Annotated in this window: 56 protein-coding genes and 1 pseudogene (2 of these 57 cut by a window edge); 29 read left to right on the forward strand and 28 right to left on the reverse strand. The window is 65.7% G+C overall.

The window, feature by feature from the left end; all coding sequences use genetic code 11:
• The 4 genes in view from M2432_RS10905 to M2432_RS10920 are tightly spaced (at most 46 nt apart) and all read left to right on the forward strand, a layout consistent with a single transcriptional unit that may run on beyond the window.
• On the forward strand, positions 1-699 hold the 3' portion of the coding sequence (locus M2432_RS10905) for an ABC transporter ATP-binding protein (protein ID WP_280826824.1). 225 nt of this gene lie to the left of the window's left edge; the window shows 699 of its 924 coding nt (coding positions 226-924); its start codon lies off the left edge, out of view; its stop codon occupies positions 697-699.
• Positions 696-2318 carry an ABC transporter permease gene (locus tag M2432_RS10910; RefSeq protein WP_280826825.1) on the forward strand — a complete coding sequence of 541 codons (1623 nt, stop codon included), beginning with the start codon at positions 696-698 and terminating at the stop codon, positions 2316-2318. The genes M2432_RS10905 and M2432_RS10910 overlap by 4 nt, the downstream gene beginning before the upstream one ends.
• Before the next feature lie 9 nt (positions 2319-2327).
• Entirely contained in the window at positions 2328-3002 is a 675-nt protein-coding gene (locus M2432_RS10915) for an isoprenylcysteine carboxylmethyltransferase family protein (RefSeq protein WP_280826826.1), read from the forward strand.
• A gap of 46 nt (positions 3003-3048) precedes the next feature.
• The gene (locus M2432_RS10920) at positions 3049-3648 is read left to right on the forward strand and encodes a DUF4126 domain-containing protein (RefSeq protein ID WP_280826827.1); all 600 of its coding nucleotides are present in this window, start codon (positions 3049-3051) and stop codon (positions 3646-3648) included.
• Between the two features lie 2 nt (positions 3649-3650).
• Here M2432_RS10920 and glgC read toward each other — a convergent pair whose 3' ends face one another.
• Positions 3651-4865, reverse strand: a complete 1215-nt coding sequence (gene glgC / locus M2432_RS10925) for a glucose-1-phosphate adenylyltransferase (RefSeq protein ID WP_280826828.1) — start codon at positions 4863-4865, stop codon at positions 3651-3653.
• Between the two features lie 75 nt (positions 4866-4940).
• Between glgC and glgA the strand changes: the two genes are divergently transcribed.
• Entirely contained in the window at positions 4941-6119 is a 1179-nt protein-coding gene (gene glgA / locus M2432_RS10930; RefSeq protein WP_280826829.1) for a glycogen synthase, read from the forward strand.
• A gap of 6 nt (positions 6120-6125) precedes the next feature.
• On the opposite strand, the gene M2432_RS10935 is transcribed toward glgA, so the two are convergent.
• The 7 genes from M2432_RS10935 to M2432_RS10965 form a co-directional block, all read right to left on the reverse strand.
• Entirely contained in the window at positions 6126-6293 is a 168-nt protein-coding gene (locus M2432_RS10935; protein WP_005059648.1) for a DUF3117 domain-containing protein, read from the reverse strand.
• 158 nt (positions 6294-6451) lie between these two features.
• Positions 6452-7048: a DNA-3-methyladenine glycosylase I gene (locus tag M2432_RS10940; RefSeq protein WP_280826830.1), complete on the reverse strand. Its 597-nt coding sequence runs from the start codon at positions 7046-7048 to the stop codon at positions 6452-6454.
• The gene (locus M2432_RS10945) at positions 7045-7353 is read right to left on the reverse strand and encodes a DivIVA domain-containing protein (protein WP_280826831.1); all 309 of its coding nucleotides are present in this window, start codon (positions 7351-7353) and stop codon (positions 7045-7047) included. The genes M2432_RS10940 and M2432_RS10945 overlap by 4 nt, the downstream gene beginning before the upstream one ends.
• A 124-nt stretch (positions 7354-7477) precedes the next feature.
• Entirely contained in the window at positions 7478-8419 is a 942-nt protein-coding gene (locus tag M2432_RS10950; protein WP_280826832.1) for a glucosyl-3-phosphoglycerate synthase, read from the reverse strand.
• Positions 8420-8450: 31 nt separating this feature from the next.
• Positions 8451-9275, reverse strand: coding sequence for a dihydropteroate synthase (gene folP, locus M2432_RS10955; protein ID WP_280826939.1), 825 nt, complete (start codon positions 9273-9275; stop codon positions 8451-8453).
• A 182-nt stretch (positions 9276-9457) separates the two neighbouring features.
• Positions 9458-11239 (reverse strand): long-chain-acyl-CoA synthetase FadD6, encoded by a 1782-nt coding sequence (fadD6, locus tag M2432_RS10960; protein WP_280826833.1) that lies wholly within the window; start codon positions 11237-11239, stop codon positions 9458-9460.
• A gap of 11 nt (positions 11240-11250) precedes the next feature.
• Entirely contained in the window at positions 11251-11814 is a 564-nt protein-coding gene (locus M2432_RS10965; protein WP_280826834.1) for a TIGR00730 family Rossman fold protein, read from the reverse strand.
• 113 nt (positions 11815-11927) lie between these two features.
• Between M2432_RS10965 and M2432_RS10970 the strand changes: the two genes are divergently transcribed.
• Positions 11928-12806, forward strand: coding sequence for a type VII secretion target (locus tag M2432_RS10970; RefSeq protein WP_280826835.1), 879 nt, complete (start codon positions 11928-11930; stop codon positions 12804-12806).
• Here the strand turns inward: M2432_RS10970 and M2432_RS10975 are convergent.
• The 3 genes from M2432_RS10975 to dapE form a co-directional block, all read right to left on the reverse strand.
• Positions 12803-14392: an ABC-F family ATP-binding cassette domain-containing protein gene (locus tag M2432_RS10975; RefSeq protein WP_280826836.1), complete on the reverse strand. Its 1590-nt coding sequence runs from the start codon at positions 14390-14392 to the stop codon at positions 12803-12805. The genes M2432_RS10970 and M2432_RS10975 overlap by 4 nt on opposite strands.
• Before the next feature lie 185 nt (positions 14393-14577).
• Positions 14578-14943 (reverse strand): RNA-binding S4 domain-containing protein, encoded by a 366-nt coding sequence (locus M2432_RS10980; RefSeq protein ID WP_280826837.1) that lies wholly within the window; start codon positions 14941-14943, stop codon positions 14578-14580.
• On the reverse strand, positions 14940-16004 hold the full coding sequence (dapE, locus tag M2432_RS10985; RefSeq protein WP_280826838.1) for a succinyl-diaminopimelate desuccinylase: 1065 nt from the start codon (positions 16002-16004) through the stop codon (positions 14940-14942). The genes M2432_RS10980 and dapE overlap by 4 nt, the downstream gene beginning before the upstream one ends.
• Before the next feature lie 60 nt (positions 16005-16064).
• Here dapE and dapD point away from each other — a divergent pair, with 60 nt between their 5' ends.
• On the forward strand, positions 16065-16997 hold the full coding sequence (dapD, locus tag M2432_RS10990) for a 2,3,4,5-tetrahydropyridine-2,6-dicarboxylate N-succinyltransferase (protein WP_280826839.1): 933 nt from the start codon (positions 16065-16067) through the stop codon (positions 16995-16997).
• Positions 16998-17010: 13 nt separating this feature from the next.
• Here dapD and M2432_RS10995 read toward each other — a convergent pair whose 3' ends face one another.
• Complete coding sequence (locus M2432_RS10995; protein WP_280826840.1) at positions 17011-17436, reverse strand: TIGR03618 family F420-dependent PPOX class oxidoreductase; 426 nt, start codon at positions 17434-17436, stop codon at positions 17011-17013.
• Positions 17437-17494: 58 nt separating this feature from the next.
• Positions 17495-18901: an acyl-CoA synthetase gene (locus M2432_RS11000; protein ID WP_280826841.1), complete on the reverse strand. Its 1407-nt coding sequence runs from the start codon at positions 18899-18901 to the stop codon at positions 17495-17497.
• A 41-nt stretch (positions 18902-18942) separates the two neighbouring features.
• Here M2432_RS11000 and M2432_RS11005 point away from each other — a divergent pair, with 41 nt between their 5' ends.
• Complete coding sequence (locus tag M2432_RS11005) at positions 18943-19518, forward strand: NUDIX hydrolase (protein ID WP_280826842.1); 576 nt, start codon at positions 18943-18945, stop codon at positions 19516-19518.
• Here M2432_RS11005 and M2432_RS11010 read toward each other — a convergent pair.
• Positions 19495-20439 carry a proline dehydrogenase family protein gene (locus tag M2432_RS11010; protein ID WP_280826843.1) on the reverse strand — a complete coding sequence of 315 codons (945 nt, stop codon included), beginning with the start codon at positions 20437-20439 and terminating at the stop codon, positions 19495-19497. The two genes, M2432_RS11005 and M2432_RS11010, sit on opposite strands and share 24 nt — an antisense overlap.
• Before the next feature lies 1 nt (position 20440).
• Positions 20441-22063, reverse strand: coding sequence for an L-glutamate gamma-semialdehyde dehydrogenase (gene pruA / locus M2432_RS11015; protein ID WP_280826844.1), 1623 nt, complete (start codon positions 22061-22063; stop codon positions 20441-20443).
• Between the two features lie 83 nt (positions 22064-22146).
• Between pruA and M2432_RS11020 the strand changes: the two genes are divergently transcribed.
• Positions 22147-23715: a helix-turn-helix domain-containing protein gene (locus M2432_RS11020; RefSeq protein WP_280826845.1), complete on the forward strand. Its 1569-nt coding sequence runs from the start codon at positions 22147-22149 to the stop codon at positions 23713-23715.
• A 14-nt stretch (positions 23716-23729) separates the two neighbouring features.
• Here M2432_RS11020 and dapC read toward each other — a convergent pair whose 3' ends face one another.
• Both dapC and fdxA read right to left on the reverse strand, forming a co-directional pair.
• Positions 23730-24833, reverse strand: coding sequence for a succinyldiaminopimelate transaminase (gene dapC / locus M2432_RS11025; protein WP_280826940.1), 1104 nt, complete (start codon positions 24831-24833; stop codon positions 23730-23732).
• Between the two features lie 2 nt (positions 24834-24835).
• The gene (gene fdxA / locus M2432_RS11030) at positions 24836-25156 is read right to left on the reverse strand and encodes a ferredoxin (RefSeq protein WP_280826846.1); all 321 of its coding nucleotides are present in this window, start codon (positions 25154-25156) and stop codon (positions 24836-24838) included.
• A gap of 269 nt (positions 25157-25425) precedes the next feature.
• Between fdxA and M2432_RS11035 the strand changes: the two genes are divergently transcribed.
• The 3 genes from M2432_RS11035 to M2432_RS11045 all read left to right on the forward strand — a co-directional run bounded on the left by M2432_RS11035 (position 25426) and on the right by M2432_RS11045 (position 28605).
• Positions 25426-25983 carry a PadR family transcriptional regulator gene (locus M2432_RS11035; RefSeq protein ID WP_280826847.1) on the forward strand — a complete coding sequence of 186 codons (558 nt, stop codon included), beginning with the start codon at positions 25426-25428 and terminating at the stop codon, positions 25981-25983.
• Between the two features lie 14 nt (positions 25984-25997).
• On the forward strand, positions 25998-28013 hold the full coding sequence (locus tag M2432_RS11040; RefSeq protein WP_280826941.1) for an NADPH-dependent 2,4-dienoyl-CoA reductase: 2016 nt from the start codon (positions 25998-26000) through the stop codon (positions 28011-28013).
• Positions 28014-28113: 100 nt separating this feature from the next.
• Positions 28114-28605 (forward strand): DUF309 domain-containing protein, encoded by a 492-nt coding sequence (locus M2432_RS11045; RefSeq protein ID WP_280826848.1) that lies wholly within the window; start codon positions 28114-28116, stop codon positions 28603-28605.
• A gap of 4 nt (positions 28606-28609) precedes the next feature.
• Here M2432_RS11045 and M2432_RS11050 read toward each other — a convergent pair whose 3' ends face one another.
• On the reverse strand, positions 28610-29071 hold the full coding sequence (locus tag M2432_RS11050; protein ID WP_280826942.1) for a DUF2231 domain-containing protein: 462 nt from the start codon (positions 29069-29071) through the stop codon (positions 28610-28612).
• 120 nt (positions 29072-29191) lie between these two features.
• The gene (locus M2432_RS11055; RefSeq protein ID WP_280826849.1) at positions 29192-31759 is read right to left on the reverse strand and encodes a bifunctional FO biosynthesis protein CofGH; all 2568 of its coding nucleotides are present in this window, start codon (positions 31757-31759) and stop codon (positions 29192-29194) included.
• 221 nt (positions 31760-31980) lie between these two features.
• On the opposite strand from M2432_RS11055, the gene M2432_RS11060 reads away from it, so the two are divergent.
• The gene (locus M2432_RS11060) at positions 31981-33528 is read left to right on the forward strand and encodes a hypothetical protein (protein WP_280826850.1); all 1548 of its coding nucleotides are present in this window, start codon (positions 31981-31983) and stop codon (positions 33526-33528) included.
• A 2-nt stretch (positions 33529-33530) separates the two neighbouring features.
• Here the strand turns inward: M2432_RS11060 and M2432_RS11065 are convergent, their stop codons facing one another.
• Both M2432_RS11065 and mshB read right to left on the reverse strand, forming a co-directional pair.
• Positions 33531-33848 carry a hypothetical protein gene (locus M2432_RS11065; protein ID WP_280826943.1) on the reverse strand — a complete coding sequence of 106 codons (318 nt, stop codon included), beginning with the start codon at positions 33846-33848 and terminating at the stop codon, positions 33531-33533.
• A 198-nt stretch (positions 33849-34046) separates the two neighbouring features.
• A complete protein-coding gene (gene mshB, locus M2432_RS11070; RefSeq protein ID WP_280826851.1) occupies positions 34047-34946 on the reverse strand; it encodes an N-acetyl-1-D-myo-inositol-2-amino-2-deoxy-alpha-D-glucopyranoside deacetylase in 900 nt (299 codons plus the stop codon).
• A 28-nt stretch (positions 34947-34974) separates the two neighbouring features.
• Between mshB and M2432_RS11075 the strand changes: the two genes are divergently transcribed.
• Positions 34975-36234 (forward strand): chloride channel protein, encoded by a 1260-nt coding sequence (locus M2432_RS11075; protein WP_280826852.1) that lies wholly within the window; start codon positions 34975-34977, stop codon positions 36232-36234.
• Here M2432_RS11075 and M2432_RS11080 read toward each other — a convergent pair.
• Positions 36221-38080, reverse strand: coding sequence for an ABC transporter family substrate-binding protein (locus tag M2432_RS11080; RefSeq protein ID WP_280826853.1), 1860 nt, complete (start codon positions 38078-38080; stop codon positions 36221-36223). The genes M2432_RS11075 and M2432_RS11080 overlap by 14 nt on opposite strands.
• Positions 38081-38329: 249 nt before the next feature.
• Between M2432_RS11080 and M2432_RS11085 the strand changes: the two genes are divergently transcribed.
• Positions 38330-39244, forward strand: a complete 915-nt coding sequence (locus M2432_RS11085) for a hypothetical protein (protein WP_280826854.1) — start codon at positions 38330-38332, stop codon at positions 39242-39244.
• Here M2432_RS11085 and M2432_RS11090 read toward each other — a convergent pair.
• Positions 39213-39323, reverse strand: a pseudogene (locus M2432_RS11090) (helix-turn-helix domain-containing protein); the annotation flags it as partial. The gene M2432_RS11085 and the pseudogene M2432_RS11090 sit on opposite strands and share 32 nt — an antisense overlap.
• Positions 39324-39411: 88 nt before the next feature.
• Between M2432_RS11090 and M2432_RS11095 the strand changes: the two are divergent.
• Positions 39412-42615: an adenylate/guanylate cyclase domain-containing protein gene (locus M2432_RS11095; RefSeq protein ID WP_280826855.1), complete on the forward strand. Its 3204-nt coding sequence runs from the start codon at positions 39412-39414 to the stop codon at positions 42613-42615.
• A 28-nt stretch (positions 42616-42643) separates the two neighbouring features.
• Here M2432_RS11095 and typA read toward each other — a convergent pair whose 3' ends face one another.
• On the reverse strand, positions 42644-44545 hold the full coding sequence (gene typA, locus M2432_RS11100) for a translational GTPase TypA (protein ID WP_280826856.1): 1902 nt from the start codon (positions 44543-44545) through the stop codon (positions 42644-42646).
• A 68-nt stretch (positions 44546-44613) separates the two neighbouring features.
• Between typA and M2432_RS11105 the strand changes: the two genes are divergently transcribed.
• Positions 44614-44781, forward strand: a complete 168-nt coding sequence (locus M2432_RS11105; protein WP_280826857.1) for a hypothetical protein — start codon at positions 44614-44616, stop codon at positions 44779-44781.
• A gap of 84 nt (positions 44782-44865) precedes the next feature.
• Positions 44866-45138 carry a hypothetical protein gene (locus M2432_RS11110; protein ID WP_280826858.1) on the forward strand — a complete coding sequence of 91 codons (273 nt, stop codon included), beginning with the start codon at positions 44866-44868 and terminating at the stop codon, positions 45136-45138.
• Here M2432_RS11110 and M2432_RS11115 read toward each other — a convergent pair.
• The gene (locus M2432_RS11115) at positions 45132-45515 is read right to left on the reverse strand and encodes a (deoxy)nucleoside triphosphate pyrophosphohydrolase (protein WP_280826859.1); all 384 of its coding nucleotides are present in this window, start codon (positions 45513-45515) and stop codon (positions 45132-45134) included. The genes M2432_RS11110 and M2432_RS11115 overlap by 7 nt on opposite strands.
• Positions 45516-45545: 30 nt before the next feature.
• Here M2432_RS11115 and M2432_RS11120 point away from each other — a divergent pair, with 30 nt between their 5' ends.
• Positions 45546-45827, forward strand: coding sequence for a 4a-hydroxytetrahydrobiopterin dehydratase (locus M2432_RS11120; protein ID WP_280826860.1), 282 nt, complete (start codon positions 45546-45548; stop codon positions 45825-45827).
• Here M2432_RS11120 and M2432_RS11125 read toward each other — a convergent pair.
• Positions 45808-46986, reverse strand: a complete 1179-nt coding sequence (locus M2432_RS11125; RefSeq protein WP_280826861.1) for a mannosyltransferase — start codon at positions 46984-46986, stop codon at positions 45808-45810. The two genes, M2432_RS11120 and M2432_RS11125, sit on opposite strands and share 20 nt — an antisense overlap.
• A gap of 243 nt (positions 46987-47229) precedes the next feature.
• Here M2432_RS11125 and M2432_RS11130 point away from each other — a divergent pair, with 243 nt between their 5' ends.
• From M2432_RS11130 to M2432_RS11155, 6 genes are all read left to right on the forward strand, one after another.
• On the forward strand, positions 47230-48606 hold the full coding sequence (locus M2432_RS11130; protein WP_280826862.1) for a hypothetical protein: 1377 nt from the start codon (positions 47230-47232) through the stop codon (positions 48604-48606).
• 294 nt (positions 48607-48900) lie between these two features.
• Entirely contained in the window at positions 48901-49671 is a 771-nt protein-coding gene (locus tag M2432_RS11135) for a hypothetical protein (RefSeq protein WP_280826863.1), read from the forward strand.
• A 43-nt stretch (positions 49672-49714) separates the two neighbouring features.
• A complete protein-coding gene (locus M2432_RS11140) occupies positions 49715-50788 on the forward strand; it encodes a hypothetical protein (RefSeq protein WP_280826864.1) in 1074 nt (357 codons plus the stop codon).
• A gap of 376 nt (positions 50789-51164) precedes the next feature.
• Complete coding sequence (locus tag M2432_RS11145; protein WP_280826865.1) at positions 51165-51389, forward strand: hypothetical protein; 225 nt, start codon at positions 51165-51167, stop codon at positions 51387-51389.
• 529 nt (positions 51390-51918) lie between these two features.
• Positions 51919-52170 carry a hypothetical protein gene (locus M2432_RS11150; RefSeq protein WP_280826866.1) on the forward strand — a complete coding sequence of 84 codons (252 nt, stop codon included), beginning with the start codon at positions 51919-51921 and terminating at the stop codon, positions 52168-52170.
• 224 nt (positions 52171-52394) lie between these two features.
• On the forward strand, positions 52395-52811 hold the full coding sequence (locus M2432_RS11155; RefSeq protein ID WP_280826867.1) for a hypothetical protein: 417 nt from the start codon (positions 52395-52397) through the stop codon (positions 52809-52811).
• Between the two features lie 307 nt (positions 52812-53118).
• Here the strand turns inward: M2432_RS11155 and M2432_RS11160 are convergent, their stop codons facing one another.
• Positions 53119-53268 (reverse strand): DUF1059 domain-containing protein, encoded by a 150-nt coding sequence (locus M2432_RS11160; protein WP_280826868.1) that lies wholly within the window; start codon positions 53266-53268, stop codon positions 53119-53121.
• Between the two features lie 33 nt (positions 53269-53301).
• Here M2432_RS11160 and M2432_RS11165 point away from each other — a divergent pair, with 33 nt between their 5' ends.
• Positions 53302-53964 carry a nitroreductase family protein gene (locus M2432_RS11165; protein ID WP_280826945.1) on the forward strand — a complete coding sequence of 221 codons (663 nt, stop codon included), beginning with the start codon at positions 53302-53304 and terminating at the stop codon, positions 53962-53964.
• Between the two features lie 84 nt (positions 53965-54048).
• On the opposite strand, the gene M2432_RS11170 is transcribed toward M2432_RS11165, so the two are convergent.
• Entirely contained in the window at positions 54049-54636 is a 588-nt protein-coding gene (locus M2432_RS11170) for an HhH-GPD-type base excision DNA repair protein (RefSeq protein ID WP_280826869.1), read from the reverse strand.
• 287 nt (positions 54637-54923) lie between these two features.
• Here M2432_RS11170 and M2432_RS11175 point away from each other — a divergent pair, with 287 nt between their 5' ends.
• The 3 genes from M2432_RS11175 to M2432_RS11185 all read left to right on the forward strand — a co-directional run.
• A complete protein-coding gene (locus tag M2432_RS11175; protein ID WP_280826870.1) occupies positions 54924-55073 on the forward strand; it encodes a hypothetical protein in 150 nt (49 codons plus the stop codon).
• Entirely contained in the window at positions 55073-56407 is a 1335-nt protein-coding gene (locus M2432_RS11180; protein WP_280826871.1) for a hypothetical protein, read from the forward strand. Before M2432_RS11175 ends, M2432_RS11180 begins: the two co-directional genes overlap by 1 nt.
• 137 nt (positions 56408-56544) lie before the next feature.
• Positions 56545-57671: the 5' portion of an N-acetylmuramoyl-L-alanine amidase gene (locus M2432_RS11185; RefSeq protein ID WP_280826872.1), read on the forward strand. It continues 337 nt past the right edge of the window; only the first 1127 of its 1464 coding nucleotides appear in the window; its start codon is at positions 56545-56547; its stop codon lies beyond the right edge, outside the window.

A 57671-nucleotide genomic window follows, 5' to 3' on the forward strand; every position in this document is an offset into this window, starting at 1 on the left:
GCCCTGCACCGCGATATCGCCTATGTCCCCGGCGATGTCACCTTGTGGCCCACGCTGACCGGCGGCGAGACCATCGACCTGTTGGCCCGGATGCGCGGCGGTATCGACGAGGCTCGGCGCGCCGACCTGATCGAGCGATTCGACCTGGATCCGTCCAAGAAGACCCGGACCTACTCGAAAGGCAACCGGCAGAAGGTATCCCTGATCTCTGCCTTCTCTTCACACGCCAACCTGCTGTTGCTCGACGAGCCCAGCAGCGGCCTGGACCCGTTGATGGAGAACACTTTTCAGCAATGCGTCGCCGAAGCCCGCGATCGCGGTACCACGGTGTTGCTGTCCAGCCACATCCTGGCCGAGACCGAACGACTGTGCCAGCGGGTGACCATCATCCGGGCCGGGCGCACTGTCGAGACCGGCACGCTCGAGTCCATGCGGCACCTGTCGAGCACCACGATCAAGGCCGACATGATCAACAACCCGGGCCGAATCGACCATCTCCCAGGCGTTTCCGACATCACCTTCGACGGCCGCATGCTGACCGCCAGGGTCGAATCGCAGAGCCTCGGCGCGGTGATCAAGGCCCTCGGCGACGCTGGGGTGCGCTCACTGGTCAGCCAACCCCCGACGCTGGAGGACCTGTTCCTGCGCCATTACGACACCACAGGAGACCGTCGTGAGCGCGAGGAGGTGCGGGCATGACCGCCGTGCTGGACCGCCCGGCACGACCCACTGGGAATGCGTCCAACTTCACCGGAACCTTTGGGCTGCTCCGTCTTTACCTGCGGACCGACCGGATCGTGTTCCCGCTATGGGTGCTGCTGCTATCGCTGCCACTGGCCAGCGTCTACATCGGCAGCATCTCGAAGGTCTACCCCACCGAGGCCGGGCGTGCGGGCTTCGCGGCCAGCATCATGGCCAGCCCAGCACAACGCGCCTTGTACGGCAACATCTACAACGACAGCCTGGGCGCCACCGGCATCTGGAAGGCCGGGATGTTCCATGTGCTGATCGCCGTCGCGGTCATCCTGACCATGATCCGGCACACACGTGCCGACGAGGAGACCGGCCGGGCCGAGCTGATCGACTCCACGGCTGTGGGACGCAGCGCCGGGCTGACCGCCGCGTTGCTGCTGTGCTGCGGCGGGGCGGTGCTGACCGGACTAATCGGCTTCCTGGGACTGTTGAAAACCGATGTTCCCGTTATGGGTTCGCTGGCCTTCTGCGCGGCACTGACCTGTTCTGGTCTGGTGTTCACCGCATTCGCGGCGGTGGCAGCGCAGTTGTCGGCAAGTGCGCGGGTAGCGCGCGGCGTGGCCTTCGGAGCGCTTGGCGCGGCCTTCACCCTGCGGGCGGTCGGCGACGCCGGCGGTAATGACCTGTCCTGGGTTTCACCGCTGGGTTGGTCGCTGTTGGTTCGGCCGTATGCCGGCGACCGGTTTTGGATTCTGCTGCTGCACCTGACGCTCACCGCCGGGCTCATTGTGCTCGCCTATCAGTTGCAGGCCGCACGCGATGTCGGCGCCGGGCTGTTCGCCGAACGCCGAGGACGTCCCCGCGCGTCCGGATCCCTCAGTGGGCCATTGGGGTTGGCGTGGCGGCTGAGCCGTGGCTCGATTCTGGTCTGGACCGTCGGCGTCGGCCTGTACGGGCTGTTGATCGGTAGCGTGGTGCACGGCATCGGCGACGAGCTCGGCAGCGGCGGACCGGCGCGCGACATCGTCGCCCGGCTCGGCGGGCCCGGGGCGCTGGAACAGGCCTTCGTCGGGATCGCCTTCAACATGCTGGGCATGGTCGCAGCCGCCTTCGCGGTATCGCTGACCCTGCGGCTGCACCAGGAAGAAACCAGCCAGCATGCCGAAACGCTGCTGGCCGGCACGGTGAGCCGGATGCGTTGGCTGGCAAGCCAACTGATCGTCGCTCTGGCCGGGACCACCGTCGCCATGCTGACCGCCGGGCTGCTGACCGGACTGACCTACGGCACCGCGGCCGGTGACGTCGGGGGAAAGCTGCCGGCGGTGCTGGGAGCTGCCGCCTCGCAGTTGCCAGCGGTTTGGCTGCTGATCGCGGTAACGGTCGTGCTATTCGGCGCGCTACCGCGGTTCACTCCGGTGGCCTGGGGCGTGCTGGTCGCCTTCATCTCGGTGTATCTGCTTGGCTCTCTGGCCAATTCACCGCAGTGGCTGCTGAACCTCGAGCCGTTCGCGCACATCCCGCGCATCGACGCCTTCACCGCGACCCCATTGATTTGGCTACTCGTCGTGGATATTGCCCTGATCGCTTTGGGCGCCTTGGCATTCCGACGCCGAGATCTACGTTAGGAGATCGCCATGAAGCTGGCCCTGCAGACATTGGCCTCGGGCTTATTCGGCACCCTCTTCTTCGTCGTGCTGCTGTGCGGACCAGCCGGCACCCTGCACTATTGGCAGGCATGGGTTTTCATCGCCGTGTTCATGCTCGCCACCTTGGGTCCGAGCATGTATCTCGCCGTAAAGCATCCGGACGCACTGGCCCGGCGCATGAACGGCGGGCCCGGTAAAGAAACCCGCCCGGTCCAGAAGTTGGTGATGTGGGGCATTCTGGCCTCGGTCACGGCCACTGCGGTGGTCAGCGCACTGGACTGGCGGTTCGGCTGGTCACATGTCCCGACGGCGGTCGTAATCCTGGGCAACGTCGTGGTGGGCGTATCTCTGGTGGCGGCCCAGTGGGTGGTGATCCAGAACAATTTCGCAGGGGCCAGTATCTCGGTCGAAGCCGACCAACCGGTGATCTCAACGGGGCTCTACGGCGTTGTGCGCCACCCGATGTACATTTGCGCGCTGATCATGATGGTGGCCACCCCGCCGGCGCTGGGCTCGTACTGGGGCCTGATCCCGGTGATCGCGAGCGTGCCGATCCTGACCGCGCGAATTTTCGACGAGGAAAAACTGCTGCGCGCCGAATTGCCCGGCTACACCGAATACGCGCACAAGGTCCGGTACCGGCTGATTCCGTACATTTGGTGACGCCAAATCCGCTGCCTGCCAACCCAGAAGGCACATACTTGACAGCGTGGAGCTCTTCACCGGTTTCGGTCTGGCCAGCGCGGCGGGTCTGAATGCGTACATTCCGCTGCTCTCGATGGGTCTACTGGGTCGCTACACCCATTTGGTGACGCTGCCGCACGGCTGGTCCTGGTTGGAGAACGGCTGGGTCATCAGCGTCGTCGCGGTGCTGCTGATCGTTGAGATCGTGGCCGACAAGGTGCCCGCACTGGACAGCATCAACGACACCATCCAGACCTTCGTCAGGCCGACCTCGGGCGGCATCGTGTTCGGTTCGGGGACCGCCGCACAGACCGCCGCCGTCACCGACCCGGGCGCCTTCGTCCATTCCGGACAATGGATTCCGGTTGTCATGGGCGCCGTCACGGCGTTGGTGGTGCACCTGACCAAGTCCACCGTGCGCCCCGCGGCGAACGTGGCCACCGCCGGGATTGCTGCGCCGGTTTTGAGCACGCTGGAGGACATCACGAGCGTGGGTCTGGTGATCATCGCGGTGCTGGTGCCGGTCCTGGTCTTGGTGGTGCTGGCCGCGCTCGTATGGGGCGTGGTGGTGCTGATCCGACGAAGGCGCAGTCACCAGAGCTCCGCGCCCAGCGGCACAAGCTAGCCCTAAATCCACACGCCCTTACCGACGGCCACCACTCCCCCGGAACTCACCGAGAACCGCTCACGGTCGCGCTGCAGATCCACGCCCACCATCTCGCCAGGCCCGACGACCACGTTCTTGTCCAGGATCGCGTGCCGGACCACCGCGCCGCGGCCCACACGGACGCCGGGCATCAACACGCTGCCCTCGACAATGGCACCGTCGTCGATCACGACATTGGACGAAAGCACCGAATTGCGCACGGACGCAGCCGAAATGATGCTGCCCGCACCGACCACTGATTCCTGTGCCGAGCCGCCGTTGACGAATTTGGCCGGCGCCAAGTTGTCTGATTCGCCGAGGATCGGCCAACGCCGGTTGTACAGATTGAACACTGGGTGAACGGACACCAAATCCATGTGCGCGTCGTAGAACGCATCCAGGGTCCCGACGTCGCGCCAGTACCCGTGATCGCGCTCGGTCGCGCCGGGCACCTCGTTGTCGTTGAAGTCGTAAACGGCGGCCATACCGTCGGCCACCATTCGCGGAATGATGTTGCCGCCCATATCGTGATCGGAATCGTCGGCTTCAGCGTCGGCCCGGATCGCGTCGATCAACGCCTTGGTGGTGAAGACGTAGTTGCCCATCGAGACGAACGTCTCTTCCGGGGAGTCTGAGCAGCAAGGAGGCTCTGCCGGCTTCTCGATGAATCCGCGAATGCGGCCGGACTCGTCAGCGTCGATGCAGCCGAAGGCGCTCGCCTCGGCCCGCGGCACCCGGATGCCGGCAACCGTCGCACCCGCACCGCTCTCGATATGGAACCGCACTATCTGCTCGGGGTCCATCCGGTAGACGTGGTCGGCGCCGAAAACCACGATGTAGTCGGGATCTTCGTCGTAAATCAGGTTCATGGACTGGTAGATGGCATCGGCCGAGCCGGTGTACCACCGCGGCCCCAACCGCTGCTGCGCGGGGACCGGGGTGATGTATTCGCCGGCCAGACCCGAAAGCCGCCAGTTCTGCGAGATGTGCCGGTCGAGCGAATGTGACTTGTATTGCGTCAGAACGCAAATGCGCAAATACCGGGCGTTCACCAGATTCGAGAGGACGAAGTCGATCAACCGGTAGGCGCCACCGAACGGCACGGCGGGCTTGGCCCTGTCCGCCGTCAACGGATACAGCCGCTTACCCTCGCCGCCGGCCAGGACTATGCCCAGCACGTGTGGCAGTTCCCTCATGAAAGCCAACCTAATGGCCGTTAACCGCGGCTGCTAGCCATACACGGCAACCGAGGACAGGTTACGGTCTTCGGCATGCGGGTGGCGATGATGACTCGGGAGTATCCACCGGAGGTTTACGGCGGTGCCGGTGTGCACGTGACCGAGCTTGTCGCACAGCTAAAAAATCTGTGTGAGGTCGACGTGCACTGCATGGGCGCACCCCGCGACGGCGCGTTCGTCGCGCAACCGGACCCGCAGCTTGCCGGTGCCAACGCAGCGCTGATCACACTGTCGACGGATCTGTCGATGGTCAACAACGCATTCGGGCCCAGCCGCAGCCCCGATGTGGTGCATTCGCACACCTGGTACGCCGGAATGGCCGGGCACCTGACCTCACTGCTGCACGGCATCCCCCACGTGATGACCGCACACTCTCTGGAGCCCAAGCGGCCGTGGAAGGCCGAGCAACTCGGTGGCGGCTATCAAATTTCGTCGTGGGTGGAGCGGACCGCCATCGAGCATGCGGCCGCGGTCATAGCGGTCAGCTCAGGGATGCGGGCCGACGTGCTGGCGACCTACCCGGCACTGGACCCGACGCGGGTGCACGTGGTGCGCAACGGAATCGACACCAGCCGGTGGTACCCGGCCAAATCGGATGTCGAATCGGGTTCGGTGCTCCACGATCTCGGCGTCGACCCGGACCGGCCGATCGTCGCGTTCGTCGGACGGATCACCCGACAGAAGGGCGTCGCACACCTGGTGGCTGCGGCGCACCAGTTCGCGCCGCAGGTACAGCTGGTCCTGTGTGCCGGGGCGCCGGACACCCCCGAGATCGCGGCGGAGGTGTCGACCGCGGTGCGCAAGCTGAGCCAGGCCCGAGCCGGTGTGTTCTGGGTGCAGGAGATGCTGTCGCCCGAGAAGATTCGCGAAATACTATCGGCAGCAACGGTTTTCGTGTGCCCGTCGGTATACGAGCCATTGGGGATCGTGAATCTGGAGGCCATGGCCTGCGGGACCGCGGTAGTGGCCTCCGATGTCGGTGGCATACCCGAGGTGGTTTCCGACGGCCACACCGGGACACTGGTGCACTACAACGCGTCCGATGCGACGGCGTTCGATGCCGGACTGGCCGCGGCCGTCAACGCGTTGATCGCCGATCCGGCTCAGGCCCATGCCTTCGGTCAAGCTGGCCGGCAACGCTGCATCGAGGAATTCTCGTGGGCGCACATCGCGGAGCAGACGCTCGAGATTTACCAGAACGTCTGCTCGTAGCGCTTGCTAGCTGGTGACGTTCTTGAGCTCGTCGCCGAGCGCCGCAGCCTCGTCCGGTGTCAGCTCGACCACCAGGCGTCCCCCGCCTTCAAGTGGTACCCGCATCACGATGCCGCGCCCCTCCTTGGTCGCTTCCAATGGACCGTCACCAGTCCGGGGCTTCATCGCCGCCATCGAGTGCTCCCTCCGGATGCGGCCGGGCCGCGTCCACGGTCCCGGGTCAAGACCGGGAATTAGGGCCCATGTGCGGACCGGTTCCCGGCGCTGAAACTGCTACTGAACTACGTCCATTGTTCCTTATCCGCACCAGTGGGTGTGCAAAGACCCGTCCGTCACGTTCGGACAGGGCTGTGACGTGGCACCCAACAGCCGGCGACGTGATCGTCGACCATCCCGGTAGCCTGCATCAGCGCGTACGCCGTCGTCGGCCCGACGAAGCGAAATCCGCGCCGTTTCAGTTCTTTCGCCATGGCGACCGATTCGGGTGTGGTGGCCGGGACATCCGCCAGCCCGGCGGGGCGCGGCCGCGGTGGTTCCGGCGCGAATGACCACAGCAGTTGGTCAAGGTCCAGGCCGGTCTCGTCGATGACCCGAGCGTTGGCGATGGTCGCCTCGACCTTGGACCGGTTGCGCACGATGCCGGGATCGGCCAGCAACCGGTCGATGTCCTTCTGCCCGAACCGGGCGACTTTTTCGATGTCGAAGCCACCGAACGCGGCGCGGAAGTTCTCCCTCTTGCGCAGGATGATCAGCCAGGACAGCCCGCTCTGGAACGCCTCCAACGACATCCGCTCGAAAAGCGCTTTGGTGCCGTGCAGGGGCCGACCCCACTCGATGTCGTGGTAGTCGCGATAGAGCACGGCGTCAGCCGACTCCGAGCGGTCGCCGGTGGTCTCGGCCCAGCCGCAACGCACCTTGCCGTCGGTCACTGTCCGGCATTCTCCACGGCACCAGCCCGCAGCGTCGTCAACTCACCACGCAGCGAGTCGATCTCCTGAGACAACCGGTCCAGCACCCAGTCGACCTCACTGGTCTTGTAGCCACGCAGGGTCTGGGTGAACTTCACCGCCTCGACGTCGGCGCCGGTGACACCCGAGGCGGGCAGCACCGTGGCCGTCGTGCCACGCGGCAGCGGCGGCAGCTGTTCCCCACGGCCGAACAACACGCTGCCCAGAGCGAACAGCACCACGGCCACCAGAATCAGCACCGCCAGGTAGATCAGAATCAGCGTCACGCCTCTGATCCTGCCGGATCACTCTGACAAGCACCCCGCACTCTGCGCCGAGATCGACGAAATGGCCGCATCTACTCGCACAAAATGCCCCGTCTGTCCGTTTGGCCGGTAAAACGCGCCAGGATCAGCGCAAGGTGTTCATGGGCGGACGGTCCACCAGGGACACCTCGGACGTGCGGGGCGTGTAGACGTCGCCGTCGGCGAAGAACTGGGTCAGCCCGACCCCCGAATCATCGATGCCGCAGCGCGACAACAAGGTGGCAATCACCTGCCGGCTCATGGCCGCCAACTCAGTCAGCGGGCGGTTGCGGTGAGTACGCACACCCAGGTTGACCTGGGCAAGGGCGTCCAAGCCCAGCTTGTCGTAGGCGTCGATCAGCAGGCCGATCTCGACCCCGTAGCCGGGCGCGAATCCGACCGAGGTCAGCAGTTCCCGGGTACCGGCGTACTCGCCGCCGAGCGGCTGCAGCAGGCAGGTGAGCTCTGGCCGCAGGGAAGCCAGGAGCGGGCGGGCGACCAACTCGGTGACCCGGCCACCGCCGTTGGCGTCCTCGGCGCCGCTGATCTTCAGCGGACGCCGGTAAAAGCCCTTGACCAGGTGCACTCCGTCAGCGGTCAGCAGCGGGCCGAGCAGCTTGGGCACGAACATCGGGTCGGGATCGAGCAGGTCGGAGTCGACGAACACGATGATGTCGCCGGTGGTCGCCGCCAGGGAACGCCACAGTGCCTCACCTTTACCGGGCTGGATCGGCACCTCGGGCAATGCCTGCTCACGGCTGACCACTCGAGCCCCGGCCTCGATCGCCCGGATTTCGGTCTCGTCGGTAGAGCCGGAGTCCAGTACGACCAACTCATCGACCAGGCCACCCAGCAGCGGGCTGATGCTGTCGATCACCCCGGCGACGGTTTCTTCCTCGTTCAGCGCCGGCAGCACTACCGAAACAGTGCGACCGGCTTTGGCGGCCTCCAGTTCGGCAAGCGTCCATGACGGACGGCTCCAGCTGCGTTCGTCCAGCCATGAGTGGCCGGCGATGGCTTCGGCGGACAATTCGGGCGACAGAGTCATGTGCAATCCGCCTTCGGCTTCTTGCTGGCTGTCATGCCAGTCCCCTCACTGTTCGAGTCGGCGGACGCCTGCCCTGGATCGACGCGACCATTTCCAGGACCCGTCGGGTCGGACCCACCTCGTGCACCCGGAACATGGCGGCGCCCTCTGCGGCGGCCAGTGCCGTCGCAGCGAGCGTGCCTTCCAGGCGTTCAGTCAGTCCCACACCAAGAGTCTCCCCGACAAAATCCTTGTTACTCAGGGCCATCAGCACTGGCCATCCGGTATTTACAAGATCTTTTACGTGGCGCAACAAACTAAGGCCGTGGTAAGTGTTTTTGCCGAAATCGTGGGTCGGATCGATCAAAATCGCGTCCCTGGAGACACCGATATCAACGGCGTGTTGGGCTGCCGATGTGACCTCCGCGAGGACGTCATCGACCACTCCGCGTTCGGTGATGCCGTAGTTGACCCGGAACGGCCGGGTGCGCGGAACCGCCCCACCGGTATGTGAACAGACCAGACCCGCACCGAATTCTGCGGCCACTTCCGGCAGGCCCGGGTCGGCACCGGCCCAGGTGTCGTTGATCAGGTCGGCGCCGGCCGCGCAGGCTTCTTTGGCCACCTCGGCCCGCCAGGTGTCGACGCTGATCAACTGGTCGGGGTATTCGCCGCGCAGCCATTCGACGAACGGCACCACCCGGGCGATTTCCTCATCGGCATCGACGGTGTTGCCCGGTCCGGCCTTGACCCCGCCGATGTCGATGACGTCGGCGCCATCCTCGATGGCGCCGCGCACTGCCTTTTTGGCGGCCTCGTCGCTGAAAGTAGCGCCCCGGTCGTAGAACGAATCAGGGGTGCGGTTGACGATTGCCATGATCAGCGCACGGTCGCCCGCCACCGGACGGCCAAGAAAACGGCCGGTTTGACTGGGTGGGAACGGCGACTGCACGGCTCCCAGGTTATAGGGATGTCATGCGCGCCCACTCATCCATTGATTCTGCGGCTACGGTGACGCCCACTCACATTGTTCCGCCACAGCCGCAGAGTCAACGGTGATCACTTGGGCTTCTGGCCGTCCTTCACCTCGACCGGGTATTCGGGATAGAACGGCACGTAGCCCCCCTCGCGCCCGGCCAACACGTACAGCGGGTCCGTGACGTCCGAGCCGTAGGCCTGTTTACGCAGGTCCACCTTCTGGCTCTTGAAGGTCGAGGTGTATGCCAGGGTCTGCACCACCCGGACGAACAACGGCACCGCGTACACCGGCAGATGCGCATAGGCCGCCGCGGCTAACGCCGCCCCGTCGAACTCCTGGCCGTCGCGCAACTGGACCGCGACCATGCCGGCCCGGCCGCCGCAGCCAGGGACCTCGACGCCATAGACCGTGCATTCCTCGATCTGGTGGTCCGTGCCCAGTGCCGCCTCCACCTCGGTGGTGGCGACGTTCTCACCCTTCCACCGGAAGGTGTCGCCGAGTCGGTCGGCGAAGGCGGCGTGCGCCAAGCCCTGGGCCCGCATCAGGTCACCGGTGTTGAACCAGACGTCGCCGTCCTTGAAGGCGTTGCGCACCAGCTTCTTCTCGGAGGCCGATTTCTCGGTGTAGCCGTCGAACGGCTGCAGGCTGTTGACCTTGCTGAGCAGCAGGCCCGGTTCACCGGACTTGACGCGGCGCAGCCTGCCGTCGGCGGCCCGAGCCGGTTCACCAGTCTCGAGGTCGTACTCCACGTATGCCACCGGAGATGGGCAGATGCCGGTGGTCTTGTCCACCCCGAACACATTCAGGAACGCGCTGTTGCCCTCGCTGGAGGCATAGAACTCGCATACCCGCGGGATACCGAAGCGGGTGGTGAACTCATCCCAGATGGCGGGCCGCAAGCCATTGCCGGAGATAACGCGGATCTTGTGGGCGCGGTCGGTGGGCTTGGGCGGCTGGTTGAGCAGGTAGCCGCAGATTTCGCCGATGTAGATGAAGGCGGTGGCGTCGTACCGGATGACCTCGTCCCAGAACCGTGACGCCGAGAACGACCTGCCCAGCGCAAGGGTTGCTCCCGAATTGATCACCGATGACACCGCAACGGTAAGGGCGTTGTTGTGGTACAGCGGCAGGCAGCAATACAGCGTGTCGCTGCTGTTCAGCCGCAGACCCAAACCGCCGAACCCGCCGAGCGCACGCAGCCAGCGGTAGTGCGTCATGACGCTGGCCTTGGGCAGACCGGTGGTGCCCGAGGTGAAGATGTAGAACGCCTTCTCCTTGGCCACGATCTTGTCGGTGACAGCCGGGTTGGCGGTCGAGGCGCCGGTGGCTTGTTCGCGCATGTCCTCGACGGTCATCAGGCCCGCGATCAGTGCGGGGTCGGCACCGCTTTCGTTGACCGGCTCGACGAGGTCGGACTCGGCGACCACGACCTTGGCGCCCAACAGGCCCAGGCTGTGTGCCAGCACATTGCCGCGCTGGTGGTAGTTCACCATGCCGGCCACCGCGCCGCACTTGACCGTGGCCAGCATCAGCAACACCGCGTCCGGCGAGTTGCGCAGCATGATGCCGACGACGTCGCCGGGGACCACGCCACGGGCAGCCAGCACCGACGCATACCGGTTGACGGTCTCGTTGGCCTCGCGGTAGGTGATGCGCTGGTCATCGAACTTGATGAACACGTTGTCGGCGTATCGGGCGGCCCGTTCCTGGAAGACCTTGCCGATAGATGTCTGGGCCGTCGGGCGGGCACCGAAGCCCGTGATGATGCCGCGGACGATGGTCGGCGCATCCATCAGGAAGCCGGGCAGTTTCGTGGCGATATCAAGCAGTCCGACGCTGCCGCGGGAGGTGTCGTCACTCATGGCCGATAACCCTAGTGAGCGACCTCACTTGGCTCACAGGCAGCCATCGCCGCGTCGACATCCCGGACGACCATCAAACGCTCCAGCGCACCCTCGGAGACGTAGCCGGTGCCGATCAGGGTGCGCAACCAGTCCAGTAGACCGTCGTAATGGCCGTCCGGGTCGAGCATCACCAGCGGCTTGTCGTGCATGCCGAGATAACCGGCAGTCCAAGCCTCGAAGAACTCTTCAAGAGTGCCGATGCCACCAGGCAGCACCAGGAATGCGCCGGCGCGGTCCTCCATGACCTGCTTTCGTTCGCGCATGGTGTCGGTGACGATCAACTCGTCGGCCTCGGTGTCGGCAAGTTCGCGATGCACCAGTTGTTTCGGGATGACGCCGACGGTCCGGCCACCGCCGGCACGGGCGCCGTCGGCAACCGCGCCCATGGCCGAGACGTTCCCGCCGCCGGACACCAATGTCCAGCCGCGCTCGCCGATGGCACGGCCGACGGCACCGGCAAGCGCAAGCAGTTCCGGGTGGCGGGGCCCCGAAGCGCAGTAGACACAGACGGCGTGGGAAGTCTCGGCGGGCACAGCGCCACGCTAGACGACAGCCGGTTGCCTGTCCGGAGCCGGCCGATTTCCCGTCGGACGGCCACCCACCACGGCCGTAACATGGATCACAACTGTTACCCGGAGGACTGAGGATGGCCGATCCGCTGTACGTCAATACCGAAGGTGTGTTGGGGTTTTCGCATCTCCACGACGCCATCTCCGGTTCTGTCGGCGAATTGCACGGGGCTATCGGTGACAACACCGATGCCAGTCACGGCTTGATCGCCTTCCCGCTGAACTCGACGTTCAGCCACACCCTGGACAGCCGCGGCCATGTGCTGAAAGGGGCCAAGGCCGACGGGGAACGCATGTCCGAATCTCTGAAACGCGCCGCCTCGGCATACGGCGGGGCCGACGAACAAGGCGCCGAAGCTGTGGCCAACGCGGCCGAGGGCATTCCCGGGCACGGCGGACCGAGCGCAGGCACGCCCGGCGGTCTGGGCGCTGCGGTCCCAGGAGGTGCGGGCGCGGGACAAATGGGTCAGGTGCTCGGCCAGGTGGGCCAGCAGGTCGGTCAGGTGGCGCAGTCGATCGCGCAGCCGATTCAGGGGCTGGTGCAGTCGCTGGCTCAGATCCCGCAGCAGCTGGCGCAGAGCCTGAGCGGCTTGGGTGGGGGCGTGGGCGGCGGTTTGGGTGGCGGCCTCGGTGGTGGACTGGGTGACGGGACCGGACACCTGGGCCAGTCGGCTTCGATGGACCACGACGCGCCGGGCGGCGGCGGCCATGGCGATCACGCCGGCGGGTCGGGTCACGACGGGCTCGGCGACGAGAAGGACCACGACAAGAACCACAAGAAAGACCGTGACCGCGAGTTCGATCGCAAAGCCGACGGGCGCGACGGTGACGGAGTCGAGCTGCTCAGTGATCACAGCCCGGGTGGTACCGACGACCATGCGTCCGGGGGCGTCGTGGGCGGAAGTACCGCGAGTCCGCCGCGCCGGCCGGCTCAGACCCGGCCGCAGGACATCTAGCCCGGCAGCCGGATTCTGCGGTCGATGCCGATGGCATCGAGAAAGCGCTCGTCGTGGCTCACCACAATGACGGCACCGCGATAGGCGTTGAGCGCGGACTCCAGCTGCCCGACGCTGACCAGGTCCAGATTGTTGGTGGGTTCGTCGAGCAGCAACAGTTGCGGCGCAGGCTCGGCGTAGAGCACACACGCCAGCGTGGCGCGCAGTCGTTCCCCACCCGATAGCTGCCCGACGGGTAGCTCAACCCCGTTGCCCCGAAACAGAAATTGCGCCAATAGGTGCATATGCCGGGTGATGCTCAGCGTCGGGGCCCAGGCGGCCAGGTTGTCCAGTACGCTGCGCTGCTCGTCGAGCAAATCCAGGCGCTGGGACAAGTAGGCGATCCGCTCGACGCCGCGGGTCAAGTTTCCAGTGTCGGGTTGCAGGTCTCGGGTGATCATTCGCAGCAGCGTGGACTTTCCGGTGCCGTTGCGCCCAATCAGGGCAATCCGCTCGGGGCCGCGGATGTCGATGTCTATTCCGTTGTCGCCAAACAGCATTCGCCCACCACGGCTGATATTCATACTCTCTGCGTGCAGGACGGTTCGACCGGCGGGCACCTCGGTGGCGGGTAGATCCAGGGCGATGACGTCGTCGTCCCGCACCGCACGTTCTGCACCGTCAAGACGCTGCTTGGCGTCGTCCACCCGTTTGGCGTGGACGCCGTCGGCGCGGGCCGCTGATTCCTGCGCGTTGCGTTTGAGTTTTCCGGCAATGATTTTCGGTAGCCCAGCATCCTTGACGTTACGCGCGGCGGTACCGGCCCGACGGGCCGCGCGTTCGCGAGCCTGTTGCATCTGCCGCTTCTCCTGCTTGAGCTGCAGTTCCGCGGTGCGCACATCAGCTTCGGCCACCCGTTGTGCTTGTTCCACCGCAGCTTGGTATTCGGCGAAGTTGCCCCCGTAGAACGCGACTTCACCGTCGCGCAACTCAGCGATCCGGTCCATCCGATCCAGCAACATGCGGTCGTGGCCGACCACCAGCAGCGTCCCCCGATAGTCATCCAGGGCGAAGTAAAGACGTTGCCGCGCATCGGAATCCAGATTATTTGTCGGTTCGTCGAGCAACAGTACGTCGGGACGCCGTAACAGCTGCGCGACCAACCCCAGCATGATCACCTCTCCCCCAGACAATGTGCCGACGGTGCGGTCAAGCGGGATATCCAAGCCCAGCCTGGCCAACTGCGCGGTCGATCGCTGCTCGACGTCCCAGTCGTCACCGATGACGGCAAACACCGCTTCGGAAGCGTCGCCGTCGGCCAGCGCCTGCAACGCGGCCAAAACCCCTGCAATGCCGAGGATTTCGGCAACAGTGAGGTCAGTTGCCAACGGCAGCGCCTGGGGCAGGTAGCCGACCGAACCCTCGACCGTCACTGTGCCACCGGTTGGTTTGAGTTGGCCGGCAATGAGTTTGAGCAGAGTGCTCTTGCCCTCGCCATTGGGAGCGACCAAGCCGGTGCGACCCTCGGGGACGGTGAACGACAGGTCATTGAACAAAGGGGTGTCGTCCGGCCAGGCGAATGACAGGTGTGAACAGACAATAGACATGCTGGTACTCCAAAGCGATACGGGCGCTGTGCTTTATGTGTGACACGGCGCCGCCGTACAGAACAGGAACGAATCGACTCTCGGGATTACCCGGAGATGTCGTCTCCCAGCATGTTTTCGGCCCACCTCGGTTGACAGCAGTTGCAAGTTCCACAGTACACAGGGGCGCAACCGATTATCTCCGGTCAGGAGTAGCCGCGCAGCCGATCCAGCTGTCGCCGTTCACGTTTGGTGGGCCGGCCGGCTCCCCGATCACGAACCGGGACAGCGGGTACCGTCACCTTGGACGGTGGCGGCGGGCTGCGGTCGATCAGGCATTCCGATGCGACGGCAGCCCCTACCCGCTTTGCGATCGGCCGGATTACCTCCACGATGCGCTCACGCCCGTCAAGCCGGACGCGTACTTCATCACCGGGCCCCACCAACTGCGCAGGCTTGGCGGTGACGTCGTTGACGCAGACGTGCCCCGCCCGGCACGCAGCGGCAGCCATGGACCGGGTCTTGGTGATCCGGACGGCCCAAATCCAGCTGTCGACGCGAACGCTGCTCAATTCGTCAGATACCGCCGCAACATCTCGGTCGTCGCGGCAATGGCCGCCACCGACACCCGCTCATCGGACTTGTGCGCCAGGTTCGGATCGCCAGGTCCGTAGTTGACTGCCGGAATGCCAAGGGCTGCAAAGCGAGCCACGTCGGTCCAGCCGTATTTCGCCCGTACCTGACCGCCTGCTGCAGCGACCAGCGCAGCCGCTGCGGGCTGGGTCAGGCCGGGCAACGCGCCGGCCGCGGCGTCGGTCTGTTCGATGCTGACGTCCAGTCCGGCGAATACCTCGCGGACATGAGCCAGCGCCTGGTCGACGCTGCGGTCGGGCGCGAACCGGAAGTTGACGGTCACCGACGCTGCATCCGGGATCACGTTGCCGGCGATGCCGCCGTCGATCCGCACCGCGGACAGGCCCTCACGGTAAACGCAGCCGTCGATGTCCACCTGCCGGGCCTGATAGCTGGTCAATCGATCCAGCACCGCACCCAGTTTGTGAATGGCGTTGTCGCCCAACCAGGACCGTGCCGAGTGCGCGCGGGTTCCGTTGGCGCGCACCACTACTCGCAGCGTGCCCTGGCAGCCCGCCTCGATGTAGCCCCCCGACGGTTCGCCGAGGATCGCGACATCGGCCGCCAGCCAGTACGGCAGCTCGCGTTCGATACGACCCAGGCCGTTGGCACTGGCTTCGATCTCTTCGCAGTCGTACATCACCAGCGTGATGTCGTGCGTCGGTTCGGTAATGGTGGCGGCCAGGTGCAGGAACACCGCATCGCCGGCCTTCATGTCAGAGGTGCCGCAGCCCCACAGCTCGTCGCTGTCGAGTCGGCTGGGCAGGTTGTCCGCGGCCGGAACCGTATCGGTGTGCCCGGCCAGCAGCACCCGTGACGGCCTGCCGAGGTTGGTGCGGGCCAGCACCGCATCGCCATTGCGGATCACCTCGAAGTGCGGCGCCTGCGCCTTGAGTGCGGCTTCGATCTCGTCGGCGATGCGCTGTTCGTGCCGCGACTCGCTGGGAATGTCGACCAGGGCGGCGGTCAAGGCGATCGGGTCGGCGCGCAGATCCAGCATCAACCCAGGCTAGCGGGTCCCTTCCCCCGATCTCCCCAGCTCTCGGCGCGGACAGTAACCTTGAGCAACGTGACTTCTGCATCTGGCATCGGCATCGCGACCATCACCGCCGACGGAACTGTCCTGGATACCTGGTTCCCCGCGCCCGCGCTGTCGGCCGACGCCGCGGCCGGTCCGGTCCCCGCGGAGTTGGAGGCCCTGGTCGGCAGCGACGACGACCGCGGTGTGCGCACCGAAATCGTCCGCACCACCATCGCCTCGCTGGACGACAAGCCCGTCGACGCGCACGACGCCTACCTGCGCCTGCACCTGCTGTCGCACCGGCTGATCGCGCCGCACGGCGCCAACATGGACGGAATCTTCGGCTTGCTGACCAACGTGGTGTGGACCAACTTCGGCCCGTGTGCGGTCGAGGGCTTCGAGACGGTGCGCGCACGGTTGCGCCGTCGCGGCGCGGTTGCTGTCTACGGCGTCGATAAGTTCCCGCGCATGGTCGACTACGTGCTGCCGTCGGGCGTCCGGATCGCCGACGCCGACCGGGTCCGCCTGGGCGCGCACCTGGCGTCCGGCACCACCGTCATGCACGAGGGCTTCGTCAACTTCAACGCCGGCACCCTGGGCACCTCGATGGTGGAGGGCCGAATCTCGGGCGGCGTGGTGGTCGGTGACGGTTCCGACGTCGGCGGCGGCGCCTCGATCATGGGCACGCTGTCCGGCGGCGGCAAAGAGGTCATCTCCGTGGGTAAGCGCTGTCTGCTGGGCGCCAACGCCGGCCTGGGCATCTCGCTGGGAGACGACTGCGTGGTCGAGGCCGGCCTGTACGTCACCGCAGGCACCAAGGTGACCACCGCCGATGGTCAGACCATCAAGGCCGTCGAATTGTCCGGCGCCAACAACCTGCTGTTCCGGCGAAACTCGGTCAGTGGCGCGGTCGAGGTGGTCAAGCGCGACGGCACCGGCATCACCTTGAACGAGGCGCTGCACGCCAACTGATTTCGGCGGGCCGTCAGGTCCAGGGGCCGACGCCGGTCACCTTGTCGATGCGGATGCGGGTCAGGTATCCCGGGGGTGCATCCGGCGGCGGGAACTTGCCGTTGAAATCTGGCGCCAGCACATTGTTCAGTCGGGTGAGTACCTCGGGGGCCCCACCCTCGACGATCCGGGCGGTGCCGGTGATCGCCAGGTAGGGCACGACGGGCTGCGAGCCGCGGTCGGCGCCGACAATTGTCAGCGCCACCCGGCCGTCCCGCCGCGCATTGCGGACCTTCTTGTGCTCGCTGAGATGAGCGCTGACCAGTTCGTCGCCGTCCGGAGTGGATTGCAGTTCCACCCAGACCACCGAAACCTGGGGGCTGCCGTCTGCATTCAGCGTTACCAATGTCGCGTTGGCACCGTCGCCGATCAGGGCGCGGGCGTTGTCGTTCAGTCGCATGGTGATGAGAATGTCACGACGGTGCGCGGTATTCCCGACCTTCGACGCACGTTCGTGGTTAGACCAACAGCTTCTTCTGCACCTTGCCCATGGCATTGCGGGGCAGGGATTCGACGACGCGCACCTCGCGCGGCCGCTTGTGGACCGAAAGTTGTTGCGCAACAAAGTCGATGAGCTCATGCGGCGCCGCAGACCCGACCACGAAAGCGACGATCCGCTGACCCAGATCGTCATCGGGTACGCCAACCACCGCCACCTCGTCCACCCCCGAGTGCCCCAGCAGCACTGTCTCGATCTCGCCTGCGCCGATCCGGTAGCCACCCGACTTGATCAGGTCCACAGATTCCCGCCCGACGATGCGGTGCATGCCGCCCGCGTCGATCGCCGCCACGTCGCCGGTCCGATACCAGCCGTCCGCACCCAGCACCTCGGCCGTTGCGTCCGGTCGGTTCAGGTAACCGGTGAATACAGTTGGCGATGAAACCTCCAGTCGCCCAATGCTTTCCCCGTCGTGCAGCACAGGGGCGCCATCCTCGCCGGCCAAGCGGGTCTGCACACCATCCAGTGGCAGCCCCACCCAACCGGGTCGCCGTTCGCCGTCCACCCGGGTGGACAGGGTGATCAGCGACTCGGTGCTGCCATAACGCTCCACCGGCTCGTGTCCGGTCAGGCGCACCAGACCGTCGAACACCGGAACCGGCAGCGGCGCACTGCCGGAAACCAGCAGCCGAGCCTTGGACAGGGCGGCGGCCGCCGAAGCATCGGCCACCACGCGCGACCACACCGTCGGCACCCCGAAGTAGAGCGAGCCGTCCGCCGCGGCGTAGCTGTCCGGTGTCGGTTTTCCGGTGTGTACGAAGCGATTTCCAATGCGCAGCGACCCGAGCAGCCCGAGCACCAGGCCGTGCACGTGGAACAGCGGCAGTCCATGGACCAAGGTGTCGGCCGGCGTCCAGGCCCACGCCTTGGCCAGGGCGTCGATATCGGCAGCAATGGCCCGGCGGCTGATCAGCACGCCTTTGGGCAGCCCGGTGGTGCCGGAGGTGTACATGATCATTGCGGTGGATTCCGGCGCCGGTTCGGCATAGCGGTGCCACGACCGCGCATGCAGGCGCACCGGAATGTGCGGCAAGCCTTCGCTCGCATCTTCTTCTGAGGGCAGCTCGCCGAGCCAAGCCTGCGCGCCAGAGTCGCCGATGATGTGCCTGCGCTCGGCGGCACCGACGTCGGCGGGCACCGGCACCACCGGCACCCCGGCGATCAGGCAGCCCGTGATGGCCAGCACGGTCTTGGCGGTCGGCCGGGCCAGCACCGCCACCCGAGACGCTCCCCCGACCCGCTCGGCCACCGAGGTGGCAGCGCCCACCAGGTCGCTGCGGGACAGCACGCTTCCATCGATGCGCACGGCGTCTTCGATGTCATGCCCGGCGGCGACAATGGCAGGGTTCAGCGAGGTCAACAACACGATTGCGAGGCTACTCGCCGCCGTTGGGCGATACTGGGCGGGTGATCGAGCGTATCGATTCCCGCGAGGTGTACCGCAATTCCTGGTTGGTCGTGCGGGAGGACGCCATCAGGCGCCCCGACGGTTCGGCCGGCATCTACAGCGTGGTCGACAAACCGACGTATGCGTTGGTGATCGCGCAGCAGGACGACATGATCCACTTGGTCGAGCAGTACCGGTATCCGCTCGGCCTGCGCCGCTGGGAGTTTCCGCAAGGCACCGCACCGGGCACGCTGGACGGCGACCAGCCGCCACCGCTGGAATTGGCGGCCCGCGAGCTCCGCGAGGAGACCGGCCTGCGCGCCGCTTCGATGCGGCTGCTCGGACAGCTTGATGTGGCCGCAGGCATGAGCAGCCAGCGCGGCTGGGTGTTTCACGCCACCGGCATCACCGAGGGTGACCACGACCGGGAACACGAGGAGCAGGACATGCGCAGCGCCTGGTTCACCACCGCTCAGTTCGAGGACATGGTGCGGACCGGAGAGATCACCGATGCCCAGTCGATAGCGGCCTGGATGCTGCTGCGACTGCATTCCCAAAAGCCCAGCGGCCCATCAGTGGGACGCCAGCGCCCGTAGGAAGAAGGTCAGGTTGGCCGGACGTTCTGCCAAGCGCCGGACGAAATAGCCGTACCACTGCGACCCGAACGGCACGTACACCCGGACACGGTTGCCGGCCTCGGCCAGCCTCCGCTGTTCGTCGTCTCGAATGCCGTACAGCATCTGGTATTCGAAATCATCTGGCCTGCGGCCGAACTCGGCCACCAAGTCCGGCACTGCCTCGATCACGACAGGGTCGTGCGAAGCCACCATCGGGTAGCCCGAGCCGGCCATCAACACCCGTAGGCAGCGCAGGTAGTTGTCGGTGATGTCGTCGCGGTCCCGGAATGCTACCGACGGCGGTTCGTCATAGGCGCCCTTGCACAACCGGATTCGGGTTCCAGCCAGGTCCTGGCAATCGGCTTGGGTGCGTTTGAGATATGCCTGCAGGACAGTGCCGAGCCAGTCGAAATCGGCGTGCAGTTCCCGCACTATCGACAGTGTCGAGTCGGTGGTGGTGTGGTCCTCAGCGTCGATGGTTACCAAGATGCCGAGGTCACGAGCCTTGGCGCAAATGACGTGGGCGTTCTCCAGCGCGATCTTCTCACCGTCGCGCGGCAGCGCCTGGCCCAGCGCCGAAAGTTTGAGCGACACTTCCGGTTGAAGGGGAATGGCGCCGGGCTGCGGACCGAGAGCTCCGAGTAGATCGAGGTACGCGGCAACCGTCGCATTGGCGGTGTCGGCATCCACGACGTCCTCGCCCAGATAGTCGATGCTGACGTAACGATTCGTATTGGACAGCAGCACAACAGTATCCAGCGCATCACTGACCCGCTCCCCGGGCACGAAGCGGTGCACCACCTGCTGGGTCACCGGAACTCTTTCGATCATGTGCCGCAATCGGTGACTGCGACTGGCGGCCAGGATGGCCGGCCGGGCAACCCCTTTGAAGACTGACATCTCAGGCCTCCATGTGCGGATAGTTGTGGTCAGTGGGCGCGACGAAGGTCTCCTTGATAGACCTGGCTGACGTCCAGCGCAGCAGGTTCAGTGCCGAGCCGGCTTTGTCGTTGGTGCCCGACGCGCGCGAGCCACCGAACGGTTGTTGTCCCACAACGGCTCCGGTGGGCTTATCGTTGATGTAGAAGTTGCCGGCCGCGAACCGCAACCGCTGCGCAGCGTCCCGTACCGCCGTCCGGTCGTCGGCGATCACCGCGCCTGTCAGCGCATACTTGGCACCGGTGTCGACGATGTCGAGGATGTCGTCCCAATCGTCGTATACGTGTACCGCCAGGATCGGCCCGAAGTACTCGGTACTGAACGCCTCGTCGCGCGGATCATCGGAAAGCAGCACAGTGGGTCGGACGAAATAGCCAGTGCTGTCATCACATTGACCGCCAACCGCAACGGTGACGTGCGGCCTGCTCTTCGCATTCTCCAAGACCGCCACGTTTCGGGCGTACGCGCGGGAGTCGATCAGCGCTCCGCCGTAGCTGGTCAGATCGGTTACATCGCCGTAGCGCAAGGCGTCGGTGGCGGAAAGGAAGTCGTCGCCCATCGTCTCCCACACCGAGCGGGCGATGAAGGCCCTGGATGCCGCCGAACACTTCTGCCCCTGATAGTCGAAGGCACCGCGAATAAGCGCGGTGCGCAACACATCCGGATTGGCGGAAGCGTGAGCCAGGACGAAGTCCTTGCCGCCGGTCTCGCCGACCAGACGCGGATAGCTGTGGTAGTTCTCGATATTTGCCCCGACCGTGCGCCACAGATGTTGGAAAGTGGCGGTGGAGCCGGTGAAGTGGATGCCGGACAACCGGGGGTCGGCCAGGACCACATCGGATACCGCGTAGCCGTCACCGGTCACCAGGTTGATCACCCCGGGCGGGAGTCCGGCCTCCTCCAGGATTTGCATGGTCAGGTATGCCGAGAAGGTCTGGGTGACAGACGGTTTCCACACCACGGTGTTGCCCATGAGTGCCGGCGCGGTGGGCAGGTTGCCGGCGATGGCGGTGAAGTTGAAGGGCGTGATGGCGTAGACGAAGCCGTCCAGTGGCCGGTAGTCGGTGCGGTTCCAGACCCCGCGGCTGCTAATCGGCTGCTGAGCCAGGATCTGCCGAGCGAAGGCGACGTTGAACCGCCAGAAGTCGACCAGCTCGCAGGGCGCATCGATCTCGGCCTGATAGGCGGTCTTGGACTGGCCCAGCATGGTGGCGCCGGCGATCTTCTCCCGCCACGGGCCTGACATCAGATCGGCTGCCCGCAGGAACACCGCGGCTCGGTCATCGAACGACATTGTCGCCCAGTCATTCTTTGCGGCCATCGCAGCATCGACCGCGGCGGCGGCCTCGGTATGGCCGGCGTTGACCAGGGTGCCAAGCACCGCGCGATGGTTGTGGGGCTGCACTACGTCGATGCGCTCGGCGCCGGACATGGTGCGCCGGCCGCCGATGACGTGCGGCAGGTCTGCCGGAGTCGCGGTGAGTTCAGTCAGCTGGTGCTGCAGGCGGGCGCGTTCAGCAGAACCCGCGGCGTAGTCGTGGACCGGTTCGTTGACGGGCAGAGGAACATCGGTGATGGCGTCCATGGGTCAAGAATCCGCTGGGAACGACTTCGATCTGTTGGCCGATTGGACAAATATTTCAGCCGGTGACAGTACAATCGGCCAATATGAAGGCCGTTGGCCTTGGTCAGCTGCTACTGGCCCTCGATGCGACCATGGCAACCCTGGTCGAGGCGCCGCGCGGCCTGGATCAGCCGGTTGCTGCAGCCGCCCTGATCGATCCGGACGACGTGCGCCTCGGCTTGGCGGCCGGTGCCGGGGCAGCTGATGCCTTCCTCCTGCTCGGCATCGATGACAAGCAGGCTACGGACTGGCTGGAACGGCAACTGGCTCAACGGGTTCCGGTTGCGATGTTTGTCAAAGAACCGTCCGAAAGGCTGGTCAAGCAGGCGGTGGCGGCCGGGGTCGCAGTGGTCGCCGTCGACCCGTGGGCACGCTGGGAACGGCTGTACCGATTGATCAATCACGTGCTGGAGCACCACGGCGACCGCACCGATCCGCGGTACGACCCGGGCACTGACTTATTCGGCCTGGCCCAGTCGATCGCGGATCGGACCCACGGCATGGTCAGCATCGAAGACGAACAGTCGCACGTTCTGGCTTACTCAGCCTCCAACGACGAGGCCGACGAATTGCGCAGACTATCGATCCTCGGCAGGGCCGGCCCGCCGGAGCATCTGGAATGGATCGGCCAATGGGGCATCTTCGACGCGCTGCGGTCCGACACCGGGGTTGTCGCAGTGGCCGAGCGGCCCGAACTCGGGCTACGCCCGCGGCGCGCGGTGGGCATCCATCTGCCCCAGCAGGACGGACGTCGTGGGCCACGGTTTGCGGGAACCATCTGGCTGCAACAGGGTTCGCGGCCGCTGGCCGACGACACCGACGACGTGCTGCGTGGGGCGGCGGTTTTGGCAGCGCGGATCGTCACCCGGCTGGCGGCCAATCCGTCGACCCATACGGTGCGGATGCAGGAGTTGTTGGGACTGCGCGATTTTGACGACGACATCGCGCAAGTGGCGCGAGAGCTGAGCATCGTCGACGGCGGGCGGCTGGCGTTGGTCGGATTCGCTGCCACCGACCCGGTGCCGTCGCGATTGACCGATGTTCTGGCCTTGAGCGCGAGCGCTTTTCGCCATGACGCCCAAGTCGCAACCCACGGGGGCCGCAGCTACGTACTCTTCCCCGATGCCAGACGGTCGGTGACCTCATGGGTCCGCGGCACCGTCGGTACCCTGCGTGCTGAACTGAATGTTGAACTGCACGCCGTGATCGCCACCGGCACTTCGGGTTTGGCAGACGCGGCTGCGGCGCGGATCGAAGTCGACCGGGTGCTCGATTCAGCGGCGCGCCATCCGGGCGCCTTTGCCGCAGTCACCTCGCTGGCGGACGCTCGCACCACTGTCCTGCTCGATGAGATCGTCACCCTGATCGCCGCCGACGACCGGTTGCGCCACCCGGCGATGGCCAGGCTGCAGGAGCACGACCCCGTGCTCACCGAGACGCTGCGGGAGTATCTGGACAGTTTCGGCGATGTCGCGGCCGCTGCCGGGCAGTTGCACGTACATCCCAACACCGTGCGGTATAGGGTGCGCCGGATCGAGAAGCTTCTGGACACCTCGCTGGCCAACCCTGACACCCGTCTCCTGCTGGCGCTGAGCCTGCGGGCCACGGCCTGAGTTTTGCCGGAGAGCTAACTCAGTCGGGAGACTGCGGCGGCGATGCGTTCGTCGGTAGCGGTCAACGCAATTCGCACGAACTGCTCGCCGGCGGGTCCGTAGAACTCGCCCGGCGCGACCAGGATGCCACGTTCGGCGAACCACGCAACGATGGCGCGACCGGACTCACCACGGGTGGCCCAGATGTACAGCCCCGCTTCGGAATGCTCGATGGAAAAGCCTGCACCGCGGATCGCTGACAGCAGCCAAGCGCGGCGTTTGGCATACAGGTCGCGCTGGTACTGCTCGTGCTCGTCGTCGTCGAGCGCCGCAACCATGGCGGCCTGGACCGGAGTCGGCACGATCATGCCGGCGTGCTTGCGCACCGCCAGTAGCTCGGCGACCAGGTCCTGATCCCCGGCGACGAATCCCGCACGGTAGCCCGCCAGCGACGAGGTCTTGGACAGCGAGTGCACGGCCAGCAGTCCGGTGTGGTCACCGTCGCAGACGTCGGGGTGCAGCACCGAAAGGGGCTGCGCTTCCCAACCCAGACCCAGGTAGCACTCGTCGGAGGCCACGACCACGCCGCGCTCGCGGGCCCAGCCGACCACCTTGCGCAGGTGGTCGGCACCCAGCACCTTGCCGGTCGGGTTACTCGGCGAGTTGATGAACACCAGGGCAGGCCGCTGCGGCCCCAGCTGGGTCAACGAATCGGCGCGCAGTACATGAGCTCCCGCGAGGCGCGCGCCGACGTCATAGGTGGGATACGCCAACTCGGGCACCACGACGGTGTCCGAGCCACCCAACCCGAGCAGGGTGGGCAGCCAGGCGATGACCTCTTTGGTGCCGATCACCGGCAGCACAGCCGACTCGGGTAGGGCGGTGACGCCGTATCGACGACCCAGTGCCGCGACCGCCGAAGCGCGCAGCTCCGGGGTGCCCGCGGTCGCCGGATAGCCGGGTGAGGCACTGGCGGCGTCCAGAGCCTCCCGGATCACCGGTGCCACCTCGTCTACTGGCGTACCGACCGAAAGGTCGACGATGCCGTCCGGGTGTGCGCGTGCGGTCGCAGTCGCGTCGGCCAGGGTGTCCCAGGGGAACACCGGCAAGTCGGCCGAGACGCGCCTCCTGTCAGACAGGGTCACTCACCCTGCGGCGGCAGGCTCTTCACCACTTCGGGGTCGTTGTCGGTCTGGCCGACCTTCGACGCGCCACCGGGTGAGCCGAGCTCGGCGAAGAAATCGGCGTTGTTCTGGGTGTATCCGCTCCACTGGTCGGGGACATCGTCCTCGTAGTAGATGGCCTCGACGGGGCAGACGGGCTCACAGGCTCCGCAGTCCACGCACTCGTCGGGGTGGATGTACAGCATGCGTGCACCCTCGTAAATGCAATCGACCGGGCACTCTTCGATACATGCCTTGTCTTTGACGTCGACGCAGGGTTCGGCAATGACGTACGTCACCGGTGGTTCTCCTGTTTCAGTGGGCTGCTGGCTCGTCAGGTGATGGCGAGCAGACGTCAGTATGGTGCGCCCATATTGAGACGTCTGTCTCAGTGTTACCTAACTTCACTCGCCGCCCCCCACGGGGCGGCAAGTGGTTACTGATACTAAACGTTGCACATACCGTCCGACTAGGTGCCATCCACAGTTTTTGCAGCTTTTCGCCAGGCCTTCGAAATAGCCATTGCAACTAGTTGCATAGAACCGAAGGTCGCACTTATGCTTGCGTCGTGGCCCTCCCCCACGCCATCCTGGTGGCGCTGTGCGAACAAGCCGGCTCGGGTTACGAGCTGGCGCATCGCTTCGATCGCTCGATCGGTTATTTCTGGGCGGCCACCCATCAGCAGATCTATCGGACCCTCCGCACCATGGAGGAGGACGACTGGGTCCACGCCGAAGTCGTCGAGCAGCACGGCAGAGCGGACAAGAAGGTCTACTCGGTGACCGACGCCGGTCGTGCAGAACTGAAGCGCTGGATTGCCGAACCACTCACCGGCAGAGGCAGCTCGGTCACAGACTCACGCACCCGTGACCTCGCGGTGAAGATCCGCGGCGCGATACACGGCGATCTGGATGCGTTGCGCAGCCAGGTGGAAGAACTCCGCCACGAGCGCGCCGAATTACTGGACACCTACACGGATTTCGAGAAAAGTCAGTTCCCCGACCCGGCCGCGCTGACCGGCACAGCGCTGCACCAATACCTGGTGCTGCGCGGCGGCATCGGCGCCGAACAGGGCTCGGTGGACTGGTTGGACGAAGTACTGCTGGGCCTAGGAAGGCGACTGTGACATATCCATACCCGATGATCAACCCCTATCCGAATCTGTTGTCCCCGTTGGACCTTGGCTTCACCACGCTGCGCAATCGGGTGATCATGGGTTCGATGCACACCGGTCTTGAAGACCGTCCGCGCGACACCGGCAAGCTGGCCGAGTACTTCGCCGAGCGGGCCCGCGGCCGGGTCGGACTGATCATCACCGGTGGCTACGCGCCCAACCGCACCGGCTGGCTGCTGCCGTTCGCCGCCGAGATGCTGTCGTCGGCTGACGCCCGACGGCACCGCCGCATCACCTCCGCCGTGCATGCCGAGGGCGGAAAGATTCTGCTCCAGGTGCTACATGCGGGACGCTATGCGTACCATCCACTTTCGGTCAGCGCTTCGTCGATCAAGGCGCCGATCAACCCGTTCCGGCCGCGTGCACTGCGCGACGTCGAAGGCACCATCGCCGATTTCGTCAAGTGCTCCCTGCTGGCCCGCGAAGCCGGCTACGACGGCGTGGAAATCATGGGTAGCGAGGGCTATCTGATCAACCAGTTCCTGGCGCCGCGGACCAACAAGCGCACCGACGCCTGGGGCGGTACCCCGGCCAAACGCCGCCGGTTCGCCGTCGAGATCGTCCGGCGCACCCGCGAGGCGGTCGGCAAGGACTTCATCATCTGCTACCGGCTGTCCATGGCCGACTACGTCGAGAGCGGCCAGACCTGGTCGGAAATCCTTGATCTGGCAACGGAAATCGAGGCCGCCGGCGCGACGATCATCAACTCCGGCATCGGCTGGCATGAAGCCCGGGTGCCGACCATCGTCACCTCGGTGCCCAACAGCGCATTCGCCGATATCAGCAATGCGGTGGCCCAGCACGTCAGTATCCCGGTAGTGGCGTCCAACCGGATCAACATGCCCGAATCGGCCGAGCAGATCCTGGCTGACGGTGCGGTGCAACTGATTTCGATGGCCCGACCACTGCTGAGCGACCCGGACTGGGTACGTAAGGCCCAGCACGACGCCGCCGACGAGATCAACACCTGCATCGCCTGCAACCAGGCGTGCCTGGATCACGCTTTCGTGCACAAGACCGTGTCCTGCCTGCTGAACCCACGGGCCGGCCATGAGACCACGCTGATTCTGGGCAAGACCCGGCTCACCAAGCGGATCGCAGTGGTCGGGGCCGGACCGGCGGGACTGGCCGCCGCTGTGACTGCCGCCCAGCGCGGCCACGACGTGACACTGTTCGAGGCCGGCGACCGGATCGGCGGCCAATTCGATTTGGCGCGAAGGATTCCCGGCAAAGAAGAGTTCAACGAGACGTTGCGCTACTACACCACGATGCTGGCCAAGCATCGAGTGGACGTGCGACTGAACACCAGGGCCACGGTTGACGAGTTGGCAGATTTCGACGACGTGGTGCTGGCCACCGGGGTGACGCCGCGGATGCCTGTCATCCCGGGCATTGATCACCCGATGGTGCTGTCGTATGCCGAGGCCCTCACCGGCGCGCCCGTCGGCAAGCGAGTGGCGGTGATCGGCGCAGGCGGGATCGGTTTCGACGTCAGCGAGTTCCTGACGGTCGACGAGTCACCCACGCTGAACCTCAAGGAGTGGAAGGCCGAGTGGGGTGTGGAGGAACCGGGCGAGACCCGAGGATTCCTGACCACACCGATCGCATTGCCGCCGGCTCGCGAGGTGTACCTGCTGCAGCGCAGCAGGGGCGCGCAGGGCCGCGGCTTGGGTAAGACTTCGGGCTGGGTGCACCGCGCTTCGGTGAAAGCCAAAGGTGTACAGCAGCTTTCCGGGGTTAACTACGAGAAGATCGATGACGCCGGCCTGCACATCAGTTTCGGGCCCGACCGCATGGACGCGCTTGTATTAGAGGTCGACAACGTGGTGATCTGCGCCGGCCAGGATTCTGTGCGCGAACTGGCAGACACCTTGCGCGACAAGGGCATTGATCCACACGTTATCGGCGGTGCGGCAGTGGCCGCCGAACTGGACGCCAAGCGGGCCATCCGCCAGGGCACCGAACTCGCCGCCCGCCTCTAACTCGCCCAATCGGACAAACGGGTCGCTTTTCTCGAGTAAAGGCGGCCCGTTCGTCGATCTCGGTGAGACCCGAGCCAGGCAGTGTCACAATCAGAACCGTATGACTGACATCCAACCCCCCCGCGACCGCGACGAGTCCGGGCGACCCCGCAATGCCCGACCGCGCGACGCGCTGGGTCGGCCCCTGCCGTTCGATAGCTGCGCCAGGGTCCCCCGCATCCCCGACGACCTGCTCCTGCCCGCCGCCGAAACGCTCAGCTACGCACAGGATTTGCTGGAGACAGGCCTGGCTTTCAATGCGCACGAGGTGTTCGAGGCGGCCTGGAAGAACGGCCCCGACTCCGAGCGGCTGCTCTGGCAGTCACTGGCGCAGCTGGCGGTCGGCATCACCCACATTCAGCGTGGCAACGCAGGCGGTGCGGCAGCGCTGCTGCGGCGCGCCGGCGAGGGACTCACCCGGGTCAACCGCCCGGTGCCGCACTCGATCGACGTCGACGGGCTGATCGACTGCGCAGCGTCACTCGCCGACGACCTTGCCCAAGGCAGCGAGATCGACCCCACCCGATTGCGGCCACGACTCACCACGTCCTGACGGTTCAGGACCCGCTGCCCCACACCGCATGTGCCCCGGTGTCGCCGATTCGCACTATCTGATAAATCGTCGCGACGCCGATCACCACAGTCAGCACTGCCACCACGATGCCGGCCAATCCCCGCCTATTACCGAGCCGCTCGCCCCATCGGTGTAAACCGACCAGCGCCAAGGACACCAGCAACAGGCCCAGGACGAAATAGATCGCGGTGTCGCCGAGTTCGGTGTGCTCGTGCAGGATCGGGGACTTCACCGCCTGCTGATGCTCCAACCACTCGCCGGCCTCGGTGGTCAGCGGGGTCAACACCGTCAACACCACGGAAAGCGCCAACACCAGCCACACCAGGCGCTCCCGCGCCGCGGTCCAGACCGCGCAGAGAATCAGCAGTATCGCGGTCAGCGGCGCCAGAACGACGATCGCGTGGACGAATAACGGGTGCGCAGGAATGTCGCCAATGGTGTTCACGTACCAAAGCCTGACACTCATGCCCCGTGAGCGTGCGCAAACCGCTCACGGCGAGCGGCGTGTCGCACGCAAACACGCTCCCCCGCAAGCGGGAGCTGCCACCTAGCTCGCGGGAAAAGGCTAAGCGGCCAGTGGCGTGTAGGTGGTGGTGCGCTGTCGAGCCGGGCGACCGATACCGGAGGCGATCTCCACCAGTTCTTCGACCGACTTGGCCGAGCCGTTCTCCGAGCCCGCCATCCGCGAGATGGTCTCTTCCATCAAGGTGCCGCCCAGATCGTTGGCTCCGCCGCGCAGCATCACCTGCGTCCGCTCGACACCCAGCTTGACCCACGACGTCTGGATGTGAGAAATCCTGCCATGCAACATGATTCGGGCCAGCGCATGCACCGCACGATTGTCCCGGTGCGTCGGCCCCGGCCGGGCACCGCCGGCGAGGTACAGCGGCGAAGACTGGTGCACGAATGGCAGCGGCACGAACTCGGTGAACCCGCCGGTGCGGTCCTGGATCGAACGCAGCACGTTCAGGTGCCCGACCCAGTGCTTCGGGGTGTCGACGTGGCCGTACATCATGGTCGAACTGGACGGCAGCCCCACCTCATGCGCAGTGGTCACCACGTCGATCCACTCGGAGGTGGGCAGCTTGCCCTTGGTCAGCACCCAGCGCACCTCGTCATCGAGAATCTCGGCGGCGGTGCCGGGGATGGAGCCCAGCCCTGCCTCGCGCAGCGCGGTCAGCCACTCCCGCACCGACATCCCGCTGCGGGTGACCCCATTGGCAATCTCCATGGGCGAGAAGGCATGCACATGCATGGACGGCACCCGTGCCTTGACCGCCCGCACCAGATCGGCGTACCCGGTCACTGGCAGTTCGGGGTCGATGCCGCCCTGCATGCAGACCTCGGTGGCACCAGCGACATGCGCTTCCCACGCCCGATCCGCGACGTCGTCAGTGGACAGGGAGTACGCGTCGGCATCGCCCTTGCGCTGGGCGAACGCGCAGAACCGGCAGCCGGTGTAGCAGATGTTTGTGAAGTTGATATTCCGGTTGACGACATAGGTGACGTCCTCGCCGACGACGTCCCGCCGCAGCGAATCAGCAAGGGCGGCAACGGCATCCAGCGCGGGACCATCAGCGGTTGCCAGCGCCAGGTACTCGTCGTCCGAGCAGCCCGCAGGGTCCTTCTCGGCCGAGCGCAGCGCCGCCAACACATCGGTATCGATGCGCTCAGGCGCCCGCGCCGCCAGCTCCGAGACCTTCTCCCGGATGGATTCCCAGTCACCGAACGCGCTACCCAGATCACTTCGGGTTTCGGTGAGCCGACCCTCGGAGTCGATGGCCGTGTGAAGATCGATGCGCCCCAACGACTCTGACGCCTCGTCAGGCTCCTGCCAAGGCCGGCCGACAGGATTGACATCCAACGCCAGGCCGTCATCAGCAGCCAGCGCCTCGACGTGCCCACGCACCCGCGGGTCGATCCAGGCCACCCCGGCCTGCACATAGCTCGGCTGCGCGGTCAACCGCTGCACCAGGTCATACCCGGCTTCAACGGTAACAGCGGCCAATTCGTCCAGCGCGGGCCAGGGCCGTTCCGGGTTGACGTGGTCAGGGGTCAGCGGCGACACCCCACCCCAGTCGTCGACCCCGGCGCCGATCAACGCCAGGCACTCGTCCCGCGACACCAGGTTCGGCGGTGCCTGCACCCGCATCTTGGGGCCCAGCACCAGTCGCGTGACGGCGATGGTAGCGAGGAAATCGTCGATACCGGCGTCCGGCACGGAGGCCATGGCGGTCTGGTCCTTGGCCCGGAAGTTCTGCACGATCACTTCCTGCACGTGCCCGAATTCCTTGTGGGACTTGCGGATTGCATGCATGGTCTCGGCCCGCTCGGTCAGCGTCTCGCCGATGCCGACCAGCAGTCCGGTGGTGAACGGGATGGACAACCGGCCGGCGTCATCAAGGGTGCGCAGGCGCACCGCGGGGTCCTTGTCCGGGCTGCCGTAGTGCGCCTCGCCCTTGACCTCGAACAACCGTCGCGACGTGGTCTCCAGCATCATGCCCATCGAGGGTGCGACCGGCTTGAGCCGCGAGAGCTCCGACCAGCTCATGACGCCCGGGTTCAGGTGCGGCAGCAGTCCGGTTTCCTCGAGCACCCGGATGGCCATGGCGCGCACATAATCCAGCGTGGAGTCATAACCACGCTCGTCGAGCCACTGGCGGGCCTCGTCCCACCGGGTCTCAGGCCGGTCGCCCAGAGTGAAAAGGGCCTCTTTGCAGCCCAGCTCAGCGCCCCGGCGGGCGACGTCCAAAATCTCGTCGGGCTCCATGTACATGCCCATGCCCTGTGCACGCAGCTTGCCCGGGACGGTCACGAACGTGCAGTAGTGGCAGGTGTCCCGGCACAGGTGGGTGACCGGGATGAAGACCTTGCGCGAGTAACTGACCGGCAGTCGTCCGTTCGCACCGCGGCGCCCAGCGGTTTCCAACCCGGCGTCACGCACCCGCGCTGCGCTGGCACACAGATCAGCCAGATCATCGCCGCGGGCGGTCATCGCGATGGCCGCCTCGTCGACGTTGAGCGCAACACCATCGCGGGCGCGACGCAGAACGCGACGCAACGCCGCAGCGTTCGGCTTGGCGGGGACGACGGGACTCGGCAGATCCGTGCCGTTGTGCGGGTTCAGAGCCACTCCCCATTAACCCCGGCGTGGTCAAAAATCATCCGCGCGTCTCACTATCCGAAACCGGTGCGCCTGACATGCCAGCCACAGTAATACCAGCGCTGAATGCACTGACGGCTGGCGTCGCCACGACCCTCTCCGGGGCCGAAAATGCCACCCGGTACGGTTAGTCGGCGCGTAAGTTCACTTGTGGTCGGGGATAGGCATTCGCAAGGAGCGGGGTTTTCCACATGAGCGTTTCCGTCCGGTCGTATCTCACTGCAGGCGTTGCTGCGATTGGCGCCAGCGCCATCGCAATCGCCCCGACAGTGGTACCGCTGCCAGACATTCAAGTCGCCAATACCGCTGCGCAAGTGCGGCCGGCGATTAGCCACGAAATGGTCGAGCTGGCCGCTGCCGTAGAGCAGATGGCCGCCAGGGCCGCGGCCGCCGCAGCTGGAAGCACGGCGCCGACACAACCAGACCCCGTCATCTCGGCGCTTCAGACGCTGGTGCCGTCGGCCGGAACCTCCATCCCCGTGCCGGGCAACACCCCGACGGGCAGCACGGCTACCAGCGCCGCAGCTACCGTGGGCTCCAACGCCGTGGTGGCGCCGCAGAATGCGGCGTCCGACTGGCTTATCAACGCATACCAGTTCATCCAGTACTGGGTGGATTACGGCGTAGATCTGTCGCAATACATCTTGGGCTGGATTCCGTTCGGCTACCTCATCGGCGACCAAGTTGGAATCGTTTACTACAACCTGGTCCGGCCCGTCGCCGACACCACGGTCTACAACCTGCTCGTCCCGGTGTTGAACGACCCGCTGAATCCCGCGGTGTGGCTCAACGGCATCGGTGATGTCGCCTGGTCTGTTGGGGCCGGCTTGGTGAACACCGGCGTCGCAGAGTTCAACTACTGGTTCGGCTGGCTCCTCCCGCCGCTGCCGCCGCTGCCGCCGCTGCCCCTGGCCGCAACGGCGGCGACCTCTCTGGCTGCGGCCCTGGGCGTAACAACAAGCGCCGCAACGCCGGCACAGACCGTCCGCAGTGTCATCGGTTCAGTGGTGCTGCCGCCGGCCGACTTCCTGACCAACCTGACGGTCAACGGCATGACCGGCGCCTACAACGCCATGCACGACGTAACCAACTGGATGGTGACAGGCGTGGCCGATCCCGTGCTCAACGCGATGCACCTTCAGTTCATCAGCAAACAGATCGACATCAATTACCAACTGCTCAGCTCGTTGACCAAGCAGACCGTCGGCCTGACCACCGACTTGATGAAGGTGCAGGACAACTACCTGAACAACATGCTCAAAGGCGGCCAGGGGCTGCTGCAGGCCGTAGGCACCGAGGCCAACTACATCGGCAACAGCATGAGTACCCGCGCCTCGAACGCCGGCGACGCGTTGCACACCTGGGGCAAGGCCGAGAAGAGTTACTTCACCCCGGGAGGGCTGGCGGCCACCAACAGCACCACCAGTAGCAGCACCCCTGCCGCGGCCACCAGCGTTCCGTCGGCTCAGGCATCGCTGCAGGCCACCCAGAGCACGACTGAAACCACCGGCAGCACGACAAGTGGCAGCACCCGCACTGACACCACCAAGTCGCCGGTCAAGTCAGCAACCGATTCGGGCAAGGACACCACCAGCACGGTGACCAAGAACGTCGGTCAGACGAGTTCGAACGCGGCCACGAAGACCGGCAGCAAGTCGTCGAGCAACGGCAGCAGCAACGGCGGTGGCGGGAAGTCGGACGGCTCCAAGCACGTCACCAAGCACGCCGGCAAGAACTGACGTCAGCGGCGGTTGCGGCGAGAAAGCAGCCAGGCCGGCGGTAGTGCGCCCATGGCGATGAAAATCAGCACGCCATAGGCGTACACGCCGCGACCGCCGAAGACGATGTCGTCACCCGGCCCCCCGAGCAGCAGCACCAACACCGTGGCAAGCCACGTCCACAGCGGCAGTGCCGCCAGGCGCGGCTGCGGCGGAGCCCAAGTCATCGCGGCCCAGACCAGCGCAGCGTTGACCAGCCCACACACCAGCGCGCTGATCGGGAGCGGCACCGACCCGATGCGCATCGGCAGCAGCAGAGCACCGGCGATGGCAGACAGCATGCCGTCAACGGCCAGCAGACCGAGCACAACAAAACGCGCCCAGCCGAGGACGGGGCGCGTTTTGAGTGAGTCCGGTGTCGTCAGGTCGGGATGCTGTCCAGCAGACCGACCAAGGAGCCGACGACCCACTGATAGTTGTCGCCAAGGGTCTGCAAGTGCTGCAAGTTGGGGTCGAGGTCGGGGTCCATGCCGGTCACCTTACTCCGCGGCCGGCACGGGCAGCGTCAGGTTCATCCCACTGAGTAGGTCAGTCTCTACCCCGGCCGAGTTCCGCGGGCCCGCTGTGCCCTGCACCAGTACGTAGTCCTCGCGCGCCGCGATCGGCAGCGCGAAGTTGTTGGACAGCGCGAATGCGCGTCCGGTCGGTTCGACGGTCACCTGGGTGCGGTGCGCGCGCATCGCGGCGACTTTGGCGGGCAGCTGATCCGGTACTTCGATGACGGCGTCCACCCGATGATCGAATTCGAATCCCAACCCATCTACCGGTATCCGCTGCCACGTTGACGGCAGGTCCAGACCGTCGAGCAGCCGCATACCGTCGACGAGCGCGTCGCGAGTCATCACGGTCCAGTAGAACTTTGGGACCTGCCACGGCTCACCCGGGTACTGGTTCCCTGCCGCGGCAGCGATACCGGCAGTGGTGACGCGGTGTGCCTGAATGTGGTCGGGGTGGCCGTAGCCGCCGTTGGGGTCGTACGTGACCACGACGTGCGGCCGGAACTCGCGCAGCACCGCGACCATGGCGCCGACCACTTCCTCGGTGTCGGCTTCGGCGAACCGCGGGCGGTGCCGTGCAGGAGTGCCGGGCATGCCGGAGTCCCGCCAGTGCCCGGCACCGCCCAGGTACCGCGGCCCGTCAACCCCCAACTCACGCAGTGCCAAAGTCAATTCGCCGATTCGATAGCCGCCGAGCTGGTCGGCTCCGTCGACGGCCAACTGGGCCCACTGCGGGCCGATGACCTCGCCCTCCTCACCCAACGTGCAGGTGAGCACCCGCACATCGGCACCACGCGCGGCATAGTGCGCAATGGTTGCGCCGGTGGTCAGAGTTTCGTCATCGGGATGTGCGTGCACGAACAACAGCCGAGGGGTCTCCATATACCCAAGGCTGGCATACATTCACGGTGTGACGCGGCGCGCGGTCGAATTCAGTTGTGCGGTGATGATCACTGGCCTGCTCGCCGGACTCGCCGGTGCCGCCACCTACGAAGCACTGCATCTCATCGAACATGCCGCGTATGGCTATTCGTTTGGCACGCTGCTGAGCGGTGTCGGCAACAGCCCGCCACTGCGCCGCGTACTGGTGCCGGTGCTCGGCGGCGCAATGGCCGGTCTGGGTTGGTGGGCGATCCGCCGCCGCAAGCAGGTGCCGGCGCTGTCTGCCGTGATCGGCGGCGAGCCGATGCCCCGCCTGCAGATGGCTGCCGATGCGGTACTGCAAGTGCTGGTGGTCGGTTTCGGGGCATCACTGGGCCGCGAGGGCGCTCCTCGCCAATTGGCCGCGGTATTCAGCGAATTCGGGATGTCTCGGCTGTCACTCACCGCGCGCGACCGGGAGATCCTGCTGGCCTGCGCCGCCGGCGCCGGTCTGGGTGCCGTGTACAGCGTGCCGGTGGGTGGGGCATTCTTCGCCGCGCGGGTGCTGCTGAACAGTTGGCACCCGCGAGTCGTTGGAACGGCGTTGATCACGTCGAGTCTTGCTGTCGCCGTGTCGTTTCCGGTCACCCATTTCGAGCAGGTACTGACCTGGCCCGACCCGTCGCTGACCTATCAGTTTGCGATTCTGGCGCTGGCGATCGCTCCGCTGTCGGTATCCGTCGGGCTGGTGTTCAACAAACTGATAGTCATGGCCCAGCCCCATCCGCAACTGCGGTCCTGGCTGTTGGTACCGGGTATTGCGCTGGCCGGCTTGGTAATTGGTGTCTGCTCGATCTATCTGCCCGAGCTGCCAGGTAACGGACGCAGCATTCTGTCCCAGACCATCGGGGCCAACGTGGGACTGACCGGTGCGGTCGCGCTGCTGGTGCTCAAACCGCTGCTGACCGCGCTGTATCTACGGGTCGGTGCGGTCGGAGGCCTCATCACGCCGGCCCTCGCCACGGGTGCCTCAGCGGGAGCCGTTGTCACACTTGTGGTTAACGGTCTGGCCCACACTCATCTGCAGGTCGCGGCCATGGCGTTGACCAGCGCCGCCGGGGTTCTGGCGGTGACGATGCGAGCGCCGACCTTCGCCGCACTGTTCGCCTGGGAACTTGCGCGACCGCCCGAGTGGCTGTTTCTGGTGTTTGCGATAGCCGCATTCGCGGCACGCGGGCTGCAGTGGCTGCGGGAGCAGCACCGGGACACCGTGGTGGCTTGGGCGGCCAAGTCGCTCAGGGTGTCTTGACCCACTTACCGGCGTCGCCCACGATGCCGACCGGGACGGCGCCGGTGAGACTGACGTTCTGAACGGTCGGGCCGGCCGCGACGATGGTCGTGTCCTGCAGGATCGGCAGCACCGTCGCCATGCCCCATAGCTTGGGCTCCAGTTCTGCCAATACGGAGGAGATGTTCTCGGTGCCGGCCAGTGCTGCATCGATCTTGGGCTGAATGCTCCGGTCGCAGACGCCGGTCAGGTTGCTGGGCGCCTGTACCAACTGGTCGCTGCCGGGGAACTTCAACGGGGACGACGTCGGTGTCTGCGGCGTCGTACCCGGCTGTGGTTCAACAGGTTTCGACGTAGAAGCCGGCGGGTTCGGGGTGAGTGGCGAGGCGGTCGACACCGCTGTCGCATCCAGACCCGGGCAGCCGTACCGGGACGCCAGTACCGTCGCCAGGTCGCCTCCGGCTTGATGCCAGCCCACGATCGCGTCGACGCGGTTGAGCCCCTCGTTGTAGAGCACCACCGGGTCCAGCGCCAGCACCGAGGCGTCGATTCCGACATTGCGCAGCTGGTCGGCGGCGGTGTTGGCCACCGCCGCCGACGTGGGGTCGTTGGCGGCCACGCCGATCACCAGCGCCAGCGGCTTGCCGTCCTTGACGATGTGCTCGTGGCCAGGCTGCTGCGGCGCGCCGGGTGCCGGTGGCGGAGGCGCAACCGGGACAGGCGCACTGGTGTAGCCGGACAGGTGCAGCAGTTGCATCGCTGCTGCACGGTCCATAGCGGGGGGTGCAGTCGGCACATATCCCGGGTCCGACGGTGTGCGGATCTGGGCCTGCGCCAGGGTGACGGTGTTGTCACTGCCGGCACCCACAGCCGCCAGCAGCCCGACGTCGAGCAGCCCCATGAGCGCCTTGCGTACCTGCACATCGGCCAGCACCGGCCGTTGCGCGCGCAGGGTCAGCTGCATGACGCGCGGCGTGACGATGCGCGCGGTCCGCACCCCTGGAATGGCCGCAAGTTGTGCGAAGGTGGCCTGACCACCGTGCACCTGGGCGACCTGCGTGTCCCGGTTGCGGATCGAATCAGCAAGGGCCGCAGCCGATCCCCCACGCCGGAACAGAATCTGATCCGGCACCGACGGCACGCTCCAGTACCGGTCGTTACGGGCCAGCAGAATCTCGTCGCGCTGCGGGTCGATGCTCTCCACCCGGAACTGGCCGCCGGTCACCGGCATGGCCCGGGCGAGTCCCGCGCCGAATCCACCGGGCACGTCCTTGACAATGTGCGCGGGCAGGATGTCGTTGAACAGTTCCCGCCAGGCGGGGTACGACTGAGAGAAGGTCACTACCGCGGTCTTGCCGCCGTCGACCGACTGCACGCCGGTCACCAGGTCGTAGCCCGCCGGGTCGACGACGCCGGGCTGGCTGACCATCTGGCGCCACAGGTACCAGTAATCGTCGGCGGCGATCGGCGCATTGTCCGTCCAGGAAGCCTCCGGCCGGATCTTGTAGGTGACGGTGAACGGGTTCTGGTTGGTCACCACGGCCGACACCAGCAACGACGGGTCCATTTCCCACCGCGAACCCGACGGCGACGAGGGGTCGGTGATCGGTCGGAACGAACTGGGTAGGACCAACGACGAAATCGCCGCGTTGACCGGTGACTGGTCGGACTTCAGGTGCGGATTGAAGCCCGGTCCGATCCAGTCGATGGCCATGATGATCTGGTTCATCTTCGGCGGGGGCGGCGTGGTGCTCTTGGTGGTTTCGGTGCTGCGCGGGGCCGGCGGCGGACTGACTGTGCAGCCCGCGAGCACCAGCACTGAAAGCAGTGCGCCGGTCGTCATCAGATGGCGGCAGGCGGTCGGCATGCCGTTCAGGGTATCGGCAGACGGACGCCCGTCCTGCCATGTGCCCCGCGGCGGCGCCGTGGCGGACTACCGACAGTGCGTGGCATCAGGGGCAGGACAGCCGCGCCCTGCGCTGGCACAGCTATTGCGAATGTGACGCTCGCCGTCGCCGACAACGCCGGGCGGATCGCCGATAACCGTCACATTCGCAATAGGACCCATCACTGCGGTACCGCCGGGTGAAACCTTCCGGCGCCCATAATCAGCGATATGGGTCTTCTGCCGAAGCCGCACACCGCCCTTACCGACGCCGACGTCGCCGAAGCATTGACCCGCGCGGTCGCGGTCATCAATCCGCTTCTCAACCTGCTCTCCGAGGCCGATCCGATCGGGCTGCGCAAACGCACCCACCGGCTGCTAAGGCCGCCGCGCCGGCTGAGCGACCGAGTCCGTCGGCTGCGGCTGTGGGGCCGGCGCCACAAGGCCGGTCGCGGCCTCAGCAACGCCGACCGCGCTCTGAAGGCCGGCGCACAGCTGATGAACGCGGGTGACTTCCCCGGGACCGCAGCCTGGGACCAGATGAGCCGCGACGAGCGCATCCATTGGTGGGTGCACCGGGTCGGTGCGCTGAACACACTCGTGGTGGCCTCGCCAGGGGCGTTCGGTTGGCTGGCCCGAGTGCTGCCGGTCGGCGACTTGGCCGGGTTCGTCAACCATGCCATTGTTCTGTGCGCCCTGGCCCGCGAGTACGGAATCACCGACCAGCGAGAGCAGGTGCGGATGCTCGCTGAGGTGCTGTGCCAGCGGCATCTGCCGGAGGACTTACCCGACAACCTGGCCGTGCCGACCGCCGAATTGGAGCCACTGCCCGAAACCCCGCCGCCGGGGTGGAAGCCGTTGGAGGCCATCACGTCGTCGATGCCGGTGGTGATCACGAAGACGGTCTGGCAACTGGCGGGCATCCTGCAGGCGATGTTCGAGGAGGTGGCCAAACGACCGCACCCGTCGAAGCTCTACCGGCTTCTGAGCTCACTGCCCGGGCTCGGCGCGATCGCCACCTACTTCGGCGAGCGTGACGCACTGGTCCGAGCAGCCCAGAAAGGAGTCGCGTGGCTTACCGAGTACCAGGCCACCAGGCCCTCCGGCGGCGAACCTAGCGAGACTGCCGATACACCCGAGGCGTGACGCCTACTCGTTGTTTGAAGGCCGTGGCGAAATGGTTGGGTGTGGAAAAACCCACGTCCTTGCTGATCTGAGCGATGGAACGAGAGGTCTTGGCTGCAAAACTCCGTCTCGCGCAGATGCACGGCTATACGCCGGACACGGCTGGTCAGCGATGACACGATATTCACGTGGATGGCACCGGGGACGGTCACGATGCCCTGACAGAAACGGGGCTGTCGTGTGGGTCATGTGGCGGGGAGCTACCGCGCAAGGCCAAGTTCTGTAACGAGTGCGGTGCACCGGTCGCCCAAGTCACCCGAACCGCGGAGTACAAGCAAGTCACGGTGCTGTTCGCCGACGTTGTTCACTCGATGGACATCGCGGCGGCGCTGGGGCCGGAGCGCCTGCGCGAGATCATGGCCGAGCTGGTGGACCGCTCTACGGCCGTGGTGCAACGCTACGGTGGGACGCTGAGCCAGTTCACCGGCGACGGCATCATGGCGATATTCGGCGCGCCGGTCGCGCTGGAAGACCACGCTATTCGCGCCTGCCGGGCGGCCTTGGGCGTTCAACAGGAAGCGCAGCGGCTGGCAGCTGAGGCCGAGAAGCGCGACGGTGTGTACCTGCGGCTACGCGTGGGCCTGAACTCCGGTCAGGTCATCGCTGGTGAGATCGGTTCTGGGCCTTTCGGTTACACCGCAATCGGTGAGCAAGTCGGCATGGCTGAGCGGATGGAATCAGTCGCCCCGGCAGGTGGGGTAATGCTCAGCGCGTCCACCGCACGACTGGTTGACGGTGCAGCGGATCTCGGCGAGCCGGAGACGGTCCGCATCAAGGGCGCCGAGAAGCCGGTAACCGCCCGGCGGCTGTTGGGCATCGGCGACCGGCATCACACCGTCGGGCGTGCTGAATCGACCCTTGTGGGTCGGCGACTGGAAATGGCCGCCGTCGAGGGGTTGTTGGACCGCGCGGTCGACGGCCATGGTGCGGTGGTCGGAATCGTGGGACCAGCCGGCATCGGTAAGAGCCGTCTGGTGCGTGAGCTCGCGGCGATGGCTCGCGACCGTGACGTACAGGTGGTCTTCGCCTTCTGCGAGTCACACACCAGCCAGGTCCCGTTCCAGTCCGTCGCGCGGCTACTGCGGGCGGCCACCGGGGTTGAAGGTCTGGACGCGCACACCGCCCGAGATAGATTGCGCGAGTGGATCACTGAGGTCGACACCGAGGACTCGCTTCTCCTTGATGACCTGCTGGGCATCGCCGATCCGGATGTCGAGCTGCCGCGAATCGACCCGGACGCCCGTCGACGGCGACTGACCGCGCTGGTGAACGCCGTCTCATTGGCCCGTCAAACCCCAGCGGTCTACGTCCTTGAGGACGCCCATTGGATCGATGAGGTCAGCGAGTCGATGTTGGCCAATTTCTTCACCGTGGTTCCGCAGACGCCCTCACTGGTGCTCGTGACCCACCGCCCCGAATACGAGGGTGCGCTCACGCGGACGCACGGCACCCGTGCGATAGCCCTTGAGCCGCTCAGCGACTCGGATACGGCAGCGCTGGTCCTGCAGCTGCTCGGGTCGGACTCATCAGTCGGCACATTGGCCTCCGTAATCGTCGACAGAGCTGGCGGCAATCCATTCTTCGCCGAGGAGATCGTGCGCGATCTTGCCGAGCGTGGCGTGCTGGAAGGGCAGCCGGGCGTATACAGGTCGACAGCCGAGGGTGCCGAGGTGAATGTCCCTGCCACGGTGCAAGCAACCGTCGGCGCACGAATCGATCGGCTCGGCACGAAAGCCAAACGCACGCTGAGAGCGGCGGCGGTCATCGGCTCGCGGTTCAGTGTTGACCTGCTTACGGCGCTGGGCGTCGAACCGACCCTTGCGGAGTTGGGCACGGCTGAACTGATCGAGCAGGTCCGATCCGCTCCGCCCGCGGAATATGTATTCCGCCATCCGCTGATCCGCACCGTGGCCTACGAATCGCAGCTCAAATCCGATCGCGCCCAACTGCACCGACGACTCGCTGCCGCGATAGAAGAACACGATCCAGGCTCGGCCCAACAGAATGCCGCCCTGATCGCTGAGCACCTGCAAGCCGCAGGCGATCTCCGCGCCGCCCTCAGCTGGCACATGCGCGCAGGGGCGTGGGCGGCCACTCGCGACATTGTCGCGGCGTGGGCCAGTTGGGAGCGTGCGCGCCAGGTCGCCGACGAGTTGCCCGCCGACTTCAAGCGTCGCACCGCGATGCGCATCGCCGCGCGTGCCTGGCTGTGCGGCAACGCCTTCCGAGTCCATGCCAACATTTCCGACGGCCTCTTTGAGGAGCTGCGAGAGCTGTGCACCGCCGCGGGAGACAAGGCTTCGCTGGCCATCGGCATGGTCGGGTTGACGCTGGAGCACCTGCGTCATGGCCGGGTGCGCGAGGCATCGCGGCTGGCGTCGGAAACCATGGTGCTGGTCGAGGCGATCGACGAGCCGAGCTTGAAGATCGCGCTGTGCCTCGCGGCGATGAGCGCGAAGCTTGAGGTCAACGAAATCGCCGAGGTGCTGCGCTGGTCGCAGATCGTCATCGACCTGACCGGTGGCGACCCGGCCAAAGGGAACATCGTCTTCGGATCGCCGCTCGCGGTGGCGCTGGTTCAGCGCGGGACCGCGCTGTGGGCACTGGGCCGCGCGGGGTGGCGCGATGACTACGACCGGGCAGTGACCATGGCCCGCAGCGCAGACCCGATGTCGTATGCACTCGTCAACGCGCACGCCTACGGAATCGCGATATCGGGTGGAGTGCGACTTGCCGACGACACCGCGTTGCGCGACATCGAGGCGGCGCTGGAGATCACCGAGCGATCGAGTGAGGATTTCGCGCTGGGCTTTGCCCGGTGGACGCTGGGCACGGCCCTGATGCATCGGGAGTCCCCGGCGGAACGTGACCGCGGACTGGCGGTGCTGGGGCAGGCCCGCGACATGTGCCTGCAGGGGCGCATCTACCGATACATGCTCCCGATCATCGACATCTTCGTCGCGTCGGAGCGAGTCAGGCGCGGCGATCGCGACGGTGCCATACCGCTAGCGCGTGAAGCCCTCGAGGCCTTGTTCCAGGCCGGACAGCCTTGGTCTGCCATCCGGTCGACCAGCGTTTTGGTGGAGACCCTGCTGGAGCGCGGCGCCGACGCTGACGTGGCCGAAGCCGAGGCCGCGATCACCAGGTTGGCGGCCGCGCCCGTCGACGAGGGACTGGTTATCCGCGACATCTGGCTGTTGCGGATGCGCGCGCTGCTCGCACAAGCCCGTGGTGATGACGCGGTCTACTGCGACTATCGGGACCGCTACCGCACCATGGCGAGAACGATTGGCTTCGAAGGCCACATCGCGTGGGCCGAGGCGATGCCATGAGGGCAGCCGCACGCATACACCCCTTGGGCTAGCTGCGCGCCTTCTCCCGAGCCTTGGCCCGCGCCCGCAGGCTGGCGGTCAGCTCGACCTTGCGCACCCGCACGATCTCCGGCGTGACCTCGACGCACTCGTCACCGGCGCAGAATTCCATGGCCTGCTCCAGGTCCAGAGTGATCGGGCGAGCCAGCGTCTCCATCACATCCGCGGTGGAGGACCGCATGTTGGTCAGCTTCTTCTCGCGGGTGATGTTGATGTCCAGGTCCTCGGCGCGCGGGTTGATGCCCACCACCATGCCCTCGTAGGTCTCCTGGCCGGGCTCCACGAAAAACGTTCCGCGGTCGGCCAATTGGATCATGGCGAACGGCGTGATCTGGCCAGAGCGGTCGGACACCAGCGACCCGGTGTGCCGGGCCCGGATGTCCCCGGCCCACGGGCGGTAGCCGTCGAACACCGCGTTGGCGATGCCGGTGCCGCGGGTCTCGGTCAGGAAGTCAGTGCGGAACCCGATCAGGCCGCGGCTGGGGACGATGAAGTCCATCCGGACCCAACCGGCGGCATGGTTGGTCATCTCTTCCATGCGGCCCTTACGAGCGGCCATCAGCTGCGTGATGGCGCCGACGAACTCCTCGGGGCAGTCGATGGTCATGGCCTCGAACGGCTCGTGCAGCTTGCCGTCGATCTGCCGGGTGACCACCTGCGGCTTGCCGACGGTCAGCTCGAAGCCCTCGCGGCGCATCTGCTCGACCAGCACGGCCAGCGCCAGCTCACCACGGCCCTGAACCTCCCAGGCGTCCGGTCGACCGATGTCGACGACACGGATCGACACGTTACCGACCAGCTCAGAATCCAAGCGGGACTTGACCATTCGCGCGGTCAGCTTGTGTCCGGAGACCTTGCCGGCCAGCGGCGAGCTGTTGGTGCCGATGGTCACCGAGATGGCCGGCTCGTCAACGGTGATGCGCGGCAGAGCGTGCGCGTGGTCTGGGTCGGCCAGGGTGTCGCCGATCATGATCTCCGGCATGCCCGCGACGGCGACGATGTCGCCGGCCACTGCGGAGTGCGTCGCTGTTCTTTCTACGCCCTCGGTGACCAGCAGTTCGGTGATCTTGGCGTTGGTGATCACCGGATGGCCGTCGACCTCGCGCATCCAGGCCACCTGCTGGCCCTTCTTGATCTTGCCGTTGTAGATGCGCACCAGCGCCAGACGGCCGAGGAATGCTGAGGCGTCCAGATTGGTGACCAGCGCCTGCAGCGGGGCTTCGGGGTTGCCCGCCGGCGGCGGGATGTGCTCGAGCAGCACGTCGAACAGCGGATCAAGGTTCTCCCCATCGGGATTCTCGCCGTTGGCGGGCTGCGTGGTCGATGCGATACCAGCCCGGCCCGACGCGTACAGCGTCGGCAGGTCTAGCGCCTTCTCGGCAGCGGCCTGGGCTTCCTCATCCAGGTCGGAGGCGACGTCCAGCAGCAGATCGTGGCTCTCCTCGACGACCTCGGCGATGCGGGCGTCGGGCCGGTCGGTCTTGTTGACCACCAGCAGCACCGGCAGGTGCGCTGCCAGTGCCTTACGCAGCACGAACCGGGTCTGGGGCAGCGGCCCCTCCGAGGCGTCGACCAGCAGCACCACGCCGTCAACCATCGACAGGCCGCGCTCGACCTCGCCGCCGAAGTCGGCGTGGCCAGGAGTGTCGATGACGTTGATCACGGTCATGGTGCCGTCCGCGTGGTGCCTGTGCACCGCTGTGTTCTTGGCCAAGATGGTGATGCCCTTTTCCTTCTCCAGGTCACCGGAATCCATCAGGCGCTCGACGGCGTCATCGCCGCGGTGCGTCAGCGCGCCGGACTGCCGCAGCATGGCGTCGACGAGGGTCGTCTTGCCGTGGTCGACGTGCGCGACGATGGCGACATTTCGGAATTTGGGCTGCTCGCTCACATACGAGATTGTCGCAGCGCGGGGGTCGGTTTGCGAAACCGCGAACGGCTTGGCGAAACTCCTTGTCGATGAAGCTCAGCAAGCTCGCGGGGGCCAAACCGAAGAAGAAATGCTGCCGCAGCAAGCCCCGGTGCAAACGCTGTCCCCTGGTGCTGCACAAGGTGGAAAAGGCGGCTCACAACGGCATTCGCGGCAAGGAGCTGGAGAAGGTTTACAACCGGGCCCGCAAGGCCTGATAAACCACTAACGACCTGCGGGTATTGCTTGCGGGCGTACCGTTGAGGTTGTCGTCACCGGACAGGCTGAGGAGGTCGACGATCATGACGGTTTATGAGGTGCTCACCTTCACTGTCCTGACCATATTGGCGCTGGCCGCCACGGTCGCGATCTTCGTCGGATTGCTCAACTGGGCGGGCGGTTTCTACGTGGTGCGGTGTGCTGCGTGTCACCATCTGACAGCCTCCACGGTGAACCGATCGCAAGGGTCGTGCCCACACTGCAAGTACCCGGCGCTGCTGCACCCGCTGTACACCGCGCACTACGGCTCGAACATGGCGTCCATGCGCGTGGTCGGCGACCAGCTGCACTACTGAGCGCCGAGCACGGCCTTCACCTCCGGTAACCACGCCGTGTCGGCCGGCACCCACGGCAGCTCATCGAGGTCGCCGGCCGCCACCCAGCGCAGTGCCCGATGGTCGTGGGCGTAGACGGTGCCAGCATCCAGCGTGACGCGGTAGGCCCGCAGGATGGCGCCTCCGTCAAGGGCGACATCGTCACCCAGCCGTGCGCCGACGGTGACGTCGACGCCGAGTTCTTCACGTAGTTCCCGGGCCAGCGCCCGTTGGTCCGTCTCCCCCGACGCCACCTTGCCGCCCGGCAACTCCCACAGCCCGGCCAGCTCAGGCGGGCGATTGCGCTGTGCCACCAACAGCATGCCGTCGTGAATGAGGGCCCCCGCAACGACGATCACGCCGTTGACGGTACGTGCAAAATGAAACGCATGGCCGTGTTGACCGACGAACAGATCGACGCCGCACTGACCGAACTGCCCGGTTGGGAACATGTCGACGGCACTCTGCGCAGAACGGTGGTATTTCCGGCATTCCTGGATGGCATCGACGCGGTGCGCCGGGCGGCGATTCACGCCGAAGCCAAGGACCACCATCCCGATATCGATATCCGTTGGCGGACAGTTACTTTCACGCTGGTAACCCATTCCGAAGGTGGTATCACCGACAAGGATGTGGCGATGGCGCAGGACATCAGCGACTTGGTCGTCTAGCCATCCAGCCGAGCGTCACCAATGCAGTGACCGGGTAGATGAGTCCGATCCAGGACAGGTACCACGGGCACGTCGCGGCGGGTTCCGCGAATTGAAACACCCAGGGCCCGCAGAGCAGCGTCACCGCCACCCAGGCGGCGACCAGCGCCCGCGCTCCGGGCTGGTCGCGCCTCGGGCCGTGCGCCAGCCAGACCAGCAGCGGGATGGACCACACCCAGTGGTGGGTCCACGAAATTGGCGACACCAGCAGTCCGAGTAGCTCTACCACCAGGATCCCGCCGAGGCGGTCGAACGCGCCGGCGACATTCGCCCACACCGATCGCCACGCGAGCAGCGCGAGCACCGCGGCCACCACCAGAGCCACGGCCAGAGGCGCTTGGAAGCCGAATCCCCCGGTCAGGACGCCGATACCACCGCGCAAGGACTGATTGAACGGAGTCGACACCTCACCCATCCGGTGCGGGTCGAAGACCAGGTCGCCGAAATAACGCCGCACTTCGGTGCCGACGACCAGTGCCGCAACCGCGACGGTCGCCGCAAAAACGACGGCAGACCACAACGCGGCGGCGTATCGCTTCGCGCCGAGAAAGTACAGCCCGCTGATGGCCGGGGTCAGCTTGATCCCCGCCGCCAATCCGACCAGGAGCCCTGACAGCCACCAGCGCCTGCTGTACACGGCGCACAGGACCGCCAGGCACAACGCGACGTTGATCTGGCCGTAGTCCAAGGTGCTGCGCACCGGGCCCAACCAGATGCCGACCGCGGTCCACGCCATCGCCACCCACTGCGGCCCGCCGCCGAGCAGGCGCTGACTGACCCGGATGACCGCATACAGCCCGACCATGATGCCGACCAGCCAGCCAAAAGCGACCAGCCAGAACGGCACGAAGTGCAGTGGATAGAACAACACCGCAGCAAACGGCGGATAGGTGAACGGCAGCGGCACCGCCGTCGGCCCGGCGTATGCGTAGTCGTACAACCGACTGCCAGTACCGATTACCGACCCGCCACCGACGTAAACGTGCAGGTCGACGAAGTTGTCCGCGTTGGGGACCGCGTACGTCCAGACAAGCCGGGCCAAAACACTGACGGCGAGCGCGATGGGGGCAAGCCGCGCACCCCGGCTGCGAATCTCGCGCCGACTAGACTCACCTGTCACTATGCGCGACACCCTACCTGCCGGTTCGATCGCGGCTTCACGGCCAGAGCGGACATCCGGTGGGCAGTCGAGCTGGCGTCAGACCAGATGACCGCAAGCCCCAGCGCAGCAATCGGAGGGCGCGGAGTCGATCGCGTGCTCTGCATTGCAGTCCCCCTCACCATCGTCGGGATCTGCATTTGGCGAATCGTCAATGCCGATCCTGGCGATCGTTTTTTCGACGATTTCTATTATTACATCGACGTGGGCAGGAATTGGGTTTCCGGCCACGGCGCCACATTTTTCCCGGGCGAGCCCACCAATGGCTACCACCCATTGTGGTTTCTGTGGCTCTCGGCATTGATCTGGATATTCGGCGACGGGCCGACTCTCTTTGCAATGGTCGACCTCAGTATCACGGCATTGCTCATCGGCTTCTTCTTTATGTTCCGCAGCTTTCTTCGGCGGGTGACCAGACATTCGCTGAGCGCGACAGCAGGCGCCTGCGTCGCCCTGATCGCCATCGCCCCGCGGGCCATGTGGGGTCTGGAAATGGCTCTGGTGGCGTTCGTCGCCGCGGTGGTGCTTTGCTTTTTTTCGGCGAAACCGATCGCGGACCGCTCTGCTCGCGACGCAGCGGTCGGCGGACTGCTCGTGGCGGTCATGGTGCTGTCCCGGCTCGATTCAGCAGCCTTCATCCCCGGGCTGTTTGTGGTGGCGTTTCCGTTGTGGGACTGGCGGAAACGGTGTGCGTTCGTGGGCGGCTTGTCGCCGGCGTTCGGGTACGCCGTATTCAATCTGATCGTTTACGGGCATGTGGCCACCACATCGATGGCGGCCAAGTCCCTGTCCCTCTACCTGCCGCCAAACTGGCATTTCATCACCACCGAGACGCCGTTCGCCGGCGCCAGGGAACTTCTGGTCGGCGCCGCGGTGATCATGGCGGTGCTCCTCCTGGTACACCGGAAAAGCGATTCCGATATTCGGCGATTGTCGATAGCTCTCGCAACCACTCCGATACTGCAATTATTGGCTCAATTATTTCTCAGCGGCTGGGCACCGTATCCGTGGTATTGGTATTTCGATTTCATGACCATCGGCTTGGCAGTAGCCCTCGTCGTCGAACGCCTGCAAGAAACCCGGCTCAGCGACATTCGCATATCGGCGTTCGCGGTCGCGGCGGTACTGCTTGCCTATCCTTTGTCGTTTCAAGGTGGGCTGACACCCAATAGGGATATAGCACGGATCGCCACGCAACTGCAGCATTTCGCCGCCGATCACCCCGGCGTCTATGCGATGGGCGATGCCGCCGGAACACCCGGCTGGGTGCTCGGACGGCCCATCGTCCACCTCGAGGGCCTGATGATGTCCCACCAATTCCTCGATCGCATCCGGCAGGGGCAACCTCTGCCGCAGGTATTCCGCGACTACCACGTCAACTACTACGTCGCGGTTCGCCCGTCGGCGACCGACCCCGATGGCTGCCTGGAGTACTTCGAACCCAACCCGTCGCAATCGTCGCCACGCTCACCGCATCTGACGGCGACGGTCTGCCGGCCGCCCCTGAACGAATTCACCGTCAGCGACCGGTATCTGGTTCGCATCTACGCCGTCGACCCCAACACCGGGGCAATCGGCTAGCCCGCCTCCGGCGAGTCGGAGCGCTCGGCGTGTCGGCACACCCGGACACTTTCGATTTCGGGCCGTCAACTTTCCTGAACGTCAAGGAAAGTTGACGGCCCGGGACGAAATGTTCCCCTCTGGCTCAGTCCGTCTCGATGTCCGGTCATACGTCCAGTCGTTTCCGCCATCGGGTCTCCGTCGTCGCACAGGTTCGTAACGGTCGAATAAATGCCACACGTGTCACTTGAGCCACATCAGTAACTCGATACCTTGGGTTTCGACGTTCACAAACGAACTCGGAGGACACCTCACATGCGCAACCGAACTACCGCAAAACTGTTGGCCGCCAGCATGATTGCCGCCGCCAGCACCGTCCCGGTCGCCATCGCACTGAGTGCGGTCGCCGTCGCTGACCCAATTCCCGCGGCACCAGCTCCCGTCCCGCCCGCCGCGCCGTCGCCCGCCGCGCCGATCGTCAACCAGTTGGCACAGGCGCCGAGCCAGGTGCTGTCCGGCGTGACGCAGGCACTCACGACCGGTAACCCGGCTACGGCGCCGGCCGCACCGGCTGCCACCGCATCGGTGACGCTGCCCCAGCCCTCGGCATTGACCCCGGCCGCTCCGGCTGCCGCACCGGCCGCGCCGTCGCAAGGTCTGATCCCATCGGCCAACATCAACATCCCGCAGATTCCGGGCTCGCCGGTGCCGCTGCCGCAGCAGATCAACTTTCCGGGTGACCTGACGTCGCTGGTGCCTGCCGGTACGCCGCTGTCGAATCTGCTGCCCAAGCCGGCTGCCACCGCGCCTGTGGCCACCGCCGCCACCTCACCATTGGCAGCCGCGACCGCACCGCTCGCCGCTGCCGCGGCACCGTTGGCCGCCCCGCTGGCTGCCGCAGCTGCTCCGGCTGCCACCGCGCCGCTGGCCGGCGTCGCCGCACCTGCACTCACCGCACCTGCGCTCGCTGCACCCGCAGCGGCCGCACCTGCCGTGGCTGCACCGGCACAGGCCGCCACCGGCGTCGCGCCAGGGCTGCTCAGCTTGACCAGCCTGGCGCCGATGTTGACCTCCGGCCTGCCGTGATCCGCACCGTAACCAACTAATCGCCACGAAACCGGGGAGAGTCATGCACACGAGGAAGCTGTTCGTCGCAATCGGCGCGTCCGCTGCACTCACCATGGGCGGCACTGTCGTCGCCCATGCTGATCCGGCGCCGGTCCTGCCGTTGCCGCTGCCGATCAGCGGCCTGCAGGCTCCAGGCCTTCCGGCCATGCAGATGCTCGGCCCGGTGATCCAGCAGGCGGCGGCTGATCCGTCGGGCGCCGCGGAGCTGCTCATGGCAGCGGCCAAGGCGTTCGCCGGAAACAGCTCGACGCCATCGGATTCGAAGAATCTGGCGAATGCAGTGAATCAGTTCGCCGCCGACCCAGCCGCTGCGCACGTGCCGGCGCCGGGTGCGATTCCGGGCACCGACGCCCACCTGCCGGCTGGGATCGACCCGACCCACGCAGTGGGCCCGGTTCCGGACGCGGTCCCCGTCGCGGCTCCGGCGGCGGCACCCGCTCCTGCGCCGGCAGCAGCTCCAGCTGCGGCACCCGCCCCTGCCCCTGCTCCAGCGGCTGCTCCAGCACCAGCCCCGGCACCTGATGCGGCACCCGCTCCTGCGCCGGCAGCAGCTCCAGCACCCGCCGCGGCGCCGGCCCCCGCACCATCGGCGGCTCCGGTCACCCAGGCGGCCGCGCCCCCGGCTGCACCTGCCGCCGCGCCCGCCAGCTCACCGTTGGGACCGGGCGCGCCGGTCACGCAGGACTTCATGTACCCGTCGATCAGCAATGGCTGCCTCGCCGACGGCGGAAACGTCCTGGCGACGGCGATTTCGGTGGCCGGCCCGGCCAAGATTCCGACCCCGGGCCCCGGTCCCGGCCAGATGGCCTACGTGTTCACCGCAGTGGGCACGCCCGGACCCGCCGCCGAGCAGAAGCTGCCACTCAACGTCACCTGGGTCAACCTGACCACCGGCAAGTCGGGCAGCGCGACGCTGCACCCGCAGGCCGACATCAACCCGCAGGGACCGACGACGCTCACCGCGATCGTCGACACCGGATCAGGCAGCGTCATGTCGACCATCTTCGGTCAGGTGACGACCACCGAGAAGCAGTGCCAGTTCATGCCGACCATCGGTTCGGCCGTCGTGCCCTGATCACTGCCCTACAACGAACGCGAGCGTGCGTGCCATCTCCGGCACGCGTGGAACTTACGACCGCTCCTGCCGCTACCGGAACCGTCCTCGGCTACGAACCTGCGCAACGAACCGCGTCGTTGTTGTTGAAGCAGCCGCCACAGCCACCGTTGTGGGCCGCCGCTTGACCTGCGCCATTTGCAGAACGCCGCGACGTCGGCGCCGACGCTGATGTGACCAGAAGGTCGCAAATAACTAACAAATATCTAAACAGCAAAACACCGGCCTCGGTGAGCTGCAGACCATGGGCAGCGGGTTTACTATTTTCCCACGACCGCCCGCAACGGCGTCGTCGACATCGTTGTCTGCGTAACCGATCCCTCCGTGGGAAGGGTTGATGATGATGGAACATGATGTCCCGACCGGACTGCTCGACATCGCCAATGTCCAGGTAGACCGAGTTGTCGAAGAGCTCCGCCGGATCGCGGCCAGCGGGCGGCTGATCACCATCGAAGACATCACCATGCTGCTGCTCGGCGCGGAGCTCAAAAATATCGACCGCCAGCGGGAACTGCTGGCGGTGCTGTTGGCCGTCACCTTGCAGCGCCTGGCCTGGCAATGAGTCGGCAACAAAATGTGGTAGCCGGGGTTGCATGGGCACCTGATAACCGTGGATGCAGGCGGTCCACGTGGCCGGAACGGCGTAACTGAACGCGCGTGGACCTCGGATACCGCGCCTTGTGCCTACCAACGGTGTCCACTGGGTCGACTGTTGAAGATCGGCCGAAGGCAATAGGTTCCGCGACATACATGAACTGTTTGCCGCGCCTAGGGTGTCGCGGTCTGCGTCGAAATGCGCAGCCTGCCGCTGGCGTTGCCCCACGATTGATGGCCGTTCGACGACTGCACGTTGGGTGGCCAGGCCATTGCCAGATGGGGTTGCTGATCGCGTCTCGCAGAAATTGATTAGTAGAGCACCTCTATATTGCTCAAATACGCTAATGCTGCACGATGCGCTTGACACGCAATTCACAGCCTTATTTATTTCGAAATTTTTAACTTGCCGCACACCTCTTGGTGACACGGTGAAACGGGGCTCGGCGCAATTCGGCTTCGGGCTCGCCCGATCAACCTTTTTCAGGAGGTTATTGATGGACCTGCAAGATGCAGTAGAGGCTCTGGAGAACCTGCAGGAAATTCTCGAAGAGGCACTGGAGCAGATCGAAGATGCGCTCGAGGACCTCGAGGAGGGCGACGATGACGAGGGCTTCGACCGGGACAGGGCACGGCGGCTAGTCCGCGCTGCAGTGGTCGCGAAGGCAGTGCGTCGCCGGCGGCGGCGCTCGGGCGTGCGGCGGGTTGCACGGGCACGCGCTGCACAGTCCATACGCGCCGTCCGCTGACCGTCGCCTCCGTTCAATAAAGGCACGGATAGCTCGATTCGGTCGAGCGATCGTCCCTGGTGCCGCCCGGCGAGGTTTACCTTCGCTCGCCGGGCGGCGTCCCGGAGACGGTGAATGCACAGCATGCGCATTCACATATTTCACTACCGCTCCTCACTCATTTCGGGCGGAGCGTTTTTACATACACGAAAATGCAGGATTCCCACAGCAAGGAGATAGTGACGGTGACTGTGTCAGAGCAGCGCGGTTCGGAAGCAGCCAGCAAGAAATCCGAATCCCCTGAGAACAAAGCCGCAACCAGCACGAAATCGAGCACCCCAGAGGCGACCGAGGCTCCGAATGAAGACATTTCGCGGCTGCTGCTCCAAGTTCAAGAACTACTCATGGAGCATCTACCCAAAGGCGACGATGTCGACGAAGAAGGTGAGGATCTGACTGCCGAAGATGTCGCGACGTATGCGAAGGTCCGGACTTTCCTGTTGGGCCGACGGCGCGGCGGCCTCGGGTCTTTGATCGAGCGCCTCGAAGAAGCCGTCGAGGTAATAGCCGATGCCCGCGACGACATTGATGACTACCTGGAAGCGATTGAGCTCGAACAAGATCGAGGACGGTCCTCGCGGCGACGCTTCGCACGCAGGTAGCCGAACAAAACGACCTACCCAAAGGTCTCGCCCACTCCTGCCCCCTGGAGCAATGATCGATACCTGTTGATGAGCCTCGGCGGGGCGGCGTGAAAGCGGGCGCACCTTCCCGCGGATGATCATCACGGAATCAGGTATTCGATCAAGACCGGCGTTGGCGCGCTGGTTGGGAAGGACCGGATGCGCGGGCGGTACTGGATAACTGGATAAGTGGGCTGGTCAGGCGGGGTAGGCGGTCAATGTACGGGAAAATACGGGATTGACCCGCTTTAGCCGCCTGATCAGCTGTGTTTATGCAGGTCAGTGGTTAGTACGCCATGAACAGGATCATTTCCCGGTCGTATTCGCGACCAGGATGGGACTCCGCCAGGTGGGCCTGAGCCTTCTCGACCAGATCGTCTTCGTCAGTGCCGGTGATCGCTTCGCCGCACGGACAATTCAAGTGTGTTTTAGCCATACTGAATACCTTCCCATACGCATGATGGTCCGTATGGAGATCTATGACGTCATGCGCACAACCGGGGCAGTCCGGAAGTTCACCGACGACCCACTGCCCGACTCGGTGCTCGAACGCATCCTGGACAACGCCCGCTTCGCCCCCAGCGGCGGTAACCGGCAAGGTGCGCGCGTCATAACGATCCGTGACGTCGAGACCCGGAAGAAGCTGGGCGAGCTCTCCGCACCCGGCGCCAAGCAGTACATCGCCCAAATCGCCGCCGGCGAGGGGCCGTGGAACCCGTTGCGACCCTGCGGAGTTGACCCCGCGGTTGTCGAGGCAACCCCGGTACCCGACGGCATGGTCACCGGGACCCTGCTGGGCGCCCAGGTAGTGCTGGTGGTGTGTCTGGATCTCGGAGTGGCGGCGGCGTTCGACCAGCACCTGGACCGCATCGGCGTGATCAGCGGCGCGTCGATCTACCCATTCGCCTGGGGCATCCTGCTGGCCGCTCGCAACGAGGGCTTCGGCGGAGTGATGACCACCATGGTCGTGGCGCAGGAACCCGCGGTGCGCGAGTTGCTCGGCATACCGGAAAACTACGCGGTGGCATGCATGCTGCCGCTGGGTAAGCCTGTCAAGCAGGTGACCAAGCTGACCCGCAGGCCGGTGTCGGAATTTGTGACACGCGAGCGGTTTGACGGCCCAGCGCTCTGAGCCCCCGTGTTGATCCTGCGCTGTCGGCGCGGGCCACTCGCAGAAATGCGCCGTGGGCGCAGGGTCAATACCTTCGAAAGTGGCTCAGCCCTTGGCCTTTGCCTCTTTGGCCGCCGCTTTCATCTGCTTCTTGTAGGCACGCACCTGGTCGAGCGAGCCCTTGTCGACGACGTCGGCCACCGACATGTGCGTGCCCTGCTTGCCGTAATCGCCGGCGGCTTGGCGCCAACCCGTGGGTGTGACGCCGTACTGCTTGCCCAGCAGTGCCAGGAAGATTTTGGCCTTCTGCTCACCGAAGCCCGGCAGCGCCTTGAGCCGGCGCAGCACCTCTTTGCCGTCTGGGTCGCCGGCGGTCCACAACGCCGCGGCGTCGCCGCCGTATTGGTCGACAATCGCCTGCGACAGCGCCTGCACGCGCATAGCCATCGAGCCCGGAAACCGGTGCACCGCAGGGGTTTGCGCGAACAGCTCGGCGAATTTGTCGGGGTTGTAGTCAGCGATCTCGCCAGCGTCCAACGACCCGAGGCGGTCCTCGAGCTTCTTCGGCCCGGCGAACGCCACCTCCATCGGGATCTGCTGATCAAGCAACATCCCCGTGACCAGGGCAAACGGGCTGGCCTCCAACAACGCGTCAGCTTCGGGATCCTGCGCCAGGCACAACTTCACAGTCATGCCAGCAGCTTACGGCGGCCAACTAGCGGCGCTTAGGACCGCAGATTCAGGATCAGCACGACCCGGTCGGGCGCCCATGCGCCCTGCCTACCTAAACGCCGGCACCTTGCCATGTCCTGTAGGGAGGGCGCCTGCAGCACGGCGTCCCCCCTCGGCGGCTCGTAACCCGGCGCTTCTGGCCCTACGTCGGGCACACCCGGTGCCGTTGCCACCGCTTGCCCGACGGTCAGCCTGCCGTGGAGGCCCGGGCGGTTGCAGTATCTCGGTCCGCTCAGCGGACCGCACTCTTGCTCACATCCGACCGGTGGGCACTCAATAGCAGATGTCGCGAACGGTCGCACCGACTCGGCGGCCGCACGCTCATCGAGTCCGTGAGCGTGCTGGTGGACAAGGCCATCGCCGAGGCACTCGGCGACATTCACCGCAAGGAGGCATGATGGCAGTTGACGCGAATGGCAAATGGATTGGCCTGGGTGTCGGCGACAGCGACGACCCCAATATGCCACGCAGCGCGCCGAATTGGGACGCAATCACGCTGCTGACTGGCAAGCTCAACGCCAAGTTCCAGTGGGCGCGCGACTTGGGCGTGGTGCAGCAGCCCAACTACGACACCACTGTCGCCGCAGCGGTAGCCGAGTTCTGCCAGCACAGTGGCCTGCCGACGGTCAAAGACAGCACCGGCAACGCCGTGGCGACCCTGGTTATGCGAACCCGGTTGGGCAGCTACCCGCCGCCGGCACCGCCGACGCACGCGCTGTTCACCGTGCGCGGCACCGGCGGCGTCATCGGGCAGGACTACACCAGCCGAATCGCCCAAGCACTGCCAGGCGTCTACCACGAGCACCCCATCCCCTACGCCGCAACCATGGGCAAGATTCCGGTTGGCGTGGCCGGCGCCGGCCCATCTGGCGACGAGGCCGCCGACCAGGCCGAACAGATGCTCCACGACGCTGTGGTAGGCAGCACCGTGTCGTTCGCTATCGCTAGCTATTCGCTGGGCACCAAGGGCGTCGTGCAGTTCCTCAACCGGCTGTTCGACACAAAGGACCCGCTGAACGCGCACGCGCACCGCCTGGTGTGCGTCGTGCTGATCGCTGACCCCTGGCGCCCGTTCGGGCACTCGTTTTTCCTCGGCCCGATTCCTTCTGGCCAAGGCATCGGTGCGCCGTTTTTCACGATGTCTGACGCGGCGATTGCCGCGCTGGGATGGCGCTGCTGCTGGCTGGCCGCCCCCGGCGACATGTACACCAACGCACCGCTGGGCGCCACCGGTCAGGTGCTCGCCGATGTGGAGCAGATCGTCCTTGAGACGCAGCTGGACGACCCGCTGGGCACCATTCAAGGCGCAATCCCATACCTGCTGCGGATAGTGGAAAAGGACGGCGGCTTGCCCGTCCTCGGCGGCACCGCAACCGGCAGCACCGGCCCACTGGGCGGCCTGCTCGGCAGCACCGGAGTATCGCTGCTGCAAGGCGTCGCCAGCAACCCGACAACATTGACCCTCGGCCTGGCGACCTTGCTGCTGCCGCTGCTCGAGGGCGGCTTTACCGGCCTTATCGACGGCATCAGTGGCGACGGCGTCAATCTGCCGGCCGGCGTGGCCGCCGATGTGCAGGCGGCCATCCTGGCGCTGAAGTTCTACGGCAGCGGCATCTGGCCACACGTCCACTACGAGGACGAGACCTGGTCGGCTAACGGCCCGCAGACCTACCTGCAACTCGGCATCCAGCACGCAAACGACTGGGGCACGCGAACCGCGGTCCTGACCTAACCCACTCGACAGGAAACACCCGGCGCCAGAACTTGCGGCACCCGTTTCCCACCATTAGGTGCGGGTGCCGAACCCAAACAGCGACGCCGACAACGACATTGACCCGACTCAGACGGTTCCAGAAGGAGATGGTAGGCATGCCGAACCTGGCTTATGTACACGCAGTCAATCAGGCCGGGGCTGATTTAGGGATCACACCCCGCGGCATAGTCATCGGGTTCGCCACGGTGTTCGTTGAATCGAACTGGCTGAACTACGCCAACAGCAAGGTCGCCACGTCGATGGACATCCCGCACGACGCTGTGGGCTCCGACGGCAACAGCGTGGGCTTGTTCCAGCAGCAGGTCGTCGGACCGCCGTGGTGGTGGGGCGACGCCGCGACGTGTATGGACCCGTGCAAGTCGGCGACGCTGTTCTTCCAGCGGCTCAAGGCGCACAACTACAACGACACCAGTCAGTCGCCGGGATCGTTCGCTCAGGCGGTCCAAGGGAGCGCATTTCCTGATAGATACGACCAGCACATGGATGACGCCCAGGCGCTCTACGACCAGACCATTGGGAAAGTTGCTGCGGCACCAACACCACCGGCCGACCCGCGCGTTGCTGCGCTCGAAGCGGCCAGGCCCGACTTCAACGAGTATCCGTTGTGGTCGGACAACAACGAGGATCGCGGCGGTACGAAGATCGATCTGTGGCTGCTACACACCGAGGACGGGTCAGACACCGACAACGCCGACGGTTTGGCGCACTTCCTGATCGGAACGCAGGGCACCAAGAACCCGCGGTCGTACCACTACACGATCTCCACCGGTTACCCGAACGACAACGGTGTGACCGTTGTTGATGTGGTGGACACCGACCAGGCGGCCTGGGCGGTCGCCTCGAGTAACCGCAGGTCAATCAATCTTTGCTATGCGGGGTCGGAGTCGAACTGGGACCGGCAGGACTGGTTGACGCACATGGGACGCGCGATCGACGTGAGTGCGTACCTGGCCGTGGCCGACTGCCTGAAGTACAACATCGACCCAAAGGTCATCGTCCCGCCGTACAACTCTGACCCGCCCGGTATCGCCGATCACCGCTACTGCACCGCGCATCTGCGTGACGGCAACGACCACACCGACGTCGACGGGCCTAACGGTCCTTACGGGCCGCCATTCCAGCATTTCCCGTGGGATGTGTTCAAGGCCGCCGTCGACCGCTACTGGGGCATCGCCAACGCGCAGCAGGCGCCTACTCCCCCGTCGCCCGCAGCGGCTCCTCC

The sequence above is a fragment of the Mycobacterium sp. OTB74 genome, assembly GCF_029892685.1.
Taxonomy (GTDB): Bacteria; Actinomycetota; Actinomycetes; order Mycobacteriales; family Mycobacteriaceae; genus Mycobacterium.

Bases quoted from the DNA above. Each gene is read 5' to 3' on its own strand.
- M2432_RS10910 (WP_280826825.1), top strand. From the start codon at position 696: ATGACCGCCGTGCTGGACCGCCCGGCACGACCCACTGGGAATGCGTCC.
- M2432_RS10915 (WP_280826826.1), top strand. From the start codon at position 2,328: ATGAAGCTGGCCCTGCAGACATTGGCCTCGGGCTTATTCGGCACCCTC.
- glgC (WP_280826828.1), bottom strand. From the start codon at position 4,865: ATGAGGGAACTGCCACACGTGCTGGGCATAGTCCTGGCCGGCGGCGAG.
- glgA (WP_280826829.1), top strand. From the start codon at position 4,941: ATGCGGGTGGCGATGATGACTCGGGAGTATCCACCGGAGGTTTACGGC.
- M2432_RS10935 (WP_005059648.1), bottom strand. From the start codon at position 6,293: ATGGCGGCGATGAAGCCCCGGACTGGTGACGGTCCATTGGAAGCGACC.
- M2432_RS10950 (WP_280826832.1), bottom strand. From the start codon at position 8,419: ATGACTCTGTCGCCCGAATTGTCCGCCGAAGCCATCGCCGGCCACTCA.
- folP (WP_280826939.1), bottom strand. From the start codon at position 9,275: ATGGCAATCGTCAACCGCACCCCTGATTCGTTCTACGACCGGGGCGCT.
- fadD6 (WP_280826833.1), bottom strand. From the start codon at position 11,239: ATGAGTGACGACACCTCCCGCGGCAGCGTCGGACTGCTTGATATCGCC.
- M2432_RS10970 (WP_280826835.1), top strand. From the start codon at position 11,928: ATGGCCGATCCGCTGTACGTCAATACCGAAGGTGTGTTGGGGTTTTCG.
- M2432_RS10975 (WP_280826836.1), bottom strand. From the start codon at position 14,392: ATGTCTATTGTCTGTTCACACCTGTCATTCGCCTGGCCGGACGACACC.
- dapE (WP_280826838.1), bottom strand. From the start codon at position 16,004: ATGCTGGATCTGCGCGCCGACCCGATCGCCTTGACCGCCGCCCTGGTC.
- M2432_RS10995 (WP_280826840.1), bottom strand. From the start codon at position 17,436: ATGCGACTGAACGACAACGCCCGCGCCCTGATCGGCGACGGTGCCAAC.
- M2432_RS11010 (WP_280826843.1), bottom strand. From the start codon at position 20,439: ATGTCAGTCTTCAAAGGGGTTGCCCGGCCGGCCATCCTGGCCGCCAGT.
- pruA (WP_280826844.1), bottom strand. From the start codon at position 22,063: ATGGACGCCATCACCGATGTTCCTCTGCCCGTCAACGAACCGGTCCAC.
- M2432_RS11020 (WP_280826845.1), top strand. From the start codon at position 22,147: ATGAAGGCCGTTGGCCTTGGTCAGCTGCTACTGGCCCTCGATGCGACC.
- M2432_RS11040 (WP_280826941.1), top strand. From the start codon at position 25,998: ATGATCAACCCCTATCCGAATCTGTTGTCCCCGTTGGACCTTGGCTTC.
- M2432_RS11045 (WP_280826848.1), top strand. From the start codon at position 28,114: ATGACTGACATCCAACCCCCCCGCGACCGCGACGAGTCCGGGCGACCC.
- M2432_RS11060 (WP_280826850.1), top strand. From the start codon at position 31,981: ATGAGCGTTTCCGTCCGGTCGTATCTCACTGCAGGCGTTGCTGCGATT.
- M2432_RS11065 (WP_280826943.1), bottom strand. From the start codon at position 33,848: ATGCTGTCTGCCATCGCCGGTGCTCTGCTGCTGCCGATGCGCATCGGG.
- mshB (WP_280826851.1), bottom strand. From the start codon at position 34,946: ATGGAGACCCCTCGGCTGTTGTTCGTGCACGCACATCCCGATGACGAA.
- M2432_RS11080 (WP_280826853.1), bottom strand. From the start codon at position 38,080: ATGCCGACCGCCTGCCGCCATCTGATGACGACCGGCGCACTGCTTTCA.
- M2432_RS11085 (WP_280826854.1), top strand. From the start codon at position 38,330: ATGGGTCTTCTGCCGAAGCCGCACACCGCCCTTACCGACGCCGACGTC.
- M2432_RS11105 (WP_280826857.1), top strand. From the start codon at position 44,614: ATGAAGCTCAGCAAGCTCGCGGGGGCCAAACCGAAGAAGAAATGCTGC.
- M2432_RS11110 (WP_280826858.1), top strand. From the start codon at position 44,866: ATGACGGTTTATGAGGTGCTCACCTTCACTGTCCTGACCATATTGGCG.
- M2432_RS11120 (WP_280826860.1), top strand. From the start codon at position 45,546: ATGGCCGTGTTGACCGACGAACAGATCGACGCCGCACTGACCGAACTG.
- M2432_RS11135 (WP_280826863.1), top strand. From the start codon at position 48,901: ATGCGCAACCGAACTACCGCAAAACTGTTGGCCGCCAGCATGATTGCC.
- M2432_RS11140 (WP_280826864.1), top strand. From the start codon at position 49,715: ATGCACACGAGGAAGCTGTTCGTCGCAATCGGCGCGTCCGCTGCACTC.
- M2432_RS11145 (WP_280826865.1), top strand. From the start codon at position 51,165: ATGATGATGGAACATGATGTCCCGACCGGACTGCTCGACATCGCCAAT.
- M2432_RS11150 (WP_280826866.1), top strand. From the start codon at position 51,919: ATGGACCTGCAAGATGCAGTAGAGGCTCTGGAGAACCTGCAGGAAATT.
- M2432_RS11160 (WP_280826868.1), bottom strand. From the start codon at position 53,268: ATGGCTAAAACACACTTGAATTGTCCGTGCGGCGAAGCGATCACCGGC.
- M2432_RS11165 (WP_280826945.1), top strand. From the start codon at position 53,302: ATGGAGATCTATGACGTCATGCGCACAACCGGGGCAGTCCGGAAGTTC.
- M2432_RS11170 (WP_280826869.1), bottom strand. From the start codon at position 54,636: ATGACTGTGAAGTTGTGCCTGGCGCAGGATCCCGAAGCTGACGCGTTG.
- M2432_RS11180 (WP_280826871.1), top strand. From the start codon at position 55,073: ATGGCAGTTGACGCGAATGGCAAATGGATTGGCCTGGGTGTCGGCGAC.